The organism is Pseudoxanthomonas yeongjuensis, assembly GCF_010093345.1.
Classification (GTDB): domain Bacteria; phylum Pseudomonadota; class Gammaproteobacteria; order Xanthomonadales; family Xanthomonadaceae; genus Pseudoxanthomonas_A; species Pseudoxanthomonas_A yeongjuensis.
This window is the reverse complement of the sequence record NZ_PDWT01000011.1, coordinates 1-55,431: the sequence shown is the minus strand read 5'-3', so window position 1 is coordinate 55,431 and position 55,431 is coordinate 1. Positions and strand designations below refer to the sequence as shown.

The 55,431-nt window shown below is 65.2% G+C and carries 56 protein-coding genes and 2 pseudogenes (1 of these 58 only partly in view); 37 read left to right on the top strand and 21 right to left on the bottom strand.

The features are described from left to right. From moaB to CSC74_RS16850, 5 genes are all read left to right on the top strand, one after another. Positions 1–184: the 3' end of a molybdenum cofactor biosynthesis protein B gene (gene moaB, locus CSC74_RS16870; RefSeq protein ID WP_162315668.1), read on the top strand. The gene continues 335 nt to the left of window position 1, outside the view; 184 of the gene's 519 nt are visible here — the last part of the coding sequence; the start codon falls outside the window, past its left edge; the stop codon is at positions 182–184. Positions 185–188: 4 nt separating this feature from the next. Further along, a complete protein-coding gene (locus CSC74_RS16865; protein WP_162315667.1) occupies positions 189–536 on the top strand; it encodes a hypothetical protein in 348 nt (115 codons plus the stop codon). 91 nt (positions 537–627) lie between these two features. Then, positions 628–1,404 carry a polyphosphate kinase 2 gene (gene ppk2, locus CSC74_RS16860; protein WP_162315666.1) on the top strand — a complete coding sequence of 259 codons (777 nt, stop codon included), beginning with the start codon at positions 628–630 and terminating at the stop codon, positions 1,402–1,404. A gap of 737 nt (positions 1,405–2,141) precedes the next feature. Continuing rightward, positions 2,142–4,184 (top strand): glycosyl hydrolase family 18 protein, encoded by a 2,043-nt coding sequence (locus tag CSC74_RS17705; RefSeq protein WP_162315690.1) that lies wholly within the window; start codon positions 2,142–2,144, stop codon positions 4,182–4,184. 287 nt (positions 4,185–4,471) lie between these two features. Further along, positions 4,472–5,131 carry a hypothetical protein gene (locus tag CSC74_RS16850; RefSeq protein ID WP_162315665.1) on the top strand — a complete coding sequence of 220 codons (660 nt, stop codon included), beginning with the start codon at positions 4,472–4,474 and terminating at the stop codon, positions 5,129–5,131. 83 nt (positions 5,132–5,214) lie between these two features. Here CSC74_RS16850 and CSC74_RS16845 read toward each other — a convergent pair whose 3' ends face one another. Genes CSC74_RS16845 through CSC74_RS16835 form a run of 3 tightly spaced genes read right to left on the bottom strand, consistent with a single transcriptional unit; the run spans position 5,215 to position 7,318 of the window. Further along, the gene (locus CSC74_RS16845; protein WP_162315664.1) at positions 5,215–5,481 is read right to left on the bottom strand and encodes an acylphosphatase; all 267 of its coding nucleotides are present in this window, start codon (positions 5,479–5,481) and stop codon (positions 5,215–5,217) included. Continuing rightward, complete coding sequence (locus CSC74_RS16840) at positions 5,481–6,044, bottom strand: TlpA family protein disulfide reductase (protein ID WP_162315663.1); 564 nt, start codon at positions 6,042–6,044, stop codon at positions 5,481–5,483. Before CSC74_RS16840 ends, CSC74_RS16845 begins: the two co-directional genes overlap by 1 nt. After that, positions 6,041–7,318, bottom strand: a complete 1,278-nt coding sequence (locus tag CSC74_RS16835; RefSeq protein ID WP_162315662.1) for a YihY family inner membrane protein — start codon at positions 7,316–7,318, stop codon at positions 6,041–6,043. The genes CSC74_RS16840 and CSC74_RS16835 overlap by 4 nt, the downstream gene beginning before the upstream one ends. A gap of 76 nt (positions 7,319–7,394) precedes the next feature. Here CSC74_RS16835 and wrbA point away from each other — a divergent pair, with 76 nt between their 5' ends. The 3 genes from wrbA to CSC74_RS16820 all read left to right on the top strand — a co-directional run bounded on the left by wrbA (position 7,395) and on the right by CSC74_RS16820 (position 8,884). After that, the gene (wrbA, locus tag CSC74_RS16830) at positions 7,395–7,994 is read left to right on the top strand and encodes an NAD(P)H:quinone oxidoreductase (protein WP_162315661.1); all 600 of its coding nucleotides are present in this window, start codon (positions 7,395–7,397) and stop codon (positions 7,992–7,994) included. Continuing rightward, entirely contained in the window at positions 7,991–8,326 is a 336-nt protein-coding gene (locus CSC74_RS16825) for a DUF2069 domain-containing protein (RefSeq protein WP_162315660.1), read from the top strand. Before wrbA ends, CSC74_RS16825 begins: the two co-directional genes overlap by 4 nt. Before the next feature lie 69 nt (positions 8,327–8,395). Further along, the gene (locus CSC74_RS16820; protein ID WP_162315659.1) at positions 8,396–8,884 is read left to right on the top strand and encodes an asparaginase domain-containing protein; all 489 of its coding nucleotides are present in this window, start codon (positions 8,396–8,398) and stop codon (positions 8,882–8,884) included. Between the two features lie 142 nt (positions 8,885–9,026). Here CSC74_RS16820 and CSC74_RS17480 read toward each other — a convergent pair whose 3' ends face one another. Continuing rightward, positions 9,027–11,372, bottom strand: coding sequence for a S8 family serine peptidase (locus tag CSC74_RS17480; RefSeq protein ID WP_211369681.1), 2,346 nt, complete (start codon positions 11,370–11,372; stop codon positions 9,027–9,029). Between the two features lie 353 nt (positions 11,373–11,725). Continuing rightward, positions 11,726–12,277, bottom strand: coding sequence for a putative Fe-S cluster assembly protein SufT (gene sufT, locus CSC74_RS16805; protein ID WP_162315658.1), 552 nt, complete (start codon positions 12,275–12,277; stop codon positions 11,726–11,728). 280 nt (positions 12,278–12,557) lie between these two features. Here sufT and CSC74_RS16800 point away from each other — a divergent pair, with 280 nt between their 5' ends. Continuing rightward, a complete protein-coding gene (locus CSC74_RS16800) occupies positions 12,558–12,977 on the top strand; it encodes a hypothetical protein (protein WP_246193357.1) in 420 nt (139 codons plus the stop codon). Between the two features lie 30 nt (positions 12,978–13,007). Here CSC74_RS16800 and CSC74_RS16795 read toward each other — a convergent pair whose 3' ends face one another. Genes CSC74_RS16795 through CSC74_RS16785 form a run of 3 tightly spaced genes read right to left on the bottom strand, consistent with a single transcriptional unit; the run spans position 13,008 to position 15,238 of the window. Then, complete coding sequence (locus tag CSC74_RS16795) at positions 13,008–13,505, bottom strand: hypothetical protein (protein ID WP_162315657.1); 498 nt, start codon at positions 13,503–13,505, stop codon at positions 13,008–13,010. An 18-nt stretch (positions 13,506–13,523) separates the two neighbouring features. Beyond that, positions 13,524–14,930, bottom strand: coding sequence for an NAD(P)(+) transhydrogenase (Re/Si-specific) subunit beta (locus CSC74_RS16790; protein WP_162315656.1), 1,407 nt, complete (start codon positions 14,928–14,930; stop codon positions 13,524–13,526). Then, entirely contained in the window at positions 14,927–15,238 is a 312-nt protein-coding gene (locus tag CSC74_RS16785) for an NAD(P) transhydrogenase subunit alpha part 2 (protein ID WP_162315655.1), read from the bottom strand. Before CSC74_RS16785 ends, CSC74_RS16790 begins: the two co-directional genes overlap by 4 nt. A gap of 245 nt (positions 15,239–15,483) precedes the next feature. On the opposite strand from CSC74_RS16785, the gene CSC74_RS16780 reads away from it, so the two are divergent. The 3 genes from CSC74_RS16780 to CSC74_RS16770 are packed head-to-tail and all read left to right on the top strand — an operon-like array spanning position 15,484 to position 16,866. Beyond that, on the top strand, positions 15,484–16,059 hold the full coding sequence (locus CSC74_RS16780; RefSeq protein ID WP_425501479.1) for an RNA polymerase sigma factor: 576 nt from the start codon (positions 15,484–15,486) through the stop codon (positions 16,057–16,059). Next, the gene (locus CSC74_RS16775; protein ID WP_246193354.1) at positions 16,056–16,421 is read left to right on the top strand and encodes a hypothetical protein; all 366 of its coding nucleotides are present in this window, start codon (positions 16,056–16,058) and stop codon (positions 16,419–16,421) included. The genes CSC74_RS16780 and CSC74_RS16775 overlap by 4 nt, the downstream gene beginning before the upstream one ends. Positions 16,422–16,425: 4 nt before the next feature. After that, on the top strand, positions 16,426–16,866 hold the full coding sequence (locus CSC74_RS16770; protein WP_162315654.1) for a DUF3106 domain-containing protein: 441 nt from the start codon (positions 16,426–16,428) through the stop codon (positions 16,864–16,866). A 633-nt stretch (positions 16,867–17,499) separates the two neighbouring features. Here CSC74_RS16770 and CSC74_RS16765 read toward each other — a convergent pair. The 3 genes from CSC74_RS16765 to CSC74_RS16755 form a co-directional block, all read right to left on the bottom strand. Further along, positions 17,500–17,928: a GNAT family N-acetyltransferase gene (locus tag CSC74_RS16765; RefSeq protein WP_246193352.1), complete on the bottom strand. Its 429-nt coding sequence runs from the start codon at positions 17,926–17,928 to the stop codon at positions 17,500–17,502. A gap of 25 nt (positions 17,929–17,953) precedes the next feature. Then, positions 17,954–19,051 carry an NAD(P) transhydrogenase subunit alpha gene (locus CSC74_RS16760; RefSeq protein ID WP_162315652.1) on the bottom strand — a complete coding sequence of 366 codons (1,098 nt, stop codon included), beginning with the start codon at positions 19,049–19,051 and terminating at the stop codon, positions 17,954–17,956. A 709-nt stretch (positions 19,052–19,760) separates the two neighbouring features. Continuing rightward, entirely contained in the window at positions 19,761–22,055 is a 2,295-nt protein-coding gene (locus tag CSC74_RS16755) for a DUF1631 domain-containing protein (protein WP_162315651.1), read from the bottom strand. Between the two features lie 164 nt (positions 22,056–22,219). Here CSC74_RS16755 and CSC74_RS16750 point away from each other — a divergent pair, with 164 nt between their 5' ends. The 4 genes from CSC74_RS16750 to CSC74_RS16735 all read left to right on the top strand — a co-directional run bounded on the left by CSC74_RS16750 (position 22,220) and on the right by CSC74_RS16735 (position 25,173). Then, positions 22,220–22,822: a nitroreductase family protein gene (locus CSC74_RS16750; RefSeq protein WP_162315650.1), complete on the top strand. Its 603-nt coding sequence runs from the start codon at positions 22,220–22,222 to the stop codon at positions 22,820–22,822. After that, the gene (locus CSC74_RS16745; protein ID WP_162315649.1) at positions 22,815–23,747 is read left to right on the top strand and encodes a 5'-3' exonuclease; all 933 of its coding nucleotides are present in this window, start codon (positions 22,815–22,817) and stop codon (positions 23,745–23,747) included. Before CSC74_RS16750 ends, CSC74_RS16745 begins: the two co-directional genes overlap by 8 nt. Before the next feature lie 102 nt (positions 23,748–23,849). Beyond that, positions 23,850–24,401: an NUDIX hydrolase gene (locus CSC74_RS16740; protein WP_162315648.1), complete on the top strand. Its 552-nt coding sequence runs from the start codon at positions 23,850–23,852 to the stop codon at positions 24,399–24,401. Next, on the top strand, positions 24,394–25,173 hold the full coding sequence (locus CSC74_RS16735; RefSeq protein WP_211369680.1) for an N-formylglutamate amidohydrolase: 780 nt from the start codon (positions 24,394–24,396) through the stop codon (positions 25,171–25,173). The genes CSC74_RS16740 and CSC74_RS16735 overlap by 8 nt, the downstream gene beginning before the upstream one ends. A 166-nt stretch (positions 25,174–25,339) precedes the next feature. Here the strand turns inward: CSC74_RS16735 and pip are convergent, their stop codons facing one another. After that, positions 25,340–26,284, bottom strand: coding sequence for a prolyl aminopeptidase (gene pip / locus CSC74_RS16730; protein WP_162315646.1), 945 nt, complete (start codon positions 26,282–26,284; stop codon positions 25,340–25,342). 217 nt (positions 26,285–26,501) lie between these two features. Beyond that, positions 26,502–27,341, bottom strand: a complete 840-nt coding sequence (gene prmC, locus CSC74_RS16725; RefSeq protein ID WP_162315645.1) for a peptide chain release factor N(5)-glutamine methyltransferase — start codon at positions 27,339–27,341, stop codon at positions 26,502–26,504. 243 nt (positions 27,342–27,584) lie between these two features. On the opposite strand from prmC, the gene ahpC reads away from it, so the two are divergent. From ahpC to CSC74_RS16695, 6 genes are all read left to right on the top strand, one after another. Next, positions 27,585–28,148, top strand: coding sequence for an alkyl hydroperoxide reductase subunit C (gene ahpC / locus CSC74_RS16720; RefSeq protein ID WP_162315644.1), 564 nt, complete (start codon positions 27,585–27,587; stop codon positions 28,146–28,148). Between the two features lie 216 nt (positions 28,149–28,364). Beyond that, positions 28,365–29,951, top strand: a complete 1,587-nt coding sequence (ahpF, locus tag CSC74_RS16715) for an alkyl hydroperoxide reductase subunit F (RefSeq protein ID WP_162315643.1) — start codon at positions 28,365–28,367, stop codon at positions 29,949–29,951. A 105-nt stretch (positions 29,952–30,056) separates the two neighbouring features. Then, a complete protein-coding gene (locus CSC74_RS16710; protein ID WP_162315642.1) occupies positions 30,057–31,019 on the top strand; it encodes a LysR substrate-binding domain-containing protein in 963 nt (320 codons plus the stop codon). A 153-nt stretch (positions 31,020–31,172) separates the two neighbouring features. Continuing rightward, entirely contained in the window at positions 31,173–31,619 is a 447-nt protein-coding gene (gene rnk, locus CSC74_RS16705) for a nucleoside diphosphate kinase regulator (RefSeq protein ID WP_162315641.1), read from the top strand. Between the two features lie 67 nt (positions 31,620–31,686). Then, positions 31,687–32,667 carry a transaldolase gene (locus tag CSC74_RS16700; RefSeq protein WP_162315640.1) on the top strand — a complete coding sequence of 327 codons (981 nt, stop codon included), beginning with the start codon at positions 31,687–31,689 and terminating at the stop codon, positions 32,665–32,667. Continuing rightward, positions 32,664–33,305, top strand: a complete 642-nt coding sequence (locus tag CSC74_RS16695; RefSeq protein ID WP_162315639.1) for a hypothetical protein — start codon at positions 32,664–32,666, stop codon at positions 33,303–33,305. The genes CSC74_RS16700 and CSC74_RS16695 overlap by 4 nt, the downstream gene beginning before the upstream one ends. Positions 33,306–33,410: 105 nt before the next feature. Here the strand turns inward: CSC74_RS16695 and CSC74_RS16690 are convergent, their stop codons facing one another. Together CSC74_RS16690 and CSC74_RS16685 are read right to left on the bottom strand one after the other, a co-directional pair. After that, entirely contained in the window at positions 33,411–33,692 is a 282-nt protein-coding gene (locus tag CSC74_RS16690) for a putative signal transducing protein (RefSeq protein WP_162315638.1), read from the bottom strand. Between the two features lie 27 nt (positions 33,693–33,719). Next, a pseudogene (locus tag CSC74_RS16685) lies at positions 33,720–34,405 on the bottom strand (glutathione S-transferase family protein). Between the two features lie 82 nt (positions 34,406–34,487). On the opposite strand from CSC74_RS16685, the gene CSC74_RS16680 reads away from it, so the two are divergent. The 6 genes from CSC74_RS16680 to CSC74_RS16655 all read left to right on the top strand — a co-directional run bounded on the left by CSC74_RS16680 (position 34,488) and on the right by CSC74_RS16655 (position 40,157). Continuing rightward, positions 34,488–36,257, top strand: a complete 1,770-nt coding sequence (locus tag CSC74_RS16680; RefSeq protein WP_162315636.1) for a glutamine--tRNA ligase/YqeY domain fusion protein — start codon at positions 34,488–34,490, stop codon at positions 36,255–36,257. Between the two features lie 191 nt (positions 36,258–36,448). After that, positions 36,449–36,898, top strand: a complete 450-nt coding sequence (locus CSC74_RS16675; protein ID WP_162315635.1) for a hypothetical protein — start codon at positions 36,449–36,451, stop codon at positions 36,896–36,898. Next, positions 36,898–37,461 (top strand): nucleoside deaminase, encoded by a 564-nt coding sequence (locus CSC74_RS16670; protein WP_162315634.1) that lies wholly within the window; start codon positions 36,898–36,900, stop codon positions 37,459–37,461. Before CSC74_RS16675 ends, CSC74_RS16670 begins: the two co-directional genes overlap by 1 nt. 114 nt (positions 37,462–37,575) lie before the next feature. Beyond that, entirely contained in the window at positions 37,576–38,628 is a 1,053-nt protein-coding gene (gene rlmM, locus CSC74_RS16665; RefSeq protein WP_162315633.1) for a 23S rRNA (cytidine(2498)-2'-O)-methyltransferase RlmM, read from the top strand. Between the two features lie 121 nt (positions 38,629–38,749). Further along, positions 38,750–39,085, top strand: coding sequence for a hypothetical protein (locus tag CSC74_RS16660; protein WP_162315632.1), 336 nt, complete (start codon positions 38,750–38,752; stop codon positions 39,083–39,085). A gap of 349 nt (positions 39,086–39,434) precedes the next feature. Beyond that, on the top strand, positions 39,435–40,157 hold the full coding sequence (locus CSC74_RS16655) for a hypothetical protein (protein ID WP_162315631.1): 723 nt from the start codon (positions 39,435–39,437) through the stop codon (positions 40,155–40,157). A 176-nt stretch (positions 40,158–40,333) separates the two neighbouring features. On the opposite strand, the gene CSC74_RS16650 is transcribed toward CSC74_RS16655, so the two are convergent. After that, positions 40,334–41,527 (bottom strand): UbiH/UbiF family hydroxylase, encoded by a 1,194-nt coding sequence (locus tag CSC74_RS16650; RefSeq protein ID WP_162315630.1) that lies wholly within the window; start codon positions 41,525–41,527, stop codon positions 40,334–40,336. Beyond that, positions 41,524–42,747 carry a 2-octaprenyl-6-methoxyphenyl hydroxylase gene (gene ubiH / locus CSC74_RS16645; RefSeq protein ID WP_162315629.1) on the bottom strand — a complete coding sequence of 408 codons (1,224 nt, stop codon included), beginning with the start codon at positions 42,745–42,747 and terminating at the stop codon, positions 41,524–41,526. Before ubiH ends, CSC74_RS16650 begins: the two co-directional genes overlap by 4 nt. 71 nt (positions 42,748–42,818) lie before the next feature. Here ubiH and CSC74_RS16640 point away from each other — a divergent pair, with 71 nt between their 5' ends. The 9 genes and pseudogenes from CSC74_RS16640 to CSC74_RS16600 all read left to right on the top strand — a co-directional run. Then, on the top strand, positions 42,819–43,418 hold the full coding sequence (locus tag CSC74_RS16640; RefSeq protein ID WP_162315628.1) for a hypothetical protein: 600 nt from the start codon (positions 42,819–42,821) through the stop codon (positions 43,416–43,418). A gap of 20 nt (positions 43,419–43,438) precedes the next feature. After that, complete coding sequence (locus CSC74_RS16635; protein ID WP_162315627.1) at positions 43,439–43,993, top strand: cob(I)yrinic acid a,c-diamide adenosyltransferase; 555 nt, start codon at positions 43,439–43,441, stop codon at positions 43,991–43,993. Positions 43,994–44,018: 25 nt separating this feature from the next. Continuing rightward, complete coding sequence (locus CSC74_RS16630) at positions 44,019–44,942, top strand: histone deacetylase family protein (protein ID WP_162315685.1); 924 nt, start codon at positions 44,019–44,021, stop codon at positions 44,940–44,942. Positions 44,943–45,330: 388 nt separating this feature from the next. After that, the gene (gene lptD, locus CSC74_RS16625; protein WP_162315626.1) at positions 45,331–47,796 is read left to right on the top strand and encodes an LPS assembly protein LptD; all 2,466 of its coding nucleotides are present in this window, start codon (positions 45,331–45,333) and stop codon (positions 47,794–47,796) included. A gap of 5 nt (positions 47,797–47,801) precedes the next feature. Further along, a complete protein-coding gene (locus tag CSC74_RS16620) occupies positions 47,802–49,148 on the top strand; it encodes a peptidylprolyl isomerase (protein WP_162315684.1) in 1,347 nt (448 codons plus the stop codon). Beyond that, a complete protein-coding gene (gene pdxA / locus CSC74_RS16615) occupies positions 49,149–50,132 on the top strand; it encodes a 4-hydroxythreonine-4-phosphate dehydrogenase PdxA (protein ID WP_162315625.1) in 984 nt (327 codons plus the stop codon). 107 nt (positions 50,133–50,239) lie between these two features. Beyond that, complete coding sequence (gene rsmA, locus CSC74_RS16610; protein ID WP_162315624.1) at positions 50,240–51,040, top strand: 16S rRNA (adenine(1518)-N(6)/adenine(1519)-N(6))-dimethyltransferase RsmA; 801 nt, start codon at positions 50,240–50,242, stop codon at positions 51,038–51,040. A gap of 24 nt (positions 51,041–51,064) precedes the next feature. Further along, complete coding sequence (gene apaG / locus CSC74_RS16605) at positions 51,065–51,445, top strand: Co2+/Mg2+ efflux protein ApaG (RefSeq protein WP_162315623.1); 381 nt, start codon at positions 51,065–51,067, stop codon at positions 51,443–51,445. Between the two features lie 13 nt (positions 51,446–51,458). Next, positions 51,459–52,286: pseudogene (locus tag CSC74_RS16600) on the top strand (symmetrical bis(5'-nucleosyl)-tetraphosphatase); the annotation flags it as partial. Between the two features lie 125 nt (positions 52,287–52,411). On the opposite strand, the gene CSC74_RS16595 reads toward CSC74_RS16600, so the two are convergent. From CSC74_RS16595 to CSC74_RS16580, 4 genes are all read right to left on the bottom strand, one after another. Further along, complete coding sequence (locus tag CSC74_RS16595) at positions 52,412–52,936, bottom strand: dihydrofolate reductase (protein ID WP_162315621.1); 525 nt, start codon at positions 52,934–52,936, stop codon at positions 52,412–52,414. Between the two features lie 3 nt (positions 52,937–52,939). Continuing rightward, the gene (locus CSC74_RS16590; RefSeq protein WP_162315620.1) at positions 52,940–53,734 is read right to left on the bottom strand and encodes a thymidylate synthase; all 795 of its coding nucleotides are present in this window, start codon (positions 53,732–53,734) and stop codon (positions 52,940–52,942) included. Next, on the bottom strand, positions 53,731–54,642 hold the full coding sequence (gene lgt, locus CSC74_RS16585) for a prolipoprotein diacylglyceryl transferase (RefSeq protein ID WP_162315619.1): 912 nt from the start codon (positions 54,640–54,642) through the stop codon (positions 53,731–53,733). The genes CSC74_RS16590 and lgt overlap by 4 nt, the downstream gene beginning before the upstream one ends. 230 nt (positions 54,643–54,872) lie before the next feature. Next, positions 54,873–55,364, bottom strand: coding sequence for a TPM domain-containing protein (locus CSC74_RS16580; RefSeq protein ID WP_162315618.1), 492 nt, complete (start codon positions 55,362–55,364; stop codon positions 54,873–54,875). Positions 55,365–55,431 lie beyond the last annotated feature (67 nt).

Here is a 55,431-nt window from a genome sequence, read left to right as displayed (position 1 = left end):
GATCGGCACCTCATCGCTGCAATCGCGTGCGTTCGCCGGACTGGCCAACAGCACCTTCCTGTTCTGCCTGCCCGGCTCGACTTCTGCTTGCCGCACCGGCTGGGAAAAAATCATCCGCGCCCAACTCGACGCCCGCACCCAGCCCTGCAACCTCGCCACCCTGCGTCCCCGCCTGAAGGAGTAAGCGCATGTCCCTGGACACCACGTTGCGTCTGCTGGCCCGCGCCAGCGGCATGACCGCCACCGACATCGCCACCGCGATCCCGCGTGCCGGCGTGGCCACGGTCAAATCCTGGCTGAGCGGCGACAAGATGCCGGGCAAGGACCAGACCGACGCACTGGCACGCACCTTCGGCGTCCCCGCCGGCGCCCTGTTGTCGGAACTGGCCAGCACCCTGGACCCGGCCCGTACCAAGGGCGAACACGACCTGCTCGCCGCCTACCGCTCGTTCAATACGCGACAGCAGGGCGCGCTGCTGGAAGTGGCGCGAAGCATGGCCGACCCGGTCGGCCGCAAAAAAGCCAAGCGCGCGTAGAGCCGAGCTTGCTCGGCTGCTGCTCCGGGGCGCCTTCACCTCCATAAAAGCTGCCGAGCAAGCTCGGCACTACATCAGGCGGGATCAACGAATGAAGAACCTCAAGCGCAAGGAGTACGAAAAGCTGCTGGAACCGCTGCAACTGGAACTGGTGGCGATGTCGCGCTGGCTGCAGCACACCGGCAAGCGCGTGGTGGTGCTGGTCGAGGGCCGCGACACCGCCGGCAAGGGCGGCGTGATCAATGCCATCGCCGAGCACCTCAATCCGCGCCAATGCCATGTGCTGGCCTTGTCCAAACCCAGCGAGCGCGAGGCCACGCAGTGGTACTTCCAACGCTACGTGCCGCACCTGCCGGCCGCGGGCGAACTCCTGCTGATGGACCGCAGCTGGTACAACCGCGCAGGGGTAGAGAAGGTCATGGGCTTCTGCAGCGACGCCCAGTACAAGGCCTTCCTGCAACAGGCGCCGGTGTTCGAGAAGCTGCTCACCGACGACGGCATCCTGCTGTTCAAGTACTGGCTGGCCGTGGACCAGGCCGAACAGGAAGAACGTTTCGCCGAACGGCTGGAAGACCCATTGAAGAAGTGGAAGCTGTCGTCGATCGACGTGCAGGCACGCGAGAAATACGCCGACTACACCCGCACGCGCGAAGCCATGCTCAAGGCCACGCATACCGAAGACGCGCCATGGACGCTGGTCGATTTCAACGACCAGAAGCGCGGCCGCCTGAGCCTGATCCGCGACCTGCTGGATCGCCTGCCGGACACGCAGGTACCCGACTCCGAAATCGAATTCCCGCCGCTGAAGGGCAAGCCGCAGAAGGAACGCTTCGGCGTGGTCAAGCCGATCCCGGACTACGACCCGTAACTGCATAGGGTGGGCCCCGGCCCACCGGATGGGATCCCATGACTCATAGGGCGGGTTCCAACCCGCCGCCTGGCGGTCGCGAAATTCGCAGAGGCGGGTCAAGACCCGCCCTGCTCAAGACACACTTGGGACACGCACCGCCTCCATGGCCGCATGTGCGACGACCGTCTCTTCTTCCCGATGCCGCCCGCTGACCCGACGGCCTCGCGCCTTCGACGTCTCCATACTCATCCTGATTCCCACACGACCGTTCATGCGACTTGCATCGATCAGTGATGGCTCACGCAAGACATCGATCGGACATGGGCAGACCTGCAGCCGACGCAGCGCGCGAAAGCATCGGACACCGGGAAATCACTCCGCTTTTTAACTGTGACAACAACCGCAGTATCACAACGCGACACCTTGACAAGGTTGTCGTCGCACACCAGTGTCGATCGCCACGGTAGCACTGCACATCGCATGCGGCGCACCGTTGCAACCAAGCAACATACAAGCAACACCACTGTCGTTCTTGCCTGAGGGATTCAAACGCGCCGCCGCTGCAGGGCTACGCGTCCACGAATCGCAAGCGCCTGCGCGGGCTTGCACCGGGAAGGCCATGACCTTCTTCGCAGCAGGGAAAACCATGAGGTTTTCCTGGAGTCAGTGCATCGTTGCTGGTCGCCCCCACTGATCAGCGGATTGATCCTCAACCCCTCAAGGAATCGGGAGAACACACCATGAGCATCAGAGTAATGAAGGCGTTGCTGGCAGGCTGTCTGCTGGCGGCGTGGATGAGTACCGCACAGGCGCAAAGCGTCAGTTGCACCGGTGTAGCCGCGTGGAACGCGTCGACCATCTACAACCCGGGCGACCGTCTGGTTTACCAGGGTCGACTGTATTCGGCGCTGATACCGATCTGGAACGCATCGCCCACCTACTGCACCAGTTGCGGCTGGTACCAGGACCTCGGCACCTGCGGCACCGGCGGCGGCAACCAGCCGCCGACCGCCGCGCTGACTGCCCCGGCGAACAATGCGACTTACAACGCCGGCGCGACCATCACCGTCTCGGCCAATGCCGCCGACAGCGACGGAACCGTCATCCAGGTGCAGTTCTTCCGCGGCACGACTTCGCTCGGCGTCGATACCAGTGCGCCGTACAGCGCGACCTGGAGCAATGCCACCGCGGGCAGCTACGCATTGAAGGCCGTGGCCACCGACAACAGCGGCGCCACCGGCACCTCCGCACTGGTCAACATCACCGTCAACAATGTGCAGAATCCGGACACCACTGCACCCAGCGTACCCACGGGACTTGCGTCGCCCAGCAAGACCTCCTCCAGCGTCACCCTGTCCTGGAACGCTTCCACCGACAATGCCGGAGGCAGCGGTGTGGCCGGTTACGACGTGTACCGCAATGGCGGTCTCGCCGGTTCCTCCACCAGCACCGGCTACACGGATTCGGGCCTGGCGGCTTCCACCGCCTACACCTATCGCGTGCGTGCCCGCGACAACGCCGGCAACCCTTCCGCGCAAGGCACGCAGATCAGCGTGACCACCTCCGCTACGGGTGGCGGTGGCGGCAGCAAGCGCGTGCTCGGCTATTTCGCCCAGTGGGGCATCTATGGACGCAACTATCGGGTGAAGAACATCGACACCAGCGGTTCCGCGGCCAAGCTGACTCACATCAACTATGCCTTCGGCAATGTGCGCAACAATATCTGCGAAGTAGGCCTGACCATTCCGTCGAACGAATCGACCGGTGCCGGCGGCGATGCCTTCGCCGACTACAGCAAGGCCTTCAGCGCCGCCGAAAGCGTCAGTGGCGTGGCCGATACCTGGGACCAGCCGTTGCGCGGCAACTGGAACCAGCTCAAGCAGCTCAAGGCCAAGTATCCGAACATCAAGGTGCTGATCTCGTTGGGCGGTTGGACCTGGTCGCGCGGTTTCGCCAGCGCGGCACGGCCTGAGAACCGGGTGGCGTTCGTGACTTCGTGCATCAACGCCTACATCAAGGGCAATCTGCCGGTCACCGACGGCGCGGGCGGCACGGGTGCCGCGGCCGGCGTGTTCGACGGCATCGACATCGATTGGGAATACCCCAATGCCTGCGGCATCGCCTGCGGCGGTGCCGAGGATCGCGCCAACTTCACCGGCTTGCTGGCCGAGTTCCGTCGCCAGCTCAACCTGGTGCGTCCGGGCCTGCTGCTGACCATCGCACCGGGCGCGGGCGTGGACAAGATCGCCGCCACCGATCCGGGCCAGTACCACCAGTATCTGGATTTCATCAACGTAATGACCTACGACTTCCACGGTGCTTTCGAACCCAGGACCAACCACCATTCGGGTCTGTTCGCTTCGCCCAACGATCCATCCACGGGCGATGTCAGGTTCTACAACAGCAACGATGCGATCGAGGCATTCCTGGAGCGCGGCGTCCCGGCCAGCAAGTTGAACCTGGGCATCGGCTTCTACGGCCGCGGCTGGACCAACGTGGCCAACGTCAACAACGGCCTGTACCAGAGCGGCAGCGCCGCGCCGGGCACTTATGAAGCAGGCAACGAGGACTACAAGGTACTGAAGGATCGGCCCGGCACGGTCTACACCGACGCGAACGCAAGGGCGACCTGGAAATACGACGGCAACACGTTCTGGAGCTACGACACGCCGGCGATGATCACCGAGAAGATGAACTACGTGAAGGCGCAGAACCTGGGTGGCGCGTTCTTCTGGGAGTTCAGCGGCGACGATGCCAACGGCACGCTGGCCAAGGCGGTAGGCAACGGCCTGCAATAACCCGGCACCGGCCGGAAGCAGGAAACGGGCATCGCGAGGTGCCCGTTTTCTTTTGTCCGGAACCAGTCGCGGGACGCACCCGCTCAGGGTCCTCAAGCAAAGGCAGGAGGGTCGGAGCGGGGGCAATACCACGCCTCGCCTGGCCAGCTATTCCGATCGCCGCCGGCGGGGTCCGGGCCCCTATCTGGACGCCGCACGTCACCTGCCGCTCATGCCAGCCCGGGCTTAGGTAGCATTCACGCATGCGGCACGACACTTCCGCCTCGCCATCTCAAAGGAGCTGACTCATGCAATACGGCAAACGACCTGTTTCCGCGCTGGTGTTGTCCCTGGGCCTGCTGTTCGCGGCCTCGGCGGCGCAAGCGCAAGTAGTGGGCTACAACTTCCGTTCCGGCGACCTTTGGGTGGATACCCGCCTCGGCGAGATCAACGATTACGGCTCCCGTTACCGCGAACCCTTCATCGGTGAGATGACCGGTTATTACGGCGCGCCGCGCTCGTTGATCGTCGACCTGTTCGATCGCCGCTGGTCCGCGGGCGACATCTACTACGCCTGCTCCATCGCCCATGTGCTGGGCGTTCCCTGCGTCAACGTGGTGCGCGAATACGACCGCAATCCCGGCCAGGGCTGGGGCGCGATCGCCAAGCGCATGGGCATCAAGCCCGGCTCGGCGCAATTCCATCGGCTCAAGAACGGTTTTTCGAATACCTATGACCGCTGGGGCTATCCGGTCGCGGTGGACCGCAACGTCCACGTGGACTGGTCCAAGCATGGTCCGGGCAAGAAATCCGCACAGGGCGGTCGCGCCCAGGGCAACGGCGGGGCCGCGCACTCCGGCAAGCCGCCCAAGGCATCCAGTGACCACGGCCAGGGCAAAGGGAAGAGCGATCAGGGCAAGCAAGGCAAGGGACAAGGCAAGGACAAGGGCAACGGAAAAGGCCACTGATCTCCGCCGCTTTCCGGCCCCATCAACAAAAACGGCGACCTTCGGGCCGCCGTTTTTGTTTGCGATCGCATGGGGTCGCGCGATCAGCCGATGCTGAATCCTGGGACACGACACTCCTCGCAGTCGCTACGCTCCACACCCTCCACCCGCGCCATCGGCGGTCCGTGTCGCAGCCAGGAAGCCAAGGCTTCCACCGCTTCGCCAGCACCTTCCGCGACCACTTCCACGCGGCCGTCGTCCAGGTTGATGGCATGCCCTGACAGTCCCAGTTCCAGTGCCTGCTCCCGTGTCGATGCGCGGAAGAACACGCCCTGTACCTTGCCGCTGACCAGGAAGCGCGCTGCGGCCATCAGGCTTCCGCTTTAGGCCCGCCCGCCGCCACGATGGCCGCATCGATCTCATGCGCCGTGACCGGGCCGATGAACTGCTTGGCCACCTTGCCGCCGGGCGCGATCAGGAAAGTCATCGGCAAGCCGCGTGGCGTGGCGAAATCCGCAGGCGGCGAATACACGTCCAGGATCGCGACCGGATAGACCACCGGACGCTGCTTGAGGAAATCGCGCATCGCCTGCGGCTCGATCTCCTCGTAGGCCAGGCCGATGACTTCGACATCGTCGCGCGCCTTGTCGAACGCGGACAGTTCCGGCATTTCCTTGATGCACGGCGCGCACCAGGTCGCCCAGAAATTCACCACCACCCACTTGTCGCGATGCGCGGCCAGCTCGTACGGCTTGCCTTCCACGGTAACGACCTTCAGCAGCGGGATTTCCGCGGTAGTCGGGCTTGAAGTGGCCGGGGTCGCGGGTACCGCAAGCACCGGCGGCGTCGCGGCGGCCTGGTTGGCGGCTGCTTCGCGCTTGCAGGCGACCAGCGCCAGCAGCGCCAGGCCGCAGAAAAGAACCCGTGATTTCATGCCTTGCCCTCTGGTTGCTGCGCGTAGATGTCGCTGACCTTGCGCTTGAGCACTTCGCGCAGCGGCACCCGCAGCTGGTCCAGCGCATCGCGCGCGGCGATGCCCAGCGCGTCGTCCTGGCAGGGCAGGTGCGCCTCGGCCACCGGGATGCGCAGCTGGCAGGCCTCGTACAGGTCGCACACGGTCATGCTGTCCAGGTCGCGGGCCAGCAGCCACTCGCCCTGCTCGTCCCGGCGCAACAGGTTGATATCGGCCAGCTGGCCCAGGATCTGCTGCACCAGTGAATCGGTGAGCATCGGTTCCAGTTCGAGGATCTGATCGCTATGCAGGCCTTTGCCTTGTGCACGCGCCGCATCGAAACGACCCAGCAAGCGCAACAGGCCATAGATCTCGTAACCGAGCGGCAAGCGCATCGATACTGGCTGGTAACGGAACGCGGCGATCGACGAAGCGAACGAAGCGCCCAGCAGGATCGCCACCCAGCACAGGTATATCCACAACAGCAGAATGGGGGCCACCGCGACCGTTCCGTAGATCGTCGCGTAGGAGTTGAAGGTACCCAGGTATAAGCCCAGGCCCCATTTTATCGACTCCAGCAACAGCGTCGCCAGCAGTGCGCCCGCCACCGCGTAACGCAGTTTGATAGTCCGGTGGGGCACCACCCGATAGATGGCGGTGATGGCCGCGAGTTCTATCAGCACGGGGGCTATGGTCAGCGACAGGGTCGCAAGTACCTTGCCCTCGTTCGTGGCGAATATCGGCAAGGCGTAGAACCTGGCGGAAATGGCCAGCGAGGCGGCGGCAACCATTGCACCGAGGGTCAATACCGTCCAGTACACCAAGAAGCGGCTGAATTTCGGACGCGACGTGGTCACCCGCCAGATCCTGTTGAAGGTGGTCTCGACGCTGTTCAGGGTAATCAGCAGCGAAATGACCAGAGCAATCACGCCCGCAGCGGTCAGTTTCTTGGCGTTGTCCGAGAATTCGATCAGTTTCTCCTGCACCGAACTCGCGGCGCTTGGCACGAAATTGGAGAAGATGTAATCGCTGAGCTGCTTGCTCCACTCATCGAACACGGGGAACGCGGACAGCACCCCGAACACCACCATCACCAGCGGCACCAGCGCGAACAGCGTGGTGTAGGCCAGGGCCGCCGCCGACTGGAACAGGCGATCATCGAGGAATCGCTTGGCCAGGAAGCGGGTGAAGGTGCCGGCGCGCGCGCGGTCGCGCATGCGGTCGGTCCAGCGATTCACGGTATCCAGCGGTTCCATTGGCCGAAGGTTACCCGATGCGCGAAGCGGGCGACATCGCCGATACTAGGCGCTATTGCAGCGAACGGTCGGAAACATGCCTGAAATCCTGGTGCTCTATTACAGCCGCGGCGGCTCCGTGGCCCGCCTGGCGCGGCAGGTAGCGCGCGGCGTGGGCGAAATCGAAGGCATGAGCGCACGCCTGCGCAGCGTGCCGCCGGTCGCGGCGGTGACCCAGCAGGCCGCGCCGCCGGAACCGGAGGAAGGCGCGCCTTACGTGCAATCGCGCGACTTGCAGGAATGCGCCGGGATCGTGCTGGGCAGCCCGACCCGCTTCGGCAACATGGCCGCGCCGTTGAAGCATTTCATCGATGGACTGGGCGCGGAATGGGCCAATGGCACCCTGGTGGACAAGCCTGCCGGCGTGTTCACTTCCACCGCCACCCAGCACGGCGGACAGGAATCGACGCTGCTGTCGATGCAGCTGCCGTTGTTGCACCACGGCTGCGTGATCGTCGGCATTCCCTTCACCGAGCCCGCCCTGAGCACGACCCGCGGCGGCGGCACGCCCTACGGTGCCAGCCATGTCGCTGGCGGCCAGGACGATCCGCAGTTGAGCGAAGAGGAAAGCGTGCTTGCGCGCGCCCTGGGCAGGCGCGTGGCGGAAGTCGCGCGCCGGCTGGGAGTGGGCGCATGAAGAAGCCGCGCATCACGCTGGCGGTGGCCTTGTTCGCACTGTCGGTGCTGTTCTCATTGTGGTTCCACGACGACAAGCATCGACTGGCCGCGATGCTGGTGTTCGTCCTGCCGCCGCTGCTGATGCTGGTCGGCGCGCTGCGCGGCAGCGCCACGGCCGCGTTCTGGGCCGGCGTGTTCGGGCTGTTCTGGTTCTGCCACGGGGTCGTGGTCGCGTATGGCCGACCAGGGGAACGCGGCTACGGCTGGGCGGAAATCGTGTTGGCGCTCGTGATCGTCGTGGCCTCCAGCTGGCCGGGCGTGAGTGCGCGCTTCGGCAGGAAGAAAACCTGAGCACCCACCTGGCCGAACGCGGATAATCGAGCGTTGGCCACGATATCGAACTGCAGGAGTGAACGCTGGATGGAAGAACTGCTGATCGTCACCACCGGTGGCACCATCGACAAGATCTATTTCGACGACAAGTCCGACTACCAGATCGGCGATCCGCAGATCGGCATGATCCTGCGCGAACTGGGCGTGACCTTCCGCTTCACCGTCATACCGATCCTGCGCAAGGACTCGCTGCACATCACCGACGCCGACCGCGAGCTGATCCGCGCCACCATCGCCGCACAGTCGGCCCGCCACGTGCTGGTCACCCACGGCACCGACAGCATGGTGCAGACCGGCGCGGTGTTGAAGTCGATCGAGGACAAGACCATCGTGATGACCGGCGCACTGAGCCCGGCGCGCTTCCGCGGCTCGGATGCCGAGTTCAACATCGGCTGTGCGATCGGCGCGGTGCAGTCCCTGCCTCCGGGCGTGTACATCGCCATGAACGGGCGCATCTGGGATCCGGCCAAAGTGCGCAAGAACGTGGATGCGAATCGCTTCGAGGCGGCCGGCTGAATCCCGTAGGAGCGCCCCTTGGGCGCGATGCTCTTTCGTGTCGTAGCCGGCATAAAAGCATCGCGCCCAAGGGGCGCTCCTACGAAAAAGAACCCCGGCCGAAGCCGGGGTTCTTTTTTCGCACAACCGATCGATCAATCGATCAGAAGGTGATGCTCCAGCTGTTGATGTAACCGGTATCGCCGCCGGCGTTGTCGTTGACGCGCAGGTTCCAGGTGCCGTTCAACGCTTCGCTCGACAGATTCACCGTGTAGGTCGTGTTGATGTTGTCGGTACTGCCGCCGCTGCGGTTGTGCAGCACGTACACGCTGCCATCCGGCGCCACCAGGTCCACCTTCAGGTCGCCCTTGTAGGTGTGCACGATGTTGACCGCGACCGGGGTGCTGGCCGAGGCATTGCCGCTGCGGCCGGACACGGTGATCGGGCTGTTGACCGTGGAGTTGTCGCCGATGGCCACATCGGTGCCGTTGCTGTACGTCTGCGCGCCGCCGCCACCGCCGGTGCTGTAACTGCCGGTCAGGCTCACGCCGGAGAAGGACGAATAGGCCTTCAGGCGCACATAGTACGTACCCGCGGTGGGTGTTGCGAAGGTGCAGGTTTCGGCATTGCCCGTCTTGTACGGACGGCAGTCGTAGACCGTATCCGTCGGGGCGCTGCCGGACCTGACGTACAGATCCATGTCGCCGGTGCCGCCGGAGGTGGTGAAGCTCAAGTTTGAAGCTCCCGCCGGCACGACCATGGTGTAGTTCAGCGAATTGCCGGTGGTCGCCGACAGCCCGGTGACCGGAACGCCGTTGCCCAGTACCGTGCCGCCGCCACCCGTGCTCACCGTGACCGAACCGGTCTTGGTGTTGGTCGCGCCGCCGTTGTCGGTGACCGTCAGCGAGACGCTGTAGGTGCCCGCCGCCGAATAAGTCTTGCTCGGGTTGGTCGCCGTGGACGTGGTGCCGTCGCCGAAGTTCCAACTGCGCGAGGCGATGCTGCCGTCGCTGTCGGTGGAGGTGTCGGTGAAGCTGACGGTCAGGCCGCTGGCCGAGGAACTGAAGTTCGCCACCGGCGCGACATTGCCGCCGCCACCGCCCGCCGCATCGACCGCCGCCTTGGCATCGGCTATGCCGGCACCGATCGGCTGTGAAGGCGTGGACGGGAATGGACGCGCCGAACTCTTCAGCAATGCCTCGACCTGGGCCGGGGTTTTCGGTGTGGCCGAGACGGCCTGGATCAGCGCCACGACGCCGGCCACATGCGGCGTCGCCATCGACGTGCCGCTGTAGTTGACGTAGGTTTCCGAACCCGGGGTGGTGGTACCGGTATTGAGCGTCGACATGATGGTCGAGCCGGGTGCTGCGATGTCCACTCCCGCGCCATAGTTGGAGAAGCTCGAACGCGCGCCGGTACTGGTGATCGAACCCACGGCCACCACGTTGGCGCAATTGGCCGGCGACGCATTGGACACGTTGGTGTTGTCGTTGCCTGCCGCGATGACCAGGGTAGTGCCGCGGCCGACCGCGCCATTGATCGCGCTCTGTGTGGTGGAGCCGCAGGCGCCCGAACCGCCAAGGCTGAGGTTGATCACTTCGGCCGGATTCGCGTTGGCCGGAACGCCGCTGACCGTACCGCCGGAAGCCCAGATGATGGCGTCGGCGATGTCGGAGTCGTAACCACCGCAGGTGCCCAGCACGCGCACCGGAACGACTTTGGCGCCGTAGGCGACGCCCGCCACGCCCTTGGCGTTGTTGGTCACCGCGGCGATGGTGCCGGCGACGTGGGTGCCATGCCAGCTTGAGCCCTGTGCGGCATGGACACCGCACTGGTTGGTGGTGACCCAATCGCCGGGATCGCTGGGGTCGTTGTCGCGGCCGTTGCCGTCGTTCGACACGCTCGTGTCGATGATGAAGTCGTAGCCCGGCAGGATATTGGCGTTGAGGTCGCTATGGTTGGTGATGCCGGTGTCGAGTACCGCGACCACAGAACCGGCGCCGTTGGTGACATCCCAGGCCTCGTTGGCGCGGATGCCGGCGTCGGAATCCTGATAGCCCCACTGCTGGCTGTAGTTGGTATCGTTCGGGGTCAGCAGCGGCTTGTTGAGCTTGTCGACTTCGACGTATTCGACGTTGGGATTGCTGGCCAGCTGGCGCATCAGCGATTCGGCGTCGACGCGATCCAGCTTGCTGTCGGAAAGGATCACGTCCGCACCCATGGCAAGGCGGCGCAACGATTTCACCCCCAGCGCGCGTCTGGACTTCGTCGGTATCGCGGACGAGGCGGACCTCAGGGAACTGTCCAGCGCGGCCGCACTACTGCGCTCGCTGCTGCCGTCGCGGTATTTCACGATGAAGCGATCGAAAGTCTGTTGCTCGGGGGAATGCAGACCACTGACATCCACGCGACCTGCCGCCATGGCGGGTGCGCACATCGAGGATATTGCGATAGCGGTGGCGCTGGCCAGGACATGCAAGCGCAGACGACGCTTTGTGACATCGGACATTGAAGTTCCCTCTACAGATGGTGGTGCCGCGGATGCGGCGAGTCCGGAAGCAGCCGTGACTGGACAGGGGGATGTCGACGACGGCTTCCGTTTCCGGGGTGCGCGATTGCCTGCACCCTGACTCGAACCTAACTGTCGTGCGGTATGCGCACAAGACGTTGCAGTGGGGAATCCTGCGGAACGGAACGTGGATTACGTGCCGATAGTTACAAATGTGACTGTAATCGGTAACACGCGTTCAGGAACGGCGGAATCGCGTGACGGACGCGTGAAGAAATCGAGCCTAGACCCGGCGAAAAGCGCCCGCATGTTGCAGCACCGCGCCGCATTGCGCGGCGTGGGTCGGGCCTTGGTCAGAGCATCCCGGTTTCGAGGCGCGCCGCTTCCGACATCATGTGCCGGCCCCACGGCGGGTCGAACACCAGTTCCACATCGGCCTCGACGATGGTCGGGATCAGTTCCAGCTTGTTGCGCACGTCGTCGACCAGGATCTCGCCCATGCCGCAACCGGGCGCGGTGAGGGTCATTTTCACTTCCACCTCGCGCTGGCCATCGTCGCGGTGGCGCAGGTTGGCTTCGTAGACCAGACCGAGGTCGACGATGTTGAACGGGATCTCGGGGTCGAAGCAGGTACGCAACTGCCGCCAGACCAGGGCCTCGACTTCATCGTCGCTGGCGTTCTCGGGCAGGCTCAGCGATTCGGCCGGCTCCTTGCCGATGGCGTCGCCATCCTGGCCGGCGATGCGGAACAGATTGCCTTCCACGAACACCGTATAGCTGCCGCCCAGGGCCTGGGTGATGTAGCCATAGCTGCCAGCCGGAAGGGTGACGCTGTCGCCCTGCGGGACCAGGACGGCGGCGCAATCGCGCTCGAATTGGACGGGTTCGCTGCTGCGGGAGTACATAAGAACCAAGTGGGGGCGGCGCCAGTCGGCGCAAGCCGCCATTTTAGCGCCCTGCGCTTCCCAGCGCCGCGCCCGCAGGCTGCAAAGACCCGGCAACTGTGTGTTCCGCCCCGGAGTAATAGCGAATCCGCGCCCTCAACCCGGTTTCACGGGAGCAAAGCCTCGGACGTGCGCCGGACTCTGCGACGCAGAGCAGAGCGTCCTTGAGCAGGAAGTCCCGACTTCCCGCACATGACCCGGGGTGCCGGCACAGTATCCTGTGCCATCACCTGGAGTTTCGATGCAGCAGACCATCCCCCCTTCCCACCCGGCTCGTTGGCTTCCGCCGGTGCTGCTGCCCTTTGGTGGAATCCTTCTCGCCCTCCTCTGGATACTGTTGGCGCTTTACCTGGGGCGCCCCTGCGGCTGGATGGCCGTGGCCAGCGCACTCGCGTCCGCGCTGATGCTGCGCCTCGGCGGGATGCCGCGCGGCTGGCCGCGCGCGGTCGCGGCCGTGACGGCAACGCTGCTGGTCATCGCCCTGGTCAACTGGGGCATCGCGGCCACTCAGATCGGCATTGCCATGGGACTGAACCCGTGGGATTCGGCGCTGAAGCTGGGTTCGGACTACGCGTGGACGCTGGCGAAGTTGGCCAACCCGATCGCGGACCGGGTTTGGATGGGCCTGGCGCTGGTCGTTGCGGTGATCGCCGGGCGTTGAGAACCGCACCCCGCCGGAGATGGCCAACCCCTACTCCGGAATCTCCGCACTGATGATGTTGAAACGGAAATTCGCCACTTCCTTTCCTTCGATGCTGCAACGGGTCGTGATCGTGTCGACCGCCTGTCCCGGCTCTCGGATGCCAAAGATGGTGTATTGCGGGTTGTAGAACGTGCCCTGCGTGCCCTCCAATGGCAGCGAATAGCTTCCTTCGGCGTCATCTTCCATCAACACTTCCTTTGGGTTTCCCAATGCGGAAGGGACGGCGCTCCTGTATCTGCATACAAGAAGCGTACCCGGCTCGTTGCCTGAATACTTGAAGGAAAATCCATACCAGGTGCAGGGCATTTCCTGTTTGGCGTAAACGCACCGGCCTTGACCGGTCAGGTGGATATCTTCGGTCCGCAGGCATATCCACCCGTGCTCTCCCGGGTCGCATACCAGGCCAGACCGGAAATCTGAAACTTCGGTGGCCGAGGCTGGATGGGCTGCCGAAAAACCGGACACCAGCAGGACGTATACAGCCATCCAAATGCACCGGCGCATTCAGTGCCCGCCATCCAGCGCCTTCAGTTCGCTGACCAGCGCGCTCGCCATCTCCGCGCCATCGCCATACAGCATTCGGGTGTTGTCGGCGTAGAACAGCGCATTCTCGATGCCGGCGAAACCGGTGCCCTTGCCGCGCTTGATCACGATGGTGTTCTTCGATTCGACCACGTCCAGGATCGGCATGCCGTAGATCGGCGACGCGGGATCGGTCTTGGCCACCGGATTGACCACGTCGTTGGCGCCGATCACCAGCGACACGTCGGTGTTGGGGAATTCGGGGTTGATGTCGTCCATGTCGGCGATCAGGTCGTAGGGCACGCCGGCCTCGGCCAGCAGCACGTTCATATGCCCGGGCATGCGTCCGGCGACCGGATGGATCGCGAACTTCACCTTGACCCCGCGCTCCATCAGCCGCTGCGCCAGTTCCCAGATCTTGTGCTGGGCCTGGGCCACGGCCAGGCCGTAACCCGGGACGATCACCACGCGTTCGGCGAAGGCCATCATCGCGGCCACATCGCCGGCCTCGATGGGTTTCTGCGAGCCGGCGATCTCCTGCATCTCGCCGCTGCCGCCGCCGAAGTTGGAGAACAGCACGCCGCTGATCGGCCGGTTCATGGCCTTGGCCATCAATCGGGTCAACAACATGCCGGCCGCACCGACCATCATGCCGGCGATGATCAGGGTCTCGATGCCCAGCACATAGCCTTCGAAGGCCACCGCGAGCCCGGTGAACGCGTTGTACAGCGAGATCACCACCGGCATGTCGGCGCCGCCGATCGGCAGCGTCATCAGGATGCCGAGCGCCAGCGCGACGATGAAGAACGCGATGATCCAGGGCGTTCCCAGGGTCCAGATCGCCATTACCCCGAGGATCACGGCCGCAACCGCGACCCCCGCGTTGAACCACTGCTGGCCGGTGAAGGTGTAGCGCTTGTCCATGCGCCCGTCGAGCTTGGCCCAGGCGATGATCGAACCCGACAGCGACACCGCGCCGATCAGCGCGCCGACCACCGCCAGCACCAGGGTCGTGTGCGAGGGCGAACCGCCCACGGACGAGTACCTCAATAGCTCCACCGCGCCGATCGCCGCCGCCGAGCCGCCACCCATGCCGTTGTACAGCGCCACCATCTGCGGCATGTCGGTGATGGCCACGCGATTGGCCGAGATCCACGCCGCCGCGGTACCGATGACCACCGCCACGAAGATCAGCAGGTGGTTGTTCAATTGCGGGTGCAGGAAAGTGGCGACCGTGGCGATCAGCATGCCCAGGCCGGCCCAGCGGATGCCGCTGCGCGCGGTCATCGGCGAGGCCATGCGCTGCAGGCCGAGCAGGAACAGGGTCGCGGCGACCAGGTAGCTCACCTTGACCAGGGTCGCCAGCAGTTCGGGCGTGACCCAGCTCATGGCTGCGCTCCGGATTTGGTGGCCGGCTTCTTCGAAGACTTGAACATGTCCAGCATGCGCTCGGTCACCACGTAGCCGCCGGCGGCGTTGCCCGCGCCCAGCAGCACGGCGACGAAGCCGATGACCTTTTCCAGGGTGGTGTCGGCATGGCCCAGCACGATCATGGCGCCGATCAGCACGATGCCATGGATGAAATTGGAACCCGACATCAGCGGCGTATGCAGGATCACCGGCACCCGCGAAATGATCACGTGGCCGGCGATGGCCGCCAGCATGAAGATGTACAGGGCCACGAAACCGTCGCTCATCCACTCTCTCCCGGGGCACCGTGCCCGATCCGCATCATAACCGGGCCCTGAATCCTTGGGCAGCAAGGTCAACCGATCCCTGCCGGCAGCGTTTCCCCCTTACCCCCAGCGAGGCCCCTGCCATGAAGTACAAGCCGATGTCGTTGCTTGCCGCATTGTCGCCGGGCATCGTCGGTACCGCCTCCGCCTCCGCCTGCGACTTCGGCGACCGTTTCGATCACCGCCCGGACCACAGGCACTAAGCTGTGTTGGTGAGCCCCGACATCAGCCAGGCCGGCCTTGACCAGCCGCCGCAGACCGCCATGCGACCGCCGGCGACGCTGGAACTGTTCCTGGCCGATGTGGGCACTCGCGCGTTCCGTTTCGCCGAAGCCGGCCTGCGCAGCCGCGACGACGCGCTGGACGCGGTGCAGGACGCGATGATGAAGATGCTGGCCTATCGCGAGCGTCCCGCCGCCGAATGGACACCGCTGTTCTGGAGCATCCTGCGGCGCAAGATCGTGGACCTGCAGCGGCGCGGCAATTTCCGCCTGCGCCTGTTCGCGCTCGCCAGCGAACGCAGCGAAGACAGTCTGATCGACTGGGCCGATTCCGCCGCCGGACCCTCGCAAGCGCACGACCAGCGCGAAGCGTACACCAGACTGACCCTGGCGCTGCGCAAATTGCCGGCCCGCCAGCGCGAAGCCTTCACCCTGCGCGTGCTGGAGGAACTGGACGTGGCCGATACCGCGAAAGCCATGGGCTGCTCGGAAGGCTCGGTCAAGACCCACCTGTCGCGCGCACGCGACGCATTGCAGAAACAACTGGAGGATTTCCGATGAACCCGGGGATCGAAGACAAAGAAATGTTCGACCGCGACATGCGCAAGCTGCACGCGGCCGCCGTGGACCGAATTTCGCCGCCGACCCTGGCGCGGTTGCGTGCCGCCCGGCATGCCGCGCAGACGGCTCCGCAACGCGGGCATGCCTGGCGCTGGGCTGCGGCCAGCGTGCTCCCGGCAGTGCTTGCCATAGCTATCGGCATGCGCTTCCTGCCTCATTCCACACCCACGCCCGTGGCACAACCGATGGCCGCGGCAACCAGCGGCGGCAGCTATGCCGACAGCGCGGCCGTGCTTGACGAAAATCCCGACCTGTACCTGTGGCTGGCTTCTTCCGAAGCCGAGCCGCTGGCCATGGAGTAATCGAATGAAGACCCTATTTTCCCGATCCCTGCCGTTCGCCCTGTTGCTGCTGGCCGGCAATGCCCTGGCGCAATCGACGCCTGCGCAGTCGCTTCCCGACTGGGACAAACTGACCCCGCAGCAGCGCGAGGCGTTGATCGCCCCAGTACGCGAGCGCTGGAACAGCGACCCCGAACAGCGCCCGCGCATGCTGGAACACGCACAACGCTGGAAGGAAATGTCGCCCGAACAACGCAGGCAGGCGCGCAAGGGCATGCGCCGTTTCGAGCACATGAATCCGCAACAGCGCGAGGAAGCGCGCGTCCTGTTCGAACAGATGAAGAAGCTGTCGCCCGAACAGCGCAAGGAACTGCGCGAGGACTGGCGCCGGATGACGCCGGAACAGCGGCGCACATGGGTGGAGAAGCATGCGCCGAAGGGGCCGACATCTCCGCCGATCAGGTAATCGGGAATTGGCATAGGGTTGGCCCCGGCCCACCGCATGGAAGTCGCGGGATCCCAGAAGGCGGGACAAGACCCGCTCCTGGACTCTCGGAAACGGCTTCTCCTGTTCGCGAGGCATTCAACAGGCATTGCGCCGAATGGGAATGGCGATGCGTATCCGTGCACTAGGCAAGAGCAATCATTCGGTGGCGGGTGCTGCTGGCTACGGATAGTCGTGCGGCGCGATGCCCTTCGATCATTCCGCCCTACGGTTTCCGATCTTGATATCTTGGGCTTTTGTCGATGACGTCCATGCTAGAAAGATCCAACAGCAACAACCGCCAGGCATGCAAGGCCGAGCAAGAACGAGCCAATCCGTTGCCAGGTCCTGGCGGCATGGTTTGTAGCCAGTGAATAGGCGGAAGCCAGGACGAGCACCAACAAGAAAAATAGCGCAATGACGGGCGTCCATGACCCGATCTGCCAAACGGGCAAGTTGTGAGGGGACGCGAAAAGAACCGCACAGGCACCCATTGCGATGCCGATCGCGGCAAGAATGAGCGGGCTTGCAACTGAAAATATCCGTGTCGCTGCCATTGGCGCCTGACGCCTGAATCGGGCCGGCCCGCGAAGCGGGTCCGGCTCGAATGAATTGTCAGGCTTCATCCGTGTAGCCATTGTTGGCTGCCTGGTCAGGGTTATCGAATATCGCCATAGCCGTTCTCATGCGACGGAACCCGAACCTGCGATAGAAATCCTCCTTGCCGGGAACGGCGTAAAGGATGATCTTCCTATGTCCTTCGGACGCAGCCACGAGGCGCCCGATGACTTCACGGCCCAGGCCGCGGCCCTGATGCGAAGGATGAACAGCGATATCGCAGATATATGAGCAATCGACACCGTCAGCTACGGCACGTCCAGCGGCAACCAGCACGTTGTTCTCCCGGGCAAAGAACTTGAACATGCTGTTTGAAAATGCAGTTTCCAGCCAGCCCGGCGATTTGTTGCCAAGCGGAGCGAGCCGATACATCTCGGAGAGCTCCGGCCAGTTGACCGAGTCCGTCGAATTGCTCCACTGGAGCACGACACAGTCTCCGGATAAAGCCCAACTACTGATTGGGCGCAACCATTTCCGGCCACCGCGTCTTCGCCAGCAACTCGTCATTCCAGTCGAAAGTGACCGCGCCTTCCTTGACGAACAGCGCTACGAAGTTGAAGACGTTTCGCGAATACATCTCGCTGGCGTGGACCGCGCCCATGCTGGCCAGGTTGAGCGGGCCGGCGACGGTGACGCCGTTGTGCTCGATGGTCTCGCCAGGTCGCGTGGCTTCGCAGTTGCCACCGGTTTCGGCGGCAAGGTCGACGATCACGCTGCCGGGTTTCATCGCCTCCACCATGGCCATGGTGATGATCTTGGGTGCCGGGCGACCCGGCACCGCGGCGGTGCAGACCACCACGTCGATGCCTTTCAAGTGATCGGCGAGTCGGCGCTGTTGCTCGGCACGCTCCTCGTCGGTGAGCTGGCGCGCATAACCGCCCTCGCCTGCGGCGCTGACGCCCAGATCCAGGAATTTTCCGCCCAGCGATTCGATCTGCTCGCGCGTTTCCGGGCGCACATCGAAACCTTCCACCTGCGCGCCCAGGCGCTTGGCGGTGGCGACACCCTGCAGACCGGCCACGCCGGCGCCGACGATCAGCACCTTGGAGGGACGGATGGTGCCAGCGGCGGTGGTAAGCATGGGAAAGAAACGCGGCGCCAACTGCGCGGCGATCAGCACTGCCTTGTAACCGGCCATGCCGGCCTGCGAACTGAGCACGTCCATCGATTGCGCGCGCGTGGTGCGCGGCAGTTTTTCCAGCGGGAAGGCGAGGATGCCGCGCGCCTTGAGCGCATCGGCTCGGGCGGCATCGGCTTGCGGCTGGGGCATGCCGACCAGGGCGGCACCCTGCTTCAACTGGCCTATGGCGGCGGGATCAGGCGACTGCACGCACAAGACCAGGTCGGCCTGGGCAGGAGTGTCGGCGGTGGCCAGATGCGCACCCGCGTCGAGATAAGCCTGGTCCACGAAGCCGGCGCCAAGCCCGGCGCCGCTCTCGATCCTGATGCTGGCGCCCGCGGCTACGAGCTTCTTCACCGTTTCCGGGGTGGCGGCCACGCGGCGCTCGCCTGGCGCCGTCTCCTTCAACACCAGCACTTCAACCGCCATGTTCGCCTCGCCTGTCGGATTCCGGACTGCCGATGCTAACAAAGCATGGGGAGGAAGGCGTATGTAGCGGCCGATCCGATGCGGGAGGTGGCTTTGGCTTATGACATTGGCCGTTGCCTGCGGATGCCGCGAGGCGCGGCGGGCGGGTCGGGTACAACACCGCAGGCACGACCCACAAGGATGTGTGCCGCTTTCATAGACGCAGAGCCTGCCCCGTACTTGATACCGGTATGCGCCTTACGAAAATTCCCGGCCTGCTCGCGAGCCCGGCGACTTCATCGCCGGACGCGCCGTTACAGCCTGCCCCGTACTCGACAGGGGGTGCTCTCTTTGGTCGCTTGACCAGCCATGCGGCTGTTGTGGAGCGCTGCTTCGCACAAGCAAGAGAGTGACCCGCGCATAGCGCGGCTTCCAAAAGCGCAACTGGTCAACGCTGCGGCTTTAAACAAGAGCGAAGAGCCAAAGCCACTGGATGATCAAGCGCTTACCGCGCCCAACTGCAGCATTCGGGGCAGGCTCTGCGTAGGGACGATGAGCGAAGGAAAAGGCGCTGGATTCGGGCTTCCGCCGGTATGACAGAAAGAACAAATGTCCAAGGCATCCCTCCCCAATCCTCTCCTACGCTATGCGCAAAGGAGGAGACCGGGAGCAAGATCAAGATGGATCCCAGCTTGCGCCGGGATGACGACTTCAGAAAACCTTCGGAAAGTCAGGCGCCGACGGCGCTCTTTTCCGGGTCCAGGCGCTCGATCACGCCCTGCATCGCGCTGTCGAAAGCGTCTTCATCCTGGTGCGTGCGCAAGCGGCCCATGCGCACCATGACGGCGAGCTCTTCGGGCGAGGCCACGCAGAAGCGCACACCGCGGCGGTTGACGAACAGCAATCGCGACGAGATCGGGCTGACCCAGGACAGCTTGCCGGCCTGGACCTTGTTGTCCTTGTCGATGAAATCCAGCCAGGTGCCGATCGGCAATCCACGGAAATGGTCGGCATCGGTGCTGTCGAAATCCAGGGTGTCGGTGCCGCCAACCAGCTGGATCGGGGTGGACTCCTCCTCGCTGGCCCTGGGCAGGACCACCTGCGGCAATTCCGGCAGGGATTTCTCCAGGTCGGGGCGCGAAGCGGCCACGGCCTGCAAGGTGTCGTGCAAGGCATCGACCGCGGAACTGGCCGCATCCGCATTCATGCCGACGCTGGCGAACACCTTCTGCAGCGACGGCCGCCAGGTCTGCAACCATGGTTTGCCGATGATCTGGCGCTGGGCTTCGGCAAGCTCCTCCATCACGCCGTCGGCCAGGAGCAGCGCATCGCGCAGGCCTTCGCCGTCCTCGCCTTCGCGCAGCACGGTCATGGTGACGTGATGGGCCCACGGCTGGCGCATGAAGTCGTCGATCGCCTGCGGCACATGGCGGCCATCGAGGCGCGCGGACAGTTCCAGGGCCATGCGCACGCGCGCGGTTTCCAGACGCTCCTGCCCGCTCTGTATTTCGGCGGCGCGGCGTTCGGCGATCTCGATGCGGCGCTTGTGCTGGTTGAGGAAATCGCGGAATTCCTCTTCCAGGGTGAGGAACACGGCGAGGTTCTCGTTGAATTCGGCGGTCAGGCGGTCGACCACTTCCTCGACCTTGGCCATCAGCGTGCGTTCGGCCGCGCTCTCGCCGCTGTTGCCCTCACAGGCCTCGGCCAGCACGTTGAGCAGGCGCCGCGCCGGATGGGTCTTCTGTACGAACATGCGCCGATCCAGCAACGCGACCTTGACGAAGGGCACCACCAGTCGGCCGATCAGTTCGCGCGGGCGGCCTTCCAGGTCGCGCTCGTCCAGCATCACGTCGAACAGCATGCCGACCAGATCGATGGCGTCCTCGTCCACCGGCGCCAGGCGCGCGGTCGAAGGGTCCACGCCGAGCCGGTTGGCGCCGCTGAGCACTTCGCTCTTCAGGCGCTGGGCCAGCGATTCGCCGGTGTCGCCGATGGCCGCGCTGAGGGCGGCGCTGGGCGTGCTCTGCAGCAACGACAGCACCGACAGCATCTCGCGTTGCGACAGCTGGCGGTTTTCCACGCTGGAGGAAGAATGCTGTGGCACGGTCGTCTCACGGTTGCCGCGCGACTCCTGCAACAGGTGGTGCAGCGCTTCCAGCAGCACGCCTTGCGCGCCGCCGGCATAACCCGGGAGACCATCATTGAAGCCGCCCTGGCCCATCGAGGCCTGCATGCCGCCCTTCATCCCAGCCATGCGATGGGTGAAGCGCGCGGCCCAGGCGGGGGCGCTGGCTTCATCGTCTTCAGCCATGTCCGCATGCGGACCCTGGTGTTCCGGCGCGCGCGTGGCCGCGCGTGCGGGCGTGCGCGCCGCCGGCATTTCCGGCAACACCCCCGACTGCACCAGGCGCTGGTCGAGCGCCTCGTAGAGACGGCTTATGCCCGGCACCAGGTCGCGTTCGCACAGTTTGATGACCACCAGCCGTACTTCCAGGGAAAGTTCGCAGGTGGCGAAGGCATCATGAATCGCCACGCCGATATGCTCGGGGCCGATGGGATTGTGATCGTTGTCCAGCACCAGGTTGCCGGCGATCCAGCCCAGACGGCGATCCAGGCGCTGCAGCACCGGCTTGCAATCGCGCATGATCACGCTGGCCAGGTTGCGCGCGGCCAGGCGCGATTCCAGTTCCTGGTCGGAAACCAGGCTCAACGCGGAACCGGCATCGATCAGCGCGCTTTCCATCGACATCGGTTCGCCCGCCTCGAGCGAGTGCCAGGCCTTTTCCAGATGGGCGCGGAAGCGGGCGATGATTTCCTCGCGGCGGCGGCGCAACTCGCGCATCGCATCCAGGAAGGCCAGCTGCGCATTGCCGGCACGTTCGGCGCGGTCGAACAGCGCGTCGTCGAAGCGGCCGAGAGCCATGGCGAAGGTGTCCACCAACGGCGGGACCACGGCTTGCCTGGCCTGGGCCAGCAGCCGCAGGTCGCGCCCCGGACGTTCGGCGATGTGATCGAAGCTGGACATGCGCAAGGTTCCCCGCCCTGGCAGGCGAAAAAGCGGATAAGGCAGATAAGGAAAACGCGGCCTCTGGTTTCGCCTAGACAGCTTAGTGAATCGGGTTCTCCGGCACCGTGACCCATTAGGCAGTTCGATGCCGCGTAACAGCCGCGGCAGGCTAGAATTCCCGTATGCCAACCCACGATCCTCTGCAATCCCTCGATACCCGCCGCTCCACCCCCTCCAGGCAACTGGGTCCACCCGGCCCCGACGACGCCACCCTGCTGCGCATGTTGCAATCGGCGGTGCGCGTCCCCGACCACGGCAAGCTGGTGCCGTTCCGCTTCCTCCGCATCCACGGCGACGCACGCCATGCGTTGGGTGAAGCACTGGTTTCGCGGGCGCTGGATCTCGATCCCCATGCGTCCGCCGCCACCCTGGAAAAGGACCGTGCGCGTTTTTCGCATGCGCCGCTGATCGTCGCCGTGATCGCGCGGCTCGATGCCCGGCACAAGGTGCCCGAACAGGAACAGCTGCTTTCGGCCGGCTGCGTCTGCTTCGCCCTGCTGCAGGCGGCCCAGGCGCTTGGTTTCGGCGCGCAGTGGCTGACCGGATGGGCTGCCTACGACGCGACGATCGGCGGGATCCTGGGTCTGCGGGCGGACGAGAAAATCGCCGGTTTCATCCACATCGGCACTCCCGCAATGGAAGCGCCCGAACGCGACCGCCCCGATGCCGTTGCCTTGTTGAGCGACTGGCATCCCTCCGTGGCGGGTCCTTCGAAGCATGCCTGAAGTGCCGGCCGTCCCTGCGTCGCGTCCACCGCTGTACCTGGTGGACGCCAGCCTGTACGTGTTCCGCGCCTGGCATTCGATGCCCGACCAGTTCCACGATGCCGATGGCTGGCCCACCAACGCCGTGCATGGTTTCGCCCGCTTCCTGCTGGAACTGCTGGAACAGGAGCGTCCAAAGCACATCGCCATCGCCTTCGACGAGGCCCTGGACAGCTGCTTCCGCAACAAGCTGTACCCCGCCTACAAGGCCAATCGCGATCCGGCCCCGGAAGAACTCAAGCGCCAGTTCACCCATTGCAAGGCGCTGTGCGCGGCATTGGGGTTGAACGTGCTGGCGCATGGCGAATACGAAGCCGACGACCTGATCGGCAGCGCCCTGCACAGCGCGCGCCCGCGCGGTTTCCGCGGAGTGATCGTGTCTGCCGACAAGGACATGTCGCAGTTGCTGATGGAAGCGGACGAACAATGGGACTTCGCCCGTGGCCAGCGCTGGGGCATGGCCGGGGTCAAGGCGCGGCATGGCGTCGAAGCGACCCAGATCGCCGACTACCTGGCCCTGACCGGCGATGCGGTCGACAACATCCCGGGAGTGACCGGTATCGGCGCCAAGTCCGCGGCGATCCTGCTGGCGCATTTCGGCAGCCTGGATGTGTTGCTGACGCGGATCGACGAGGTCGCCTTCCTGCGCCTGCGCGGCGCCGCGCAGATGGCCGTGCGCCTGCGCGAACAACGCGAACATGCGCTGTTGTGGCGGCAACTGGCCACGATCGCGCTGGATGCCCCGGTCGATGGCGCGGAACCGGACTTCGTCCGCGCCGGTGTCGACGCGGGGATGCTGGAGGCCTTGTCCGGATCGTTGCGCTTCGGTCCGATGACCCGGCGCCGATTGCAGGCGGCTGCGGGATTGGGCGACACCCCCCTGTAGGAGCGGGCCTTGCCCGCGATGCTTTCCGTGACGCGGTGAGAAAAGCATCGCGGGCAAGGCCCGCTCCTACAAAAGGTCACCCATCCCCATTAGCATGTCCGCATGAACAACAAGACCGCCGAACCGAAGATCATCCACGAGGGCCGCTATCTGCGCATGGTCGAGCGCGGCACCTGGGAATACGTGGAACGCACCCATGCCAGCGGCCTGGCCGCGATCATCATCGCGGTCACGCCCGAGGACAAGGTGCTGTTCGTCGAACAGTTCCGCGTGCCGCTGCAGGCCGCGACCATCGAGATGCCGGCCGGACTGGTCGGCGATATCGATGCCGACGAATCGATCGAAGTCTCGGCGATCCGCGAGCTGGAGGAAGAGACCGGCTGGACCGCCGACCGGGCGGAAGTGCTGATGATCGGCCCTACTTCCTCGGGCATGGCCAGCGAGAAGGTCGCCTTCGTCCGTGCCACCGGATTGCGCCGGGTCGGCGCCGGTGGCGGCGATGGCGACGAGGACATCACCGTGCACGAGGTTCCGCGGCTCGAGGCCGCGGCCTGGCTGGCGCGGAAGATGGGCGAAGGCTATGAACTCGACGCCAAGCTCTGGGCCGGGCTGTGGATGATCGACCACCACCTGGATGGCACTCCGCGTGGCTGAGGCGGCTGTGTTGCTGGGCCCGGACGACCCAGCGCCCTACACCGTGCACCGCGCGCATGGCGGCTCGCCTTTCGTGCTTATAGCCGACCACGCCGGGCAGAAGATTCCCGCGCGCCTCGGCGGCCTGGATTTGCCGCAAATCGAGCTGGATCGCCATATCGGCTGGGACATCGGAATTGCCGGCGTGGCCGAGAAGCTGTCGGAAAAACTCGATGCTTTCGCCATCATGCAAACTTATTCGCGGCTGGTGATCGACTGCAACCGGCCGCTGCAGGCGCCGGGTTCGATCGTCGCCGTCAGTGACGGCACCCGGATACCGGGCAACGAAGGACTGGACGACGAGGCGAGGACCGCGCGCGCGCTGGAGATCTTCGCCCCTTATCACGCGCGTATTACCCGTGAGCTGGATCATCGCAATGGGCAAGCGGTCGCGCCGGTGCTGGTTTCGCTGCACAGCTTCACCCCGACGTTCGCGGGATTCGCGCGGCCCTGGCATGCGGGCATCCTGTACCACCGCGACACCCGCCTGGCCCACGCCTTGCTGGCCGCATTGCGTGCGGAACCCGGACTGGTGGTCGGCGACAACGAGCCTTATGCGGTCAGCGACGCCACCGATTTCGCCATCCCGGTACATGGGGAACGACGCGGACTGCTGCACGTGGAGCTGGAAATTCGCCAGGACCTGATCGCCGATGCGCCGGGGCAGGAAGAATGGGCACAGCGGTTGGCCCGGATTCTGCCCGCATTGTTGCCGGAGCTGATCCGCGGCTGAAATGCTTCTGTTGCAATGATTCGAGCGCGATCCGGGCCCGACGCGAGAGCATCGCGGGCAAGGCCCGCTCCTACGGGAGGCGGATGGTTGTAGGAGCGTCCCTTGGGCGCGATGCCTTCCGGCCGGATCGCACAAGAGCCAAGCGCATCGCCGGCAAGGCACGCTCCTACGGGGCGAAGCGGTCCGTCGCGGTCACCAGCGCGTCCACGTGTTCGGGCTCGAACGCCGAGTGTCCGGATACCGGCGAGATATGCAGTTCCGCCTTCGGCCAGGCCTTGTGCAGGTCCCAGGCGTTGGCCATCGGGCAGACCACGTCGTAGCGTCCGTGCACGATCACGCCCGGGATGTCGGCGATCTTGTGCGCGTCGCGCAGCAGCTGGTCCTCCACTTCGAAGAAACCGCCGTTGACGAAGTAGTGGTTCTCGATCCGGGCGAAGGCCAGCGCGAACGCGGCGTCCTCATGGCCGCTGACGAAATCGTGGTCCACGCGCAGGAAGCTGGTCGCGCCTTCCCATACGCTCCAGGCGCGCGCGGCGGCCAGACGCGTGGCTTCATCCTCGCTGGTCAGGCGGCGATGGAAGGAGGAAATCAGGTCATGGCGCTCGACCATCGGGATCGGCGCGAGAAAGTGTTCCCACGCGTCCGGGAACAGGCGTGAACAGCCTTCCTGATAGAACCATTCCAGTTCCCAGCGACGCAGCATGAAGATGCCGCGCAACACCAGTTCGGTCACTCGCCGCGGATGTTTCTCGGCGTAGGCAAGCGCCAGGGTGGAACCCCAGCTGCCGCCGAATACCTGCCACTTGTCGATTCCGAGCTTTTCGCGCAACTGCTCGATGTCCGCGACCAGGTGCCAGGTGGTGTTGTCGACCAGGTCCGCATGCGGCGTGGAGCGGCCGGACCCGCGCTGGTCGAACAGCACGATGCGGTACTTGGCCGGATCGTGGAAACAACGCATTTTCGGGTTGCAGCCGCCGCCCGGACCGCCGTGCAGCAGGACGACGGGTTTTCCGTCCGGATTGCCGCATTGTTCGTAATACAGCGTATGGCGGTCATCGACCTTGAGCGCGCCGGTGTCGTAGGGTTCGATTTGCGGGTAGAGCTGGCGCATGGGTGCTGCCTGCGATCTGGGGACGGGAAGTTTAACGCAGTGACTTGTTGCCTCGTTGTTTGCGGAGGCATGCAGGAGTGGTGCGCCACTGCTTCTGTTGCCGTCATCCCGGCGAAAGCTGGATCCATTTTGATTTTCGCCTGATTCGTGGCTGATCAAAATCAAGATGGGCCCCAGCTTTCGCCGGGATGACGAGTACGGGACTTCCCGTGGCCGGTCAGCGTCTCCGCCCCAACGTCACCCTGTCTCTCGATTCCAGGTCCTGTTCGGTGGCGATCTCCACGAATCCCGCCGCTTCGAACAATTCCCGGATCGCCACGCCCTGGTCCAGGCCATGCTCCAGCAGCAACCAGCCGCGGTCGGCGAGGAATCCTCCGGCGCCGGAAATTATTTCGCGGATGTCGTCCAGCCCGTCGCTGCCTGAAGACAGCGCGGCCGCAGGCTCGAACCGCAGGTCGCCTTCGGCAAGATGCGCATCGCCATTGGCGATATACGGTGGATTGCTGGCGATCAGATCGAAGCGCTCGCCGGCCAAGGGCGCAAACCAGCTTCCATGGCGGAATTGCACGTTGGCTACCGCGTTGTCGCGCGCATTGCCTTGCGCGACCCGCAGCGCCGCTTCGCTGGCGTCGGTGGCGACGACGCTGCATCGCGGACGCTCGACGGCGATGGCCAGCGCGATCGCGCCGCTGCCCGTGCCCAGGTCGGCGATGCGCGATGCCGCCGCGCCTTGCGGGATCCGCGACAGCGCCAGCTCGACCAGCAGTTCCGTTTCAGGCCGCGGAATCAGCGTATCGGGGGTGACCGCCAGATCCAGCGTCCAGAAACCGCGTCGACCGACAAGATAGGCCACCGGCTGGCCGTCGATACGCGATCGCAGCAGCACGTCGAAACGGCCAAGCGCATCGTCGTCCAGCGCTTCATCGGCATGCGCGATCAGCCAGGCGGGCGATTTTCCCAGCGCATGCGCCAGCAACGCCTTGGCATCGGCGGCGTCCACGCGTTCGCAGGCGTCGCGCAGCACTGCATCCAGGCGGGTCTTGGGACTGGTTTCCATCGGCCACATCGTAGCGGTTGCCCCGCCTGACCCGGGATTTCCCTGTATTTGCCCGCCAACGGCCGCTCCGGGGAGAAATAACGGTCTCGCCCGCACCCGGCGCAGCCCTTGCCGGTCGCCCAGTCATTCAATAGTCATTGACTATTGATACAATGCCATCAATCGATTAGAGATATCGATCGGTCGGAGCTACCATTCAGCTGCCCTATCAATCCCCCTCTTTCAACCAACCGAGGAAATGCAATGTCCCTGATCAACACCCAGGTAAAACCCTTCACCGCCAATGCCTTCCACAATGGCAAGTTCGTCCAGGTTTCCGATGCGGACCTGAAGGGCAAATGGTCGGTGGTGATCTTCATGCCGGCCGCCTTCACCTTCAATTGCCCCACCGAAGTGGAAGACGCCGCCAAGCATTACGCCGAGTTCCAGAAGGCCGGCGCCGAAGTCTACGTCGTCACCACCGATACCCACTTCTCGCACAAGGTCTGGCACGAAACCTCGCCGGCCGTGGGCCAGGCCAAGTTCCCGCTGGTCGGCGACCCGACCCACCAGCTGACCAGGGCGTTCGACGTGCATATCGACGAGGAAGGCCTGGCCCTGCGCGGCACCTTCATCATCAATCCCGATGGCGTGATCAAGACCCTGGAAATCCACGACAACGCGATAGCCCGCGACGTCAGCGAGACCCTGCGCAAGCTCAAGGCCGCCCAGTACGTCGCCGCGCATCCGGGCGAAGTCTGCCCGGCCAAGTGGAAGGAAGGCGAAAAGACCCTGGCCCCGTCGCTGGACCTGGTCGGCAAGATCTAAGCAGCGCTTCATCGCTGGACCTGGAATCCGGGCGCAAGCCGCCCGGATTCCTCCCAACGCATCCCTGCGGATGCTTGCAATAGCGGCGTGGCCCGCACCGGAAAGCTTCTGGTCTCCCTCCCCACCGGTCGATCTCCCGCCGGTCCAGGCCGCTTCTGCAAGCGTCTTTCCATTCCTTCCCGATTATCCCTTCTTCATTCCACCGGAGCCCTTCCCATGCTTGATGCGAACCTCAAGACCCAGTTGCAGGCCTACCTGGAAAAGGTCGTGCGCCCGATCGAGATCGTGGCGTCGCTGGACGACAGCCCGAAATCCCGCGAGATGGAAGAGCTGCTCGGCGAGATCGTGCTGCTCTCCGACAAGATCAGCCTGATCGAGCGCCGCGATTCCGACGCGCATACGCCGTCGTTCGCGCTCAACAGCCCCGACCACGACATCCACCTGCGCTTCGCCGGCCTGCCCATGGGCCATGAATTCACTTCGCTGGTGCTGGCCCTGCTGCAGGTCGGCGGACACCCGTCCAAAACCGCGCAGGACGTGATCGAGCAGATCCAGTCGCTAGACGGCGAATACAAATTCGAAACCTATTTCTCCCTGTCCTGCCAGAACTGCCCGGACGTGGTCCAGGCACTGAACCTGATGGCGGTGCTGAACCCGAACATCCAGCATGTGGCCATCGACGGCGCCCTGTTCCAGGACGAGGTGGAAGCGCGCCAGGTGATGTCGGTGCCCACCATCTACCTCAATGGCGAAGTCTTCGGCCAGGGCCGCATGGACGTGGAGCAGATCGTCGCCAAGCTGGATACCGGTGCCGCGGCGCGCGATGCGAAGAAGATCGCGGCCAAGGCCCCGTTCGACGTGCTGGTGGTCGGCGGCGGTCCCGCCGGCGCCGCGGCGGCGATCTATGCCGCGCGCAAGGGCATCCGTACCGGCGTGGCCGCGGAGCGCTTCGGCGGCCAGGTGCTGGACACGATGGCCATCGAGAACTTCATCTCGGTGCAGGAAACCGAAGGTCCGAAGATGGCCGCGGCGCTGGAGCAGCACGTGCGCCAGTACGACGTCGACATCATGAACCTGCAACGCGCCGAGAAGCTGGTGCCGGGCAAGGACCTGATCGAGGTGCAACTGGCCAACGGCGCCACGCTGAAAGGCAAGACCGTGATCCTGTCCACCGGCGCGCGCTGGCGGCAGATGAACGTGCCCGGCGAGAACGAATACCGCAACAAGGGCGTGGCCTACTGCCCGCATTGCGACGGCCCGCTGTTCAAGGGCAAGCGCGTGGCGGTGATCGGCGGCGGCAACTCCGGCGTGGAAGCGGCGATCGACCTGGCCGGCATCGTCAGCCACGTGACCCTGATCGAATTCGATCACCAGCTGCGCGCCGACGAAGTACTGCAGCGCAAGCTGCGCAGCCTGCCCAACGTGAAGGTGATCACTTCGGCGATGACCACCGAAGTCACCGGCGACGGCCAGAAGGTCAACGGCCTGGTCTACGAGGACCGCGGCAACAACGGGAAACACGAAATCGCGCTGGAAGGAATTTTCGTGCAGATCGGCCTGTTGCCCAACACCGAATGGCTGAAGGGCACGCTGGAGCTTTCGCCGCGCGGCGAGATCGTCGTCGACGAACGCGGCCAGACCTCGCTGCCCGGCGTGTTCGCCGCCGGCGATGTGACCACGGTGCCGTACAAGCAGATCGTGATCGCCATGGGCGAAGGCTCCAAGGCGGCGCTGAGCGCGTTCGATCATTTGATCCGCACCTCCGCGCCGGCCGAGGCAGTCGCGGAGGCGGAAGCAGCCTGAGGTATCCACCCTGTAGATCCGGGCTTGCTCGGATGCTTTTAGCCAGAGCATCCGAGCAAGCCCGGATCTACAAAAACCCGAGGTGCCGCACATGAAGGACCTTGCATGAACCTGCGCGACCTCAAGTACCTGCTGGCGCTCGCCGACCACAAGCATTTCGGTCGCGCGGCGGCGGCCTGCTTCGTCAGCCAGCCCACTCTTTCCACGCAGATAAAGAAGCTGGAAGAGGAACTGGGCGTATCGCTGGTCGAGCGCGCGCCGCGCAAGGTGATGCTGACGCCCGCGGGCCGCGATGCCGCCGAACGCGCGCGCCGCATCGTCGCCGAAGTGGAGCAGATGAAGGAGGGCGCGCGCCGCAGCCAGGATCCGGAAGCCGGAACGGTGCGCCTGGGCATGTTCCCGACCCTGGGCCCGTACCTGCTGCCGCACGTGATCCCGCGTATCCGCGAACGCTTTCCCGACCTCGAGCTGCTGCTGGTCGAGGAAAAAAGCGACGTGCTGCTATCGCGCCTGCACGAGGGCAAGCTCGACGCCGCGTTGCTGGCGCTGCCGGTGCACGACGATCAGTTGCACAGCGAGTTCCTGTTCGAAGAACCGTTCGTGCTGGCGGTACCCGGGAACCATCCGCTGGCGCAGCGCGATTCGCTGAGCCTTGCCGAATTGAACGACCAGAAACTGCTGCTGCTGGAAGACGGCCACTGCCTGCGCGAGCAGGCGCTGGAAGTCTGCCGGCTCTCGGGCGCGAACGAGAAATCGGAATTCCGCGCGACCAGCCTGGAAACGCTGCGGCAGATGGTCGCGGCCAACGTCGGCATCACCCTGCTGCCGACCCTGGCGATCAAGCCGCCGGTGGCGCGCTCGCCGAACATCCACCTGCTCGGCTTCAGCGACTCGCATCCCAGCCGCCGGATCGCGATGCTGTGGCGCAGGAGCTCGGCCATGAACGGCTTCCTGCTGGAGCTTTCCAGGGTCTTTTCCGAGCTGCCGGCCAAGCTGTTCTCACCGGCGCCGGAGATACCGGGCACGGGCAAACCCAGCCCTGGCAAGGGCTCGCGCCGGCAGGCTTGAACCGGCGCGGCTTCCGGGCTACGGTTGCAGCACAACCTGTAACCCGATGGGCGGCGCGGCAACGCGGCGCCCTTTTTCCTATCCGCTATTCCCCATTCTGATATTTTCCTTTCGGATACTTTCCTTCAGATACCCGCTTCAAGGAGCAAGAAAATGCAAACCGCACCCACCAGTGGCCTTCCCCCTTCGGTAATCGCGCCAGCGATCGTCGTCTCCAGTCGCGATTTCAATCGCCTCGAGCAACTATTGGACTCCCCCGCACTGCGCCGCCACCCGGCCGCCATGGCCTTGAACGAGGAACTCGCCCGCGCCGAAGTAGTGCCTCCGGACAAGGTTCCTGCAGGCGTGGTCACCATGCATTCCACCGTCGAATGCGAAGACGAAATCACCCACGACCGGCACACCCTGACCCTGGTCTATCCGAACGAAGCCAACGTGGGCACCGGGCATGTATCGATCCTGGCGCCGGTCGGTAGCGCCTTGCTGGGTCTTTCTCTGGGCCAGAGCATCGACTGGGCCGCGCCCGATGGCCGCAAGTTGCGCTTGCGTGTGACCAACGTCCGCTATCAACCCGAGTCCAGCGGCGACTTCAACCGCTGATTTCGACCGCCGATCCACGCCGGACGCAAGGCATGCTTGCGCCGTCCACCCCACCACAGGAATACCGGTGAACTCCAACTCCGCCCTCCCCTCGAAACTCCAGCAACTCCGCGAACTTTCCGTCGTGGTCGCCGATACCGGCGACTTCGAAGCGGTCAGGCGCCTGCGCCCGGTCGATTGCACCACCAATCCGACCCTGGTGCGCAAGGCACTCGACCTGCCGGTCTATGCCGAAGCCATCGACAGGGAACTGGCCTGGGCGCGCACCCAATCCGGCGACCGCGCGGCGCTGGTCGGAGAAGTGGCGGACCGCTTGACCATCGCGGTCGGCTCGGCGCTGGCAGGACTGATTCCCGGCCGCGTCTCGACCGAAGTGGACGCCGACCAGGCCCACGACACCGAAGCCACGGTGCGCAAGGCGCACAAGTTCATCGACATGTACGCGCAGCGCGGCATCGGCCGCGAACGCGTGCTGATCAAGGTCGCCGCCACCTGGGAAGGCGTGGAAGCCGCACGCCGGCTGCAGCGCGACGGCATCGACTGCAACCTGACCTTGATCTTCAACCGCACCCAGGCCCTGGCCTGTTCGGAAGCCGGCGCCTTCCTGATTTCCCCCTTCGTCGGCCGCATCCTCGACTGGCACGTGGCCCGCGGCGATACCCCGGCCAGCATCGACGTCGATCCCGGCGTGGTGTTCGTGCGCGGGGTCTATGACGAATTCAAGCGTCGCGGCTCTGCCACCGTGGTGATGGGCGCCTCGTTCCGTTCCACCGCGCAGATCGAGGCGCTGGCCGGCTGCGACCGCCTGACCATCTCGCCGGACCTGCTGGAGAAGCTGGAGGCGGAAACCGGCGAACTGCCGCGCAAGCTGGCGCCGGGCAAGGTCGAAGCCACCACCCATGCGCCAATCGATGGCGCGCGCTTCGCCGAAGACCTCGCCGCCGATGCCATGGCCACGGAAAAACTGCGCGACGGCATCGCCGCCTTCGCCAAGGACCTGGCAGGACTGCGCCAGACCCTCGCCGAGCGCCTGTCCGCCACCGCGTGAACCTGCGCAACTTCCTGGTCGCCTGTCTGGTGCTGGGCGTGCTGGGCTGGTGGTTCTCGCCGCACTCGCCGCGCAGGGCGACCGCGCCCGCCGGCGTCGCCAGCAACAACGGATGTCCCCTGCCGCCTCGCGTCGGCAGCGACGATGCGCCACTGCAGACCGAAGTGCCCGCCTCGATGCCGCCGTTCGCGCTGCGGGCCGCGAGCTTGAAACCACTGGCGGGTTTCAGCATCCAGGCGCGCGTGCTGTCGCGCGAGGATTACCGGATGGGCCGCGAGGCGGATCTTTCACCGACCGACCTGGCGCTGGGCTGGCACCGGATGGCGGAAGATGAGGTCTTGTCGAAGCTGTCGATGTCGCAATCGGTCCGTTTCTTCAGCTATCGCTGGGAAAACCAGCCACCGCTGCCACCGGAAGAAATCCGGATCAGCGCAGCGAACATGCACATGATCCCGGCCAACGACACGGTGGCGCAGGCATTGGCCGACGTACGCAAGGACGACCACGTGCGCATCGACGGCTGGCTGGTGGAAGCCACCGCGCCCGACGGCTGGCGCTGGCGCAGTTCCACCACCCGTGAGGACACCGGGGGCGGCGCCTGCGAAGTGGTTTATGTGTGTGCGATCGCCCGGCAATAAACCGTGGCGCCCATGCATGTAAATGCGGCATGTAGGAGCGACGCAAGTCGCGAAGCCCCTGCTTGCGGAATATCCATTCGCGACTTGCGCCCCGTAGGAAGTCCCCTAGGGGGACGTCGCTCCTACGGATCCGGGAGGCAGTTCATCCAGCTCACCCGACGCGTTATCCTCCTCCGCCACGTCCTGCGACAGCACCTGCAGGCACGCGTTCGCCTGCTCCTCGTAGCCATCGGGAACGCAGACCCGCAACACGCCGAACAGCGGCAACTCGCCGGCCCCGCCCAGCAGCGATTCGCCGAGCACGAACACCGGCAGGCCCGCCTGCTCCAGCAGGTGCTTGGCGAGGTGGGCATCGAACAGGTCGCGGGCGCGATAGACGACTTGCATGGCGGATCTTCCTTCTGCAACCGGGCCTTAGGGTAACGCTATCCCTGCGCCGCCCGCGTGAGCGCCTCGGTGGCCGCGATGCGCTCTTCCTCGCGCGCGGCTTCCTCGCGCCACTGGTGGAAGGCGGGTAGTCGCTGCAAGGCGCCGGCATATCCGCGTGCGACCTCATCCATCGGCACGCCGTAGCCCAGGAAGCGGATCGCCACCGGCGCGTACATCGCGTCGACGATGCCGAACTCCCCGCACAGGAACTCTCCATCGCCGGCATGGCGCGCGCGCAACTCGGCCCACAGGCGCTGGACACGATCGATGTCGGCTTGCGCCTGCGCATCCCAGCGATAGGCGTCGGGTTGACGATGGCTGTTCATCGGCAACTGCGTGCGCAGCGCGGTGAAGCCCGAATGCATTTCAGCGGCGGCGGCGCGCGCCTGGGCCCGGGCGGCGCGATCCCGGGGCCAGCCGGCGCTAGCCAGCCAGCGCTCGTTGGCGTATTCGCAGATCGCCAGCGAATCCCAGATCGTCAGCCCGTCGTCGATCAACACCGGCACCCGCGCGGTGGGCGACCAGCGGCCGATGTCGCGCTGGAATTCCGGCGTGTCCAGCAACAGGCGCTGCTCCTCGAATTCCACCCCGGAATGCCGCAGCAGCAGCCACGGACGCAAGGACCAAGAGGAGTAGTTCTTGTTGCCGATGACCAGGATCGGGGAAGCCATGCCGTTGCTCCGGGGAAAGTGCATGCAGGATAGCCTCCGGCAGGTCGGCTAAACTGTGCGCCCCTTGTCCGGCGTCTCCCGCATGTCCGCTGCGCCTACCGCTCCTGCTTCCCACGACCCGCACGCCAACCCGGCCGCACCGGGGGAGAAGCACGACTTCATCCGCCAGATCGTCCGCGAGGACCTGGCCAGCGGCAAACATGCGGCCATCCATACGCGCTTTCCGCCGGAACCCAACGGCTACCTGCATATCGGCCACGCCAAGGCGATCTGCCTGAACTTCGGCATCGCCGGCGAGTTCAGCGGCACCTGCAACCTGCGCTTCGACGACACCAACCCGGCCAAGGAGGATCCCGAGTTCGTCGCCGCGATCCAGGACGACGTGCGCTGGCTGGGTTACGGATGGGCGTCGTTGCGCCACGCCTCGGATTATTTCGATGTGTATTACCTGGCGGCGGAAAAGCTCATCCGCGACGGCCTGGCCTACGTGGACGACCTGGATGCGCAGGCGATGCGCGAATACCGCGGCACCCTGACCGCACCCGGCCGCGAGTCGCCGTTCCGCGACCGTCCGGTGGAAGAGAACCTCGACCTGTTCCGGCGCATGCGCGCGGGCGAATTCCCCGACGGCACGCGCACCCTGCGGGCGAAGATGGACATGGCCAGCGGCAACATGAACCTGCGCGACCCGGCGTTGTACCGGATCAAGCACGTCGAGCACCAGAACACCGGAAATGCCTGGCCGATCTATCCGATGTACGACTACGCCCACGCCCTGGGCGACGCGATCGAGGGCATCACCCATTCGCTGTGCACGCTGGAGTTCGAGGACCACCGCCCGCTGTACGACTGGTGCGTGGACAACGTGGCGCTGACTTCGCACCCGGAACTGCTGCAGCCGCTGCTCGACCGCGGCCTGCCGAATGAGGCCGCCAAGCCGCGGCAGATCGAATTCTCCCGCCTCAACATCAACTACACGGTGATGAGCAAGCGCAAGCTGACCACCCTGGTCGGCGAAAAACTGGTCGACGGCTGGGACGACCCGCGCATGCCGACCCTGCAGGGGCTGCGTCGTCGCGGCTACACGCCGGCCGCGTTGCGCCTGCTGGTCGACCGGGTCGGCATCAGCAAGCAGAATTCGCTGATCGACTTCAGCGTGCTCGAAGGCTGCCTGCGCGACGACCTGGATGCCGCCGCGCCGCGGCGCATGGCGGTGATCGAGCCATTGAAACTCGTGCTGGCCAACTTGCCTGAAGACCACGACGAGACGCTGACATTTTCCAATCATCCCAAGGACGAGTCCTTCGGCAAGCGCGGGATCCCGTTTTCGCGTGAACTGTGGATCGAGCGCGAGGATTTCGCCGAAGCGCCGCCGAAAGGTTTCAAGCGCCTCATTCCCGGCGGCGAAGTGCGCCTGCGCGGCGCCGGCATCGTGCGCTGCGATGAAGTGGTGAAGAACGACGCGGGCGAAGTGATCGAACTGCGTGGTTGGCTGGATCCCGAATCGCGTCCCGGCATGGAAGGCGCCGAGCGCAAGATCAAGGGCACCATCCACTGGGTCAGTGCGAAGCATGCCGTACCCGCCGAGATCCGCCTGTACGACCGGCTGTTCTCGGTGCCGGATCCGGACGACGAGTCGGAAGGCAAGACCTACCAGGAATACCTGAATCCGGATTCGCGCGCATCGGTGCGCGGCTATGTGGAACCCGCGGCAGCGGTGGCCACGCCAGAACAGTCGTTCCAGTTCGAGCGCACCGGCTACTTCGTCGCCGATCGCCGCGACCACCGCGCGGAGGCGCCGGTGTTCAACCGCAGCGTGACGTTGCGGGATACGTGGGCGGCGAAAAGCTGATGTTGCGAATCCGCATGGATTTCTGTGCGCATCCACCGGCATCGAAGATTCATGCGGCCGCGGCAATAATTCGACCGTCATTCCCGCGAAGACGGGAACCCAGCGACTTTGCATTCCAAGCATGCAAGTCACCGGATCCCCGCCTTCGCGGGGACGACGACTGATTTTTTCCGGTTTTCGGGAGACTCACCATGCGCTTCCTCGCCACATTGACCGCATCCCTCGCCATCGCGCTCTCACTGACTGCGTGTGCGGCCCCCGCGCCCACACCGCCAGCCACCGGCAATCTCGCCGGGCAGACGCCGCCCCCGCCACCGGCCTCCCCGACGGCACCGCCGAAGTCCACGCCTTATCCGCCACGCGTGGTGCCGAAAGCAGTGGCTGTCGACTCGAGTTGCAAAACCAGCGCCGATTGCGCGGTCAAGAATGTCGGAAACTGCTGTGGCGCGATGCCGGCCTGCGTCAACAAGGACAGCCCGACCGATCCGGCCGCGGTGCAGGCTCAATGCCAGGCCAAGGGCATGGCGGGCATCTGCGGTTTTCGCGAGATCACCGCCTGCCAGTGCGACAACGGCCAGTGCGTGTCGGCCGGACCGGCCAATCCCGAACCTTCCTCCGATCCCGCTGAACCGGTGCGCTGATGATCTATGCACAAATCCACCTGACCTTGCCGGCCTGGGTGCATGAAACCGTCGATGCGTCGCTGGCGTACGCAAGCGACGCGGACAAGGTGGCACTGGCGATCGAACTATCGCGCATCAACATGGAAGCCGCCACCGGCGGGCCGTTCGGCGCGGTGGTGTTCGGCCCGGACGACCGCATCATCTCGGTCGGCGTGAACCGCGTGCTGCCGCAGAACACCTCGCTGGCCCACGCCGAGAACATGGCCTACATGCTGGCCCAGCAGCGCCTGCAGACCGCGCGGCTCAACGAGCGCGTCGGTGGCACCGTGACCCTGGCCACGTCCTCGCAACCCTGCTGCCAGTGCTATGGCGCCACCGTCTGGGCCGGCATCGACCGCCTGTTGATCGGTGCGCGTGCAGAGGACGTAATGGAACTGACCGAATTCGACGAAGGTCCGCTGCCCGCCGACTGGATCGGCGAACTGCAGAAGCGCGGCATCGAGGTGGTCCGCGACCTCAACCGCGATGCCGCACGCGAAGTGCTGCGGGTGTACGGCGAGCACGGCGGCCAGCGTTATTGACGCCCATCTCCCCGTAGGAGCGGGCCTTGCCCGCGATGCCTTTGCGGCACTGGCGGGAGAGCATCGCGGGCAAGGCGATGCAAGAGCATCGCGGGCAAGGCCCGCTCCTACGCCATGACCGGCCTGCTTTGCTATTGCCGCCAGGGTTTCGAGCCCGAGCTTGCCGCCGAGTTGGGCGAACGCGCCGCACACGCCGGCCATCCCGGTTACGCGCGCACCGAGCGCAACAGCGCGCATGTGGTTTTCGTCTGCGACGACGGCGCCGCGCTTTCGCAGGCCTTGCCGTGGCGCGAATTGATCTTCGCGCGGCAGAAACTGCAGTTGATCGCCGAACTGCGCAGCCTGGACCCGAAGGACCGCATCACCCCGATGCTGGCCGCACTGGTCGGACAGGCACGCTTCGGCGACCTGTGGGTGGAGCATCCCGATTCCGATTCCGCAAAACCGCTGGCCGGGCTCGCGCGCAGTTTCGGCAATGCCCTGCGCCCCGCGTTGCGTAAGGCCGGGCTGATGACGGACAAGGAAAATCCGAAGCTGCCACGATTGCATGTGGTCTTCGTGGACGGCGATCATGCCTTCCTGTGCATCGCCGACCCGCGCGACAGCTCGCCATGGCCGCTGGGCATCCCGCGCCTGAAGTTGCTGTCCGATGCGCCCTCGCGTTCGGCGCTGAAGCTGGAAGAAGCGCTGCTGACCCTGCTCGACGGCGAGGAGCGCGAGGTCCTGCTGAAAGCCGGCATGACCGCCGCCGACCTCGGCGCCGCGCCGGGCGGATGGACCTGGATCCTCACCCGCCACCACCTGCGCGTCACCAGCGTGGACAACGGGCCGCTGCGCCAGAACGTGATGGACAGCGGGCTGGTCGAACACCTGCGCGCGGACGGCTTCCAGTGGAAGCCATCGCAACCGCTGGACTGGATGGTCTGCGACATGGTCGAACAACCGCGCCGCGTGGCCGGGCGCATGGCCACCTGGTTCCGCGAAGGCTGGTGCAGGCATGCGGTGTTCAATCTCAAACTGCCGATGAAGAAGCGCTGGGACGAGACCCGGCTATGCCTGGACCTGTTCGCGGAACAAGCGGAAAGGCCGGTATCAGTCCGGGCCAGGCAGCTGTATCACGACCGCGAGGAAATCACCGTGTTCGCCAGTACCCGCCACCCATCCTGACCCCCCCCCCGTAGGAGCGGGCCTTGCCCGCGATGCTGTTGTCAGGATTTCCGCAAGAGCATCGCGGGCAAGGCCCGCTCCTACGACGTCCGGGGATCGTTCTCTTTGGAGGATTTAGCACATGGCCGCAACCTGGATCACCATCGCCGCTTCCTCGCTGCCGGAAATCATCCGCATGGCGCGACCGCTGTTCACGCGCACGCCGCCGGTCGACAACAGCCATCAGCAACGCATGGACGTGATCGGCGAGCAGATCGCCGAACTGCAGGACGCGGCCACGCAGAATGCGGATTCGATCAGGAAGCTCGCCACCGACATGCAGAAAACCATCGAGGTCCTACAGGTGGGTGCAGACCAGGCCGAGCGCCGGCTGCGCCGCGCCAACCAGATGGTATTGATCGCGACGACCATCGCGGTCCTGGCCTTTGCGCTGGCCGCCTACGCACTGGCGAATTGAGCCCAATCGCCCCGAGCGGACTTCCTTCGGGGCATAGGCTCGAGCTTGCCCGGGCCAATAAAAGCCATGAAGTATCCGGCAGACTCGCATGCTGCAATGCACGGCCAGCCAGGCAAGCGCGTCCCGCATCAAGTGCAAAAGCTTTCTTTTGAAGCGGATCAATGCTGATCAATGCGGATAGGACTTTATCCGTGGTTATCCGCCCTTATCCGTGTCCAAATGATTCTCTTGGCCAGAGCGTCCGGGCAAGCCCGGATCTCCAAGGCGATGCGAACCGTGTCCATCAGGCCGGGTCTCACTTCCTGCAACCCCACAGTGGCAATATGCTTCCCAGACGAGGACAACCGCCATGCAAGCCATCGAACTCAAGGACCCGGCCGGGTTCGCCGAGGAATTCCTGCGACTGACCCTGCTGCAGGGCTTCCAGTCGCTGACCAAGCGCGACCTGGAATTGTTGATCTTCGTGCTGCTGGAACGCGATGGCGCCATCGCCCGCAGCGAATCCAACTTCGCCGTCGCTTCGCGCCTGCGGGTCACTCCGGCCAAGGTCAAGGCGCTGCGCCGCGACGGCTATGCGCGCTGGCGCGCGCTGGTGCCCGAGGAAAGCGATGCGGCCCTGCAGCGCATCGTCGCCACCGTGCTGACCGAGGCCAACCTGCGTTCCGGGGCCAAGCACGTCAGCGAGCGCAGCAAGAAGGAAGGCTTCCTGGCGATCCGGATCGAGCACCCGGACGACCAGCAGCAATTCGAGCAGGCCATCCTCGATGTCGGCGCGCTGCCGGTGTACGAACGCAACCGCGATGTGGTCGCGGTGCGCTTCGACACTCTGCTCAAGATCGCCGAGAAATGGGGCTACCTGCAGCCCGACCCCAAGGCGATCGCCGCCGAGTTGAACAAGCTCTCGCCCGCCGCCGAAGAAGTCGCCGACTTGCTGAAGAAGGATCTGACCAAGCTGCGCTGGCAGGAAGTGCGCAACGCGCTCAACAGCCTGGGCGCGAAGGCGATCGCGAGCACCGCCGAGGGCGGATTGAAGGGATTGTTGAAGATCGTGTTCCCGTTCATTCCGGGTTGAAGCCTTGTCGCTTGTCATGACCAGCCCTTCGGCTGATGAAAGCCCTGCGAATAGCTCGTCATTCCCGCGAAGGCGGGAATCGCTCTTTTCATCAGATCGCAACAATCTGACCCAGGGGGCAAGAGCAAGAGCGATTCCCGCCTTCGCGGGAATGACGACCGGCGCTGCCTACATCGCTACAAGCCGGACGCTCGCCGCCAGAACATATTCGCCAGCGGTGGCAATTTTCCCGCCACGCCCAAGGCGAGTCCGCGCAGCAAGGTCGCATGCATCTCGTCGTTGGAGAACACCCTATTGATGCCATCGAACGCATACGCGGCTGCCGCGTTCTCGCTGCGGCACTGCCGCGACCAGCGCGCAAGCCGATGCGGCGAGGCCCAGTCGGCGCGGCGCGATCGCGCATCGGCGATGGCGTCGCGCAACCGCGCCACATCGCGCAGGCCCAGGTTCACGCCCTGCCCGGCCAGCGGATGGACCACGTGCGCCGCGTCGCCGATCAGCAGCACCTTGCCGGCGTTGCTGGATTCCGCCAGCTGACGCCGCAACGGGAAGGCTGCACGCTTCGAAACGACGCGCACCTCGCCCAGCCGCGCCTCGAATGCGTTGCCCAGTTCACGATTGAACGCGACATCATCCAGGGCTAGCGCCCGTACCGCTTCTTCCTCAGGCAATGTCCAGACGATCGAGCTGCGACCCCCAGTGAAAGGCAGGAACGCGAGCGGCCCGCCCGGCAGGAACCGCTGCCATGCCGTAGCCTCGTTCGATTCCTCCGTTTCCACGAAAGCCACCACCCCGCGCTGCCGGTAGTCGTGCGTGGCAACCTGCACCCCCGCCAGTTCGCGCAGCGTGGAATCGGCGCCATCGGCGGCGATCGCGAGTCGCGCCTCGAGGCGGCTGCCATCGTCCAGGCGCAGGCGCACGCCGCCCGCGTCCGTCGAATCGATATCCTGTTCCATCGATTCGACCCGTGCCGGGCAGTGCAGTTTCACCCCTGCCGCAGACAGGGCCGCCCACAAGCGATCCACCAGCAGGTTGTTCTCGACGATCCAGCCGAGCTGGTCGCGGCCCAGCATGTCCGCGTCGAAGGAAAGTTCACCACCGCCGGAGGCATCCCAGACCCGCATGCGTCGATAAGCCTGTGCACGAGCGGCGCGCACGGAATTCCATACGCCCAGCTCGTCCAGCAGCGTGGCGTTGTCGGGTGCGAAGGCGTATACGCGCAGGTCCGGGGCATCGGCGGACCAGCGCACCGGCTCGCGGCCTTCGACCAGGGCGACCTCAAGGCCGAGTTCCGCCAGCGCCAACGCGCAGGCCGCGCCGACCACACCACCGCCGACCACCACTGCATCGGAACGACCGCGCCGGCTCATCGCAGCGGCTCCCGACACAACTCCGGCACATCGCCGCGGAAACCCATCGCCCCACCGACCAGCATCGATTGCAACGCAGCGGAATTGTCCGCCGCCAGCAGCCCCAGGCTGCGCAGCGGGCGCAACAGCGGCGACGCGTTGCCGGTGACGCGGGCAAGGCCATCGGAGAATTCCAGCGTGCGTCGCCGGTCCTCGTGGCGACGCTGCGAATAAGCCTGCAGCAATGAATCCGTGCCCGGATCTTCGGCATGTCCGATCAGTTCGGCCAGGGTCAGCGCATCGCGCAGGCCGAGATTGAAACCCTGCGCGCCGATCGGATGGATGGTCTGCGCGGCATTGCCCAGCAGCACCGCGCGCGAGGCGGTCGTGCGCTCGGCGACCACCTTGATGATGGGATAGGTGCTGCGTTCGCCGCTGGCGAGGAACCGGCCCACGCGCCAACCGAAGGCATGCTGGATGCGTGCGAGCCAAGCGGCTTCGTCGAGCGCGGCGACTTCCTCGGCACGTTCGCGTGCGACTCCGTGGACCACGCCGAAATGGCGGTCGCCGCGCGGCAGCAATGCGGTCGGGCCGTGTTCGCCGAAACGTTCGTAGGCAGTGCCGTCCGGTGCCCGTTCGGCACGCATGCGCGCCACGAACAGGGTCTGCTGGTAGTCGTGCTCGCTGGCGGCGATACCCAGGGCCTCGCGCACGCCACTGCGCGTGCCATCCGCAGCGACGACCAGGCGTGCGGAGATTTCGCGTTCACCGCTGTCATCGGCGATGCGGATGCTGCGCGAGCCGTCATTCGAGTCACCGAAGCCGATAAACCGGGCCGGACGATAGCGCGTGAGCCGCTCCAGCTCCGACAGCCGTGCCTCCAGCGCCTCACCGAAGTCGCGCGCCACCACCACCTGGCCGAAGGCCTCGCGCCCGTAATCGCCCGCTTCCAGCCGGGTGCTACCGAAATCGCCCTGGCGGCTGACATGGATGCGGCGGATCGGCCCGGTCGGCGCGCGCAACTTCTGCATCACCCCGAGGGCGGTGAGTGCGTTGATCGTGGCGCCGGCGAAACTGAGGTTGCGCTGGTCGAACACGGCAGGCATCACCCCGGCCGGGGTGGCCTCGACCAGGCCCGCCTGCAGACCCGTGCGGTCCAGGGCTATGGCCAGGCTGGCGCCGACCAGGCCGCCGCCCACGATCAGCACGTCGTGTCTTTCCTTCTTGTGCGTTTCCGTCATCCGGCCATGATAAGCCCGCTGCCATGGCCGCTCCGTTAGAATGGCCGCCTGGCTTCCCGGAAACATCGCCCATGAACAGTACTGCCCAGCGCGCCACCGTCTTCGCCCTGCTCGTCCTGCTGCTGGTTTCGACCCGCCTGAACCTGCCTACCGCGGTCACCCACTTCGGACCGGTGCCGGATGCTTCCTGGGCGGCGTTCTTCCTCGGCGGTTTCTACCTGCGCGCCTGGACGCGCTGGGCGTTCCCGGTCTTCATGGGCCTGGCCGTGCTGGTGGACTACGTGGTGATCAGCGGCCAGGGCATGGATTTCTTCGCCCACTACTGCATGTCGGCGGCGTACTGGTTCCTGGTGCCGGCCTATTTCGCGCTCTGGTTCGGCGGCATGCTGACCCGTCGCGTGTACAAGGAAGCCAACGGCAAGGCGCTGGCCGTGCTGGTCGCCAGCCTGGTCGGCGCGGTGCTTGCCTGCCACCTGCTCAGCCAGGGGAGCTTCTACTGGATCAGCGACAGCGTGGCCCAGCCCAGCTTCGCCGGCTGGTGGAAGAACTACAGCGACTGGCTCCCGTCCTACCTGCGCACCACTGCGATCTATGTCGGCCTGGCGGTCATCGTCCATGTCGGCGCGACCCAGGCGGCGCGTCTGCGCGCGCAGGCCCGGGCCACGCGCTGAGTCGCGCATGAGTCGCGACCATGGGTAACCGCCTTTCGAAGATCTATACCCGCACCGGCGACGACGGCAGCACCGGCCTGGGCGACGGCACCCGCACCGGCAAGGATTCGGCGCGGGTCAATGCCTACGGCACGGTGGACGAAGCCAATTCCACCCTCGGCGTGGTCCTGGCCACACAGCTGCCCGACGACATCCGCAAGCTGCTGACCACGGTGCAGCACCAGCTTTTCGATCTCGGCGGCGAGTTGTGCATTCCCGGCCATGCGGCGATCGAATCCGAAGACATCGATGCGCTGGAACGCCATCTGGACCATTACAACGAAGCCCTGCCGCCGCTGAAGGATTTCATCCTCCCGGCCGGCGGCGAAGCGGCGGCGCGTTGCCATCTGGCCCGCACCATCGTCCGCCGCGCCGAACGCGAAACCGTGGCCCTGGCCCGCGACGAGGCGGTGCGCCCGGAAGCGATCCGCTACCTCAATCGCCTATCCGACCTGCTGTTCGTGCTAGCGCGGGTGCTGGCGCGCGCCGATGGCCAGGGCGAAGTGCTGTGGAACCACGACCGCCGCCACGGCTGAGTCCGAGCCTGTCCGCCTGTCCGACGTGATCATCTTCACCCATCCCGCCTGCCTGGCCCACGACCCCGGCCCGGAACATCCGGAACGACCACAGCGGCTCGAAGCGGTGCTGGCGGGGTTGCGCGAAGTCCACGGCGATCTCGACTGGCGCGAGGCGCCGCTGGCCAAGCTCGGCGACCTGCGCCGCGTGCATTCCGAATCGCTGTTGCGCGAGGTGCTGGAAAGCGACTTCGACGGTTACCGCATGCTCGACCCGGACACGGTGATGGGGCCGGGTTCGCGCGCCGCGGCCTTGCGCGCGGCCGGGGCTGCGGTGGCCGCAGTCGACGCGGTCATGCTGGGAATGGAAGGAAAAAACGGCAGCACTACCGCCTTCTGCGCGGTGCGTCCCCCCGGGCATCACGCCACCAGAGACACCGCGATGGGCTTCTGCTTGCTCAACAATATCGCCGTGGCCGCCGCGCACGCCTGCGACAGCCATGGGCTGGAACGGATGGCGATCGTCGATTTCGACGTGCACCACGGCAACGGCACCCAGGCCATCTTCTGCAACGATCCGCGCGTGGCTTATTTCAGCACCCACGAATCGGGTCTCTATCCCAACAGCGGCCTGCCCCAGGAGCGTGGAGTCGGCAATGTGTTCAACAGCCTGTTGCCGCCGGGCAGCGGCGGCTTCCGTTTCCGCAACGTCTGGGCCGATGTACTGCTGCCGGAGCTGGACGCGTTCCGTCCACAACTGCTGCTGATCTCGGCCGGGTTCGATGCCCACATGCGCGACCCGCTGGCCGACCTGATGCTGGAAACCGAGGATTTCGCCTGGCTGACCCGGGAACTGCGCGCGGTCGCCCGTCGCCATGCTTTTGGCCGCGTCGTCTCCTTGCTGGAGGGCGGCTACGACCTGGAAGCCCTGCGCGAATGCAGCGTGGCGCATGTGAACGAGCTGCGCTAAGGAACCCTTGCGCACGCATTGCACAAAGCAGGAAAAGCAGGGCCTTCGGACACGGATCAGAGCGGAAAGACAGATACGGCATTTGCTTGATCCGCGGTTTCCGCTCTGATCCGTGTCCAGGAGAAGCGCTGGATAATTCCCTCTTTCGCGTCCATTGGGCTGCTGAAGCTCCTGCGTGAGCCGCTAGCCGGGGAGCGGTTCCCGATTCCGGCTACCGGTTTGCGCGGGGGAAACGACACCCGGACCCTCCCTGAGCTGCCACCAGGCCGGGCCATTGGGTTCAGGATGAACCCCACCCGAAACCATTCCCCGCTTTTCATTGCCCGTATCCCGGGGATACGGCAAGCTAGCGGCCGCTTTCGACCTCTTCGACGGAGCCTTGCACCGCGTGCGCCCAGTCCTTCGCCTGCTACCGCTGCCGTTCACCATCGCCTTGTGCCTGCCGGCCTTCGCTGCGGACGATAAACCCGACAACTGGGACCTGTGCCCCATACACGACGCCATTCCGTCCTTCGATGACGCCAGCACTCCGAAATCGGGCGACAACTCCGCCCAGGCCCGTGCAGAACGCGCCGAGCAGACGACCGCCATCGAAGGCGACGAACTGGGCGGCACCGAGCAGAATCTGGATTACAAAGGCAATGTCATCCTGCGTCGCGGCGACCAGTACCTTAATGCCGACAACCTCAGCTACGACCAGGACGACAACACCTACGTCGCCGACGGCAATGTCCGCTACCAGGACAGCAGCATGCGGGTCATCGCGTCCCGGGCCTCCGGCAACCAGGATACGGACACCCACAAGATCGAGGACGTGCAGTACCAGCTGGTTTCCCGGCGCGGCAATGGCGGCGCCGACAGCATCGACCTCAATGGCGCCAAGGGGCGCTTGAACGGCTCGACCTATTCCACCTGCGATCCCAGCCAGCGCGTGTGGGAATTGCGTTCCGACCACATCGACGTCGACAGCGACGAAGGCTGGGGCGTGGCCCGCGGCGCGACCATCCGCATCGGCAAGGTGCCGGTGCTGTACGTGCCCTGGATCAAGTTTCCCATCGACGACCAGCGCCACACCGGCGTGCTGTATCCGACCATCAGCAATTCGGGCCGCAACGGCTTCGACTACCGTCAGCCGATCTACCTGAACCTGGCGCCGAACTACGACGCGACCCTGACCCCGCGCTACATGAGCAACCGGGGACTTTCGCTGGGCGGGCAATTCCGCTACCTGTACAAGGGCGGCCGCGGCACCTTCGACGGCAACTGGATGCCCAGCGACGACCTGCTGCAGGAACGCGCCGATGAGCCCGGATTCAATCCGGCGCTCAACCCGGACCCGGACGACGCCCGCGGCCTGTTCCGCTATTCCGGCTACCACAACATCGACCGCAACTGGCAGGCGCGCGCCAACCTGATCTGGATCAGCGATCCGCGCTACCTGGAGGATTTCAGCAACTCGCTGTACGGCGTCTCCGCTTCTTCGATCACCAGCACGCTGGGCGTCTACGGTCGTGGCCAATACTGGAATGCCGGAATCATGGCCGACAGCTGGCAACGCGCCGATTACCAGCTGAGCGAAAATTCTCTGCCCTACAACCGTCTGCCGCGCCTTTTCCTCAACTGGGACCAGCCATTGGGAAATCTGCTCAGGGTTGGCTTGCAGGCTGAAACGGTGCGCTTCCAGCACGATAAAAAAGGCGATGGCAGTCGCCTGGACCTGAAGCCGTACGTTTCCCTGCCGCTGCAGGGAGCTTCCTGGTACATCACCCCGACCCTGGCCTGGCGTTACACCGACTACCAGTTGGACGGCGACCTGGCCGATTCCATCGCAGAGCAACGCGCCAACGCATACGTCGCAGCCAATGGCGGGACGGTGACGCCCGCGCTGATCGCCGGCTATCGCGACGCTTCACCCAGCCGCAATCTGCCGATCGGATCGCTGGATGCCGGCCTGTTCTTCGACCGCGACACCGAGATCAGAGGCAAACGTTTCCTGCAGACGCTCGAGCCACGGCTGTTCTACCTGAATGCGCCTTACCGCGACCAGGACAACATTCCGCTCTTCGATACACGCCCCTTCACTTTCAGCTGGGGCCAGCTGTTCCGCGACAATCGCTACTCCGGCCCGGACCGGCAAACCGATGCCAACCAGCTGACCGTGGCCATGACCAGCCGCCTGATACGCCAGGCCGATGGGCACGAAAAACTGTCGGCAAGCCTGGGGCAGATTTTCTATTTCGATGAATCGCGGGTCACGGTCCCGGGTGAAATACCGGTGGAAAGCGGGAAGTCCGCCTGGGTCGCCGATGCCAACTACTCGATCAACGACCGCTGGACCATGGGTGCTTCCTACCAATGGGACCCCAAGTTCCGCCACGAAGACCTGGTCAGCCTGCGCACGCGCTACCTGGTCGGTAACGATGGGGTGATCAACTTCGGTTACCGCTACCGCCGCGACCTGCTCAAACAGGCGGATTTCTCGTTCCTGTATCCGGTCACGCCTTCCTGGAGCGTCGTGGGCCGCTATTACCGCTCCTTCTACAAGGATGCGAGCGTGGTCCCCGAAGTCGAGCCCAAGCTGCTCGAAGCCATCGCCGGCGTGCAGTGGGACAGCTGCTGCCTGGCGGTGCGCCTGCTCGCCCGCCGCTACGTGCGCAATCGCGACGGCGACATGAACAATGCGCTGCAGGTCGAATTCGTACTCAAGGGTCTCGGTTCGGCCGGCCAGGACACGGAGCGCACCCTGCGCCGTGCTATTCTCGGCTACTACCGCGACGACCTCTATCTCGTCCCGCCAAGCAACACCACGCCGGACCCTGACGACAACGATTCCGGCCCGGACCCACTCCCATGAAGACTATGACTCCCCGACTTTTCCTCGCCGGCCTGATCGCCGCCTTCGCGATGGCCGCGCCCGTGGCCGCGCAAAACCTGCAACCGCTCGACCGCATCGCCGCGGTGGTCAACGAAGACGTGATCCTGCAAAGCGAACTGGACCGCGCGGTGAAGAACGTGACTGCGCAATACGCCAATCAGCCGGGCCAGCTGCCGCCGCAGAACGTGCTGGAGCGGCAGGTACTGGAACGACTGATCCTGATGAAGCTGCAGGTCGCGCGCGCCGCCGAAACCGGGATCAGGGTCAGCGACGACGAATTGAACAATGCGGTCGCCGGCGTCGCCCAGCAGAATGGCGTCAGCGTCGACGCGCTGCGCCAGAAACTGGCCGGCGAAGGTCTGTCTTTCGCCGATTTCCGCAGTTCCATCCGCGATGAGATCATCGTCCAGCGCATGCGCCAGAGCTTCGCCCAGAGCCGGATCCAGGTCAGCGAAGGCGAAGTCGACGCGGCGCTCGCCGCGCAGACCAGCGGCGGCCCCCAGTACCATCTGGCCCACATCCTGATCGGCGTGCCCGAAGGGGCGACCGCCGAACAGATCGCCACCGGCCAGAAGAAGGTCGAAGGCGTGAAGGGCCTGATCGACAAGGGCGAGCTGGATTTCTCCGCCGCCGCCGTACGCTATTCCGACAGTCCCAATGCCCTGGAAGGCGGCGACCTGGGCTGGCGCAGCCTGGATGAGATCCCGCGCGCCTTCGCCGACATGCTCAAGGGCATGAATGCGGGCCAGGTGGTCGGCCCGATACGCGGCCCCAGCGGCTTCCAGTTGCTGAAACTGGTGGAAACCCGCGACGCCAGCCAGGCGGCGGCCAAGACCATCACCGAATACCACGCCCGCCACATCCTGGTACGCGTCACCCCGGTGCAGGACGCCGCCGCGGCCAAAGCCAAGATCGATACCCTGCGCGCGCGCATCGCCGGCGGCGCCGATTTCGTGGAAGTCGCCAAGGAGTCCTCCGAGGACGCCAACAGCAAGGCCGACGGCGGCGACCTGGGCTGGTTCGAGGGCAACGCCTTCGGCCCGGCCTTCGGCAAGGAAGTGGTCGGCACCGCCGACGGCCAGGTTTCCCAGCCTTTCCGCACCGAGGCCGGCTGGCACATCGTGCAGCGGATCGGCGAACGCCAGACCGACGTCACCAATTCCACCCAGCGCGCCCAGGTGCGCGAGACCATCGGTCGCCGCAAGCTGGAAGAGGAATACAACCGCTACCTCCAGGAAATGCGTGGCGAAGCCTATGTCAACGTCCGCAACGGCGTCGAAGAAGCGCCCGCGGCAACGCCGGTCGCAACACCCGCCGCAACCGGCGGCTGAATGATTCCGCGGCTCGCGCTCGTCCCGGGCGAGCCGGCCGGCATAGGTCCGGAATTGTGCGTGCGGCTGGCGCAACAGCCGCGCGGCGATTGCCGGCTGCTGGCTTTCGCCGACCCCGACACCTTGCGTGCCGCGGCGCAGGCGCTGTCGCTTCCCCTGCAATTGCTTGAAGCCACCCAGGTGGCCCGCGAAGCCGGCGACCTCTGCCTGCATCCGGTCGCCAACGCTGCCGCCAGCCATTTCGGCGACACCGATCCACGCAATGCCCGCGCGGTCATCGATGCCCTGTCCCTCGCTTCCGATGTCTGCCTGCGCGGCGAGTTCGATGGCCTGGTGACCGGCCCGGTGCACAAGGCGGCGATCAACGCGGGCGGCATCGCCTACTCCGGCACCACCGAACTGCTCGCGCAGCGCGCCGGCTGCGAAGTGGTGATGATGCTGGCCAACGACATCGTCCGCGTCGCCCTGGCCACCACCCACCTGCCCTTGCGCGCCGTCGCCGATGCGGTCACCGCCGAAAAACTGCTCCAGTCCCTTCGCATCACCCACCATGCCCTGCGCAGCGATTTCGGCATCGCCGACCCGGTCATCGCCGTGCTCGGCTTGAACCCGCATGCGGGCGAAGCCGGACACCTGGGGCGCGAGGAGATCGAGGTGATCGAACCCGTGCTGGCCGGCCTGCGCGGCGAAGGCATGCGCCTGGTCGGTCCGTTGCCCGCCGACACCGCCTTCCTGCCGCAGAAACTGGTCGGCTTCGACGCGGTGCTGGCCATGTACCACGACCAGGGACTGCCGGTGCTCAAGTACAGCGGTTTCGAGCGTGCGGTGAACCTGACCCTGGGCCTGCCCTACCCGCGCGTCGCCGTCGACCATGGCACCGCGCTGGAACTCGCGGGCAAGGGCATCGCCAATCCCTCCAGTCTGTTCGCCGCTGTGGAAACCTGCGCGCGCATAGCGGAAAACAGAAAAGGCAGGAGCCTTTAGACACGGATCGGAGCGGAAACCACGGATAAAGCAAACGCTGTATCTGTCTTTTCCGCTCCGATCCGTGTCCAAAGGCCTTTCGCTTCGCCTTGCCGCATAATGCAGGCATGTCACACTTCAAGGCCCCGCCGAAGAAATCCCTCGGCCAGCACTTCCTCACCGACCGCGGCATGATCGAGATGATCGTGCTGGCGGTGAATCCGCAGCCCGGCGACCGCCTGGTCGAGATCGGTCCGGGCCAGGGCGCGATCACCCTGCCCCTGCTGAGGAAGCACGGCGAACTCACCGCCATCGAGTTCGACCGCGACCTGGTGGTTCCGCTTTCGCAGGCCGCGCATGGCGTCGGCCAGCTGACCGTGATCCACAAGGACGTGCTGGAAGTGGATTTCACCCGCCTCGCCGGCGAAGGAAAACTGCGCCTGGTCGGCAACCTGCCCTACAACCTGTCCTCGCCGATCCTGTTCCATGCGCTGGACCACGCCGCGGTGGTTCGCGACATGCACTTCATGTTGCAGAAGGAAGTCGTCGACCGCATGGCGGCCGGCCCCGGCAGCAAGGTCTACGGGCGCCTGAGCGTGATGCTGCAGGCGTATTGCACGGTCACCGCCCTGTTCGACGTGCCGCCGGCCGCTTTTCGGCCACCGCCGAAAGTGGATTCGGCGGTGGTGCGGCTGGTACCGCACGCGGCGGAAAGCATCGGCATCGACGATCCGAAACGCTTCGCCGACGTCGTCCGCGCCGCCTTCGGCCAACGGCGCAAGACCCTGCGCAATGCGCTGATGGGGGTCTGCACCACCGCGCAGATCGAAGCCGCCGGCCTGCGCGCCGATGCGCGTGCGGAACAGGTGGAAGTGGCCGGTTTCGTGCGCCTGGCCAACCTCGCGCCCGACGCACAGGTCGAACCCTGAGCCGGCTTTGCATACACTGTCGGCATGAATTCCGCCGACTACGCCATCGCCATCGACGTAGCCACCCGCTTCCTCGATGAGCAATCCGAACCCGGGGACGGACGCTACGTGTTCGCCTACACCATCCATATCCGCAACCGCGGCAGGGTGCCCGCACGCCTGATCGACCGCCACTGGGTCATCACCGACGCCAACGGCAAGGTCCAGGAAGTGCGTGGCGAGGGCGTGATCGGCGAACAGCCCTGGCTGCGCCCCGGCGATGATTTCGAGTACACCTCCGGTGCGGTGCTGGAAACCGCACTGGGCACCATGCATGGCAGCTACGGCATGCTGGCCGACGACGGCACCCGCTTCGAGGCGCCGATCGCGGCTTTCACCCTCTCCGTTCCGCGCACGGTCCACTGAGGGACGACCGCGCATGAGCGTCTGGGCCATCGGCGATCTGCAAGGCTGCTACGACGCTACCCAGCGCCTGCTGGAACGCCTGCGCTTCGATCCCGCCAGCGACAAGCTGTGGTTCTGCGGCGACCTGGTCAACCGCGGCGGCCAGTCGCTGGAAACGTTGCGCCTGGTGCATTCGCTGCGCGCCAACAGCGTGGTCGTGCTCGGCAACCACGACCTGTCGCTGCTCGCCATCGGCGAACGCACCCCGGACGAACAGCGCAAGGTCAACCCCGACCTGCAACGCGTGGTGCTGGCCGACGATCGCGACGAATTGCTGACCTGGCTGCGCATGCAGGAACTGCTGCATGTGGACCGCGAACTGGGCTGGATGATGATCCATGCCGGCCTCGCGCCGAAGTGGACGACCACATTGGCGGAAAAGCATGCGCGTGAAGTGGAACGGCAACTGCACGGCGACGGCTATCGCAAGCTCTTCCGCAACATGTATGGCGACAAGCCCAACTGGTCGCCGCAGCTGGCCGGCTACGACCGCTCGCGCGCCATCATCAACATCCTGACCCGGATGCGCTATTGCACCCCGCGCGGGCGCATGGCGATCGAGGAAAAAGGCGCGCCGGGCATGCAGGCGCAGGGCCTGTATCCCTGGTACGAAGTGCCCGGACGGGCGCAGCGCGACCTGAAGATCGTGTGCGGCCACTGGTCCACGCTGGGCCTGATGATCGGCCACGGCGTGCACGCCATCGATACCGGCGCGGTCTGGGGCGGCAAGCTGACCGCATTGCAACTGGACACCGACGAACTGCGGCTGGTGCAGGTCGCGGGACGCGATGTGAATCCGCCGGCATGAACCTCATGCTTCCTGATCTGTAGATCCGAGCTTGCTCGGATGTTTTTCCGCAAGGATCAAGAGCATCCGAGCAAGCTCGGATCTACAAAGCCAGGACGCATCGCGGACAAGGCCCGCTCCTACGCCCCGAGGGAAGCCTCCCTGGAGGATAACAACCGTTGGTAATCGACGAACTCGAATGCGAAGGCATGCTTCGCATCCGTAGCGTGCGGCTCGCGCTTGGCCACCTTCCAGTTATCGGCATCGAATGAGGGGAAGAACGCGTCGGCGCCATCGACCACGGTATCCACGTAGGTCAGGTGAAGCCGGTCGGCCAGCGGCAGCGTCAACGCATAGATCTCAGCCCCGCCGATCACGCACAGCTCTTCGGCACCGCCTGCAAGCGCGATCTCCCGCGCTTCCTCGACCGAGGCCACTACCTGCATGCCGTCGAACGGAGCACGGCCGGACCGCGTCATCACCAGGTTCATGCGGCCCGGAAGCGCACGGCCGAGCGAATCGGCGGTCTTGCGCCCCATCAATATCGGCTTGCCCAGCGTGAGCGCCTTGAACCGCTTCAAGTCGTCGGGCAGGCGCCATGGCAGTTCATTGCCCTTGCCGATGGCCCGGTTGCGATCCATGGCGACGACCAGGGAAATCCGCATCGGTCAGACCGCCACCGGCGCCTTGATCGCCGGGTGCGGGTCGTAGCCGTGGATCCCGATGTCGTCGTAGCTGAAGGCGAACAGGTCGGTCACTTCCGGATTCAGGCGCAAGGTCGGCAAGGCGCGCGGCTCGCGTGACAGCTGTTCGCGCGCCTGTTCGTAGTGATTCGAGTACAGATGCGCATCGCCCAGCGTGTGCACGAAATCGCCCACGCCCAGGCCGCAGGCCTGCGCCACCATGTGGGTGAGCAGCGCGTAGCTGGCGATGTTGAACGGCACTCCGAGGAAGATGTCGCCGCTGCGCTGGTACAGCTGGCAACTGAGCTTGCCGTCGACCACGTAGAACTGGAACAGGCTGTGGCACGGCATCAACGCCATTTGCGGCAGGTCGGCCACGTTCCAGGCGGACACGATCAGGCGGCGCGAATCCGGATTGCGCTTGATCTCGTCCACCAGCCACTGGATCTGGTCGATTTCGCGGCCATCGGCCGTGGCCCAGCGCCGCCACTGCTTGCCGTAGACCGGTCCGAGTTCGCCATTGGCATCGGCCCACTCGTCCCAGATCCCGACCTTGTTGTCCTTCAGGTAGGCGATGTTGGTTTCGCCTTTCAGGAACCACAGCAGCTCGTGCACGATCGAGCGCAGATGCAGCTTCTTGGTCGTGACCAGAGGGAAGCCTTCGTTCAGATCGAAACGCATCTGCCAGCCGAACACGCTGCGCGTGCCGGTGCCGGTGCGGTCGGATTTCTCCGCGCCGTGTTCCAGTACATGGCGCAACAAGTCGAGGTATTGCTTCATGCGTTCTCCTTGCCGGTGCGGTCGGCTGCGGGAATGACCGGCTGCAAGGTCGGCGAGCGACGCGATCGCCACAGCCAGTAGAGACCGAGCACGACCAGCGGCACGCTCAACACCTGGCCCATGGTCAGCCAACCGAAGGCGAGATAACCGTGGTCGCCCATCTGCGCATCCGGCACGCGCACGAACTCGACCAGGAAACGGAAGCAGCCATACAGCAACGCGAACATCCCCGAGACCGCATAACGCGGTCGCGGCTTGCTGGAGAACCACCACAGCACGCAGAACATCGCCAGGCCTTCCAGCAGCGCCTGGTACAGCTGCGAGGGATGGCGGGCGAAGCGGTCCAGCGCACCGGATGCGTACGCAGCCTGCAACTGGGTCGGGTTCAGCTGCAAGGCGAGCACGTTCGGATCGGTACTGGGGAAGATCACGCCCCATCCGGCCTCGGTGTATTTGCCCCAGAGTTCGGATCCGATGAAGTTGCCGATGCGGCCGAAACCCAGGCCCGCCGGCACCAGCGGGGCGACGAAATCCATGGTGTCGAAGAAATGCATCTTCTGTTTGCGGGTCCACCACAGCGCCGCGAGCATCACTCCGAGCAGGCCGCCATGGAAGCTCATGCCGCCTTCCCACACCTTGAAGATCATCAATGGGTTGTCGAGGAAGGCGCCGAACGAATAGAACAGGATGTAGCCGATGCGTCCGCCCAGGACCACGCCGAGCATGCCGTAGAAGGCCAGGTCCGACAGTCCGTTCATGTCCACGCCCGGCAGGCGCCCGGCGCGGATGCGCTGGCGGCCCAGCCACCAGGCGGTGGCGAAGGCCAGCAGGTACATCACTCCGTACCAGTGGATCTTCAGCGGGCCGAGCGACAACGCGATCGGGTCGATCTGGTGGAGGTAGGTCATGCCGGCCTGGGATTAAGGAACAGGTCCCTATTTTGCCTGCAGGAGCGTCCCTTGGGCGCGATGCTCCCGCATCAATGCGTTCAGGAGCATCGGCGGACAAGGCCTGATTCAATCCGTGGCTGTCATTTGCCCGTAGGAGCGCCCCTTGGGCGCGATGCACTCCGATCGGATAGCGAAAGACCCAGGAGCATCGCGCCCAAGGGGCGCTCCTACGGTTCAATCCAGGGCCGTCAATCCAGGATCAACGGGAGATTGGGTAGTTCATCTTGGTCCGCGGTTCCGTCTACTTGCGGGAAATGTCCCGCCAGCAGGTCGGAGACGGCCTCGATTCCACGGATCACCGCCTGTTCCGGCTCCCCCGCCCGCAGGCGTTCTTCCATCAACAGGCAGACGCCACGCCATTGTTCGGCGCTGACCAGACCGTTCAAGCCGCGATCGGCGACGATTTCCAGTCGATGGTCGGCCAGCAGCAGATAGATCAGCACGCCGTTGTTAGCTTCGGTATCCCAGGTACGCAAGCGCGCGAACGCCGCCTCGGCACGCTGCCGCGCCTGCACTCCGCGCAGGACCATGCCCGCCGGCAATTCGGATTCCACCGCGAACATGATCTCGCCGCGATGGCGCAGTTCGCCGGTGGCGATCGCATCGGCGATGCGCCGCAGGCGGTCCTCCGGGAACAGATGCCGGGCCGAACGCGCGAAGACATGGCGAAGAAGGCGCATCACCAGCTCCCCGAAGCCCCGCCGCCGCCGGACATGCCGCCACCGCCGGACCAGCCACCGCCACCAC

Coding starts and splice junctions, on each gene's coding strand:
- CSC74_RS16740 (WP_162315648.1), top strand. CDS start 23,850: ATGAACAACAAGACCGCCGAACCGAAGATCATCCACGAGGGCCGCTAT.
- CSC74_RS16680 (WP_162315636.1), top strand. CDS start 34,488: ATGTCCGCTGCGCCTACCGCTCCTGCTTCCCACGACCCGCACGCCAAC.
- CSC74_RS16710 (WP_162315642.1), top strand. CDS start 30,057: ATGAACCTGCGCGACCTCAAGTACCTGCTGGCGCTCGCCGACCACAAG.
- CSC74_RS16775 (WP_246193354.1), top strand. CDS start 16,056: ATGAACCCGGGGATCGAAGACAAAGAAATGTTCGACCGCGACATGCGC.
- CSC74_RS16745 (WP_162315649.1), top strand. CDS start 22,815: ATGCCTGAAGTGCCGGCCGTCCCTGCGTCGCGTCCACCGCTGTACCTG.
- CSC74_RS16850 (WP_162315665.1), top strand. CDS start 4,472: ATGCAATACGGCAAACGACCTGTTTCCGCGCTGGTGTTGTCCCTGGGC.
- rsmA (WP_162315624.1), top strand. CDS start 50,240: ATGTCACACTTCAAGGCCCCGCCGAAGAAATCCCTCGGCCAGCACTTC.
- ubiH (WP_162315629.1), bottom strand. CDS start 42,747: ATGACGGAAACGCACAAGAAGGAAAGACACGACGTGCTGATCGTGGGC.
- ahpF (WP_162315643.1), top strand. CDS start 28,365: ATGCTTGATGCGAACCTCAAGACCCAGTTGCAGGCCTACCTGGAAAAG.
- CSC74_RS16650 (WP_162315630.1), bottom strand. CDS start 41,527: ATGAGCCGGCGCGGTCGTTCCGATGCAGTGGTGGTCGGCGGTGGTGTG.
- wrbA (WP_162315661.1), top strand. CDS start 7,395: ATGCCTGAAATCCTGGTGCTCTATTACAGCCGCGGCGGCTCCGTGGCC.
- pip (WP_162315646.1), bottom strand. CDS start 26,284: ATGCGCCAGCTCTACCCGCAAATCGAACCCTACGACACCGGCGCGCTC.
- CSC74_RS16640 (WP_162315628.1), top strand. CDS start 42,819: ATGAACAGTACTGCCCAGCGCGCCACCGTCTTCGCCCTGCTCGTCCTG.
- CSC74_RS16820 (WP_162315659.1), top strand. CDS start 8,396: ATGGAAGAACTGCTGATCGTCACCACCGGTGGCACCATCGACAAGATC.
- ahpC (WP_162315644.1), top strand. CDS start 27,585: ATGTCCCTGATCAACACCCAGGTAAAACCCTTCACCGCCAATGCCTTC.
- CSC74_RS16800 (WP_246193357.1), top strand. CDS start 12,558: ATGCAGCAGACCATCCCCCCTTCCCACCCGGCTCGTTGGCTTCCGCCG.
- CSC74_RS16840 (WP_162315663.1), bottom strand. CDS start 6,044: ATGAAATCACGGGTTCTTTTCTGCGGCCTGGCGCTGCTGGCGCTGGTC.
- rnk (WP_162315641.1), top strand. CDS start 31,173: ATGCAAACCGCACCCACCAGTGGCCTTCCCCCTTCGGTAATCGCGCCA.
- prmC (WP_162315645.1), bottom strand. CDS start 27,341: ATGGAAACCAGTCCCAAGACCCGCCTGGATGCAGTGCTGCGCGACGCC.
- CSC74_RS16865 (WP_162315667.1), top strand. CDS start 189: ATGTCCCTGGACACCACGTTGCGTCTGCTGGCCCGCGCCAGCGGCATG.
- CSC74_RS16660 (WP_162315632.1), top strand. CDS start 38,750: ATGGCCGCAACCTGGATCACCATCGCCGCTTCCTCGCTGCCGGAAATC.
- CSC74_RS16835 (WP_162315662.1), bottom strand. CDS start 7,318: ATGGAACCGCTGGATACCGTGAATCGCTGGACCGACCGCATGCGCGAC.
- CSC74_RS16595 (WP_162315621.1), bottom strand. CDS start 52,936: ATGCGGATTTCCCTGGTCGTCGCCATGGATCGCAACCGGGCCATCGGC.
- CSC74_RS16785 (WP_162315655.1), bottom strand. CDS start 15,238: ATGAGCGACGGTTTCGTGGCCCTGTACATCTTCATGCTGGCGGCCATC.
- CSC74_RS16845 (WP_162315664.1), bottom strand. CDS start 5,481: ATGGCCGCAGCGCGCTTCCTGGTCAGCGGCAAGGTACAGGGCGTGTTC.
- CSC74_RS16795 (WP_162315657.1), bottom strand. CDS start 13,505: ATGGCTGTATACGTCCTGCTGGTGTCCGGTTTTTCGGCAGCCCATCCA.
- apaG (WP_162315623.1), top strand. CDS start 51,065: ATGAATTCCGCCGACTACGCCATCGCCATCGACGTAGCCACCCGCTTC.
- sufT (WP_162315658.1), bottom strand. CDS start 12,277: ATGTACTCCCGCAGCAGCGAACCCGTCCAATTCGAGCGCGATTGCGCC.
- ppk2 (WP_162315666.1), top strand. CDS start 628: ATGAAGAACCTCAAGCGCAAGGAGTACGAAAAGCTGCTGGAACCGCTG.
- CSC74_RS16670 (WP_162315634.1), top strand. CDS start 36,898: ATGATCTATGCACAAATCCACCTGACCTTGCCGGCCTGGGTGCATGAA.
- CSC74_RS16690 (WP_162315638.1), bottom strand. CDS start 33,692: ATGCAAGTCGTCTATCGCGCCCGCGACCTGTTCGATGCCCACCTCGCC.
- CSC74_RS17480 (WP_211369681.1), bottom strand. CDS start 11,372: ATGTCCGATGTCACAAAGCGTCGTCTGCGCTTGCATGTCCTGGCCAGC.
- pdxA (WP_162315625.1), top strand. CDS start 49,149: ATGATTCCGCGGCTCGCGCTCGTCCCGGGCGAGCCGGCCGGCATAGGT.
- lgt (WP_162315619.1), bottom strand. CDS start 54,642: ATGACCTACCTCCACCAGATCGACCCGATCGCGTTGTCGCTCGGCCCG.
- CSC74_RS16635 (WP_162315627.1), top strand. CDS start 43,439: ATGGGTAACCGCCTTTCGAAGATCTATACCCGCACCGGCGACGACGGC.
- CSC74_RS16620 (WP_162315684.1), top strand. CDS start 47,802: ATGACTCCCCGACTTTTCCTCGCCGGCCTGATCGCCGCCTTCGCGATG.
- CSC74_RS16770 (WP_162315654.1), top strand. CDS start 16,426: ATGAAGACCCTATTTTCCCGATCCCTGCCGTTCGCCCTGTTGCTGCTG.
- CSC74_RS16580 (WP_162315618.1), bottom strand. CDS start 55,364: ATGCGCCTTCTTCGCCATGTCTTCGCGCGTTCGGCCCGGCATCTGTTC.
- CSC74_RS16750 (WP_162315650.1), top strand. CDS start 22,220: ATGCCAACCCACGATCCTCTGCAATCCCTCGATACCCGCCGCTCCACC.
- CSC74_RS16755 (WP_162315651.1), bottom strand. CDS start 22,055: ATGTCCAGCTTCGATCACATCGCCGAACGTCCGGGGCGCGACCTGCGG.
- CSC74_RS16790 (WP_162315656.1), bottom strand. CDS start 14,930: ATGAGCTGGGTCACGCCCGAACTGCTGGCGACCCTGGTCAAGGTGAGC.
- CSC74_RS16655 (WP_162315631.1), top strand. CDS start 39,435: ATGCAAGCCATCGAACTCAAGGACCCGGCCGGGTTCGCCGAGGAATTC.
- CSC74_RS16590 (WP_162315620.1), bottom strand. CDS start 53,734: ATGAAGCAATACCTCGACTTGTTGCGCCATGTACTGGAACACGGCGCG.
- CSC74_RS16675 (WP_162315635.1), top strand. CDS start 36,449: ATGCGCTTCCTCGCCACATTGACCGCATCCCTCGCCATCGCGCTCTCA.
- rlmM (WP_162315633.1), top strand. CDS start 37,576: ATGACCGGCCTGCTTTGCTATTGCCGCCAGGGTTTCGAGCCCGAGCTT.
- CSC74_RS17705 (WP_162315690.1), top strand. CDS start 2,142: ATGAAGGCGTTGCTGGCAGGCTGTCTGCTGGCGGCGTGGATGAGTACC.
- CSC74_RS16760 (WP_162315652.1), bottom strand. CDS start 19,051: ATGGCGGTTGAAGTGCTGGTGTTGAAGGAGACGGCGCCAGGCGAGCGC.
- CSC74_RS16825 (WP_162315660.1), top strand. CDS start 7,991: ATGAAGAAGCCGCGCATCACGCTGGCGGTGGCCTTGTTCGCACTGTCG.